This window comes from Mycolicibacterium sp. XJ879 (assembly GCF_053483935.1).
The window spans coordinates 110802-167456 of the sequence record NZ_JBEFTH010000007.1; the positions used below are offsets into that span (position 1 = coordinate 110802).

The 56655-nt window shown below is 68.2% G+C and carries 55 protein-coding genes and 2 riboswitches (2 of these 57 running past the window's edge); of the genes, 30 read left to right on the forward strand and 25 right to left on the reverse strand.

Annotated features, from left to right (window positions below):
• From ABQF13_RS17025 to ABQF13_RS17060, 8 genes are all read left to right on the forward strand, one after another.
• A protein-coding gene (locus ABQF13_RS17025; RefSeq protein ID WP_448393948.1) for an alpha-amylase family protein crosses the window boundary here: on the forward strand, positions 1 to 47 show its 3' portion. Its footprint begins 1234 nt before the window's first position; 47 of the gene's 1281 nt are visible here — the last part of the coding sequence; the start codon falls outside the window, past its left edge; its stop codon occupies positions 45 to 47.
• Positions 44 to 1294 carry an alpha-hydroxy acid oxidase gene (locus ABQF13_RS17030; protein WP_448393949.1) on the forward strand — a complete coding sequence of 417 codons (1251 nt, stop codon included), beginning with the start codon at positions 44 to 46 and terminating at the stop codon, positions 1292 to 1294. The genes ABQF13_RS17025 and ABQF13_RS17030 overlap by 4 nt, the downstream gene beginning before the upstream one ends.
• A gap of 192 nt (positions 1295 to 1486) precedes the next feature.
• Positions 1487 to 2491, forward strand: a complete 1005-nt coding sequence (locus ABQF13_RS17035; RefSeq protein WP_448393950.1) for an esterase family protein — start codon at positions 1487 to 1489, stop codon at positions 2489 to 2491.
• 208 nt (positions 2492 to 2699) lie between these two features.
• On the forward strand, positions 2700 to 5048 hold the full coding sequence (gene lon / locus ABQF13_RS17040; RefSeq protein WP_448393951.1) for an endopeptidase La: 2349 nt from the start codon (positions 2700 to 2702) through the stop codon (positions 5046 to 5048).
• Between the two features lie 56 nt (positions 5049 to 5104).
• Positions 5105 to 5752, forward strand: a complete 648-nt coding sequence (locus tag ABQF13_RS17045; protein WP_448393952.1) for an HhH-GDP family DNA glycosylase — start codon at positions 5105 to 5107, stop codon at positions 5750 to 5752.
• A complete protein-coding gene (locus tag ABQF13_RS17050; RefSeq protein WP_448393953.1) occupies positions 5749 to 6519 on the forward strand; it encodes a DUF72 domain-containing protein in 771 nt (256 codons plus the stop codon). Before ABQF13_RS17045 ends, ABQF13_RS17050 begins: the two co-directional genes overlap by 4 nt.
• Before the next feature lie 11 nt (positions 6520 to 6530).
• Positions 6531 to 7736: an NAD(P)/FAD-dependent oxidoreductase gene (locus ABQF13_RS17055; RefSeq protein WP_448393954.1), complete on the forward strand. Its 1206-nt coding sequence runs from the start codon at positions 6531 to 6533 to the stop codon at positions 7734 to 7736.
• Between the two features lie 4 nt (positions 7737 to 7740).
• Positions 7741 to 8358: a hypothetical protein gene (locus ABQF13_RS17060; protein WP_448393955.1), complete on the forward strand. Its 618-nt coding sequence runs from the start codon at positions 7741 to 7743 to the stop codon at positions 8356 to 8358.
• Positions 8359 to 8361: 3 nt separating this feature from the next.
• Here the strand turns inward: ABQF13_RS17060 and ABQF13_RS17065 are convergent, their stop codons facing one another.
• Both ABQF13_RS17065 and ABQF13_RS17070 read right to left on the reverse strand, forming a co-directional pair.
• Positions 8362 to 9831 (reverse strand): acetyl-CoA acetyltransferase, encoded by a 1470-nt coding sequence (locus ABQF13_RS17065; protein WP_448393956.1) that lies wholly within the window; start codon positions 9829 to 9831, stop codon positions 8362 to 8364.
• The gene (locus ABQF13_RS17070; RefSeq protein WP_448394081.1) at positions 9779 to 12151 is read right to left on the reverse strand and encodes a CaiB/BaiF CoA-transferase family protein; all 2373 of its coding nucleotides are present in this window, start codon (positions 12149 to 12151) and stop codon (positions 9779 to 9781) included. Before ABQF13_RS17070 ends, ABQF13_RS17065 begins: the two co-directional genes overlap by 53 nt.
• Positions 12152 to 12220: 69 nt before the next feature.
• On the opposite strand from ABQF13_RS17070, the gene ABQF13_RS17075 reads away from it, so the two are divergent.
• Together ABQF13_RS17075 and ABQF13_RS17080 are read left to right on the forward strand one after the other, a co-directional pair.
• Complete coding sequence (locus tag ABQF13_RS17075; protein WP_448393957.1) at positions 12221 to 14638, forward strand: phosphoketolase family protein; 2418 nt, start codon at positions 12221 to 12223, stop codon at positions 14636 to 14638.
• Positions 14639 to 14649: 11 nt separating this feature from the next.
• Entirely contained in the window at positions 14650 to 15405 is a 756-nt protein-coding gene (locus ABQF13_RS17080; protein ID WP_448393958.1) for a CPBP family intramembrane glutamic endopeptidase, read from the forward strand.
• On the opposite strand, the gene ABQF13_RS17085 is transcribed toward ABQF13_RS17080, so the two are convergent.
• Positions 15349 to 15981 carry a CGNR zinc finger domain-containing protein gene (locus tag ABQF13_RS17085; RefSeq protein ID WP_448393959.1) on the reverse strand — a complete coding sequence of 211 codons (633 nt, stop codon included), beginning with the start codon at positions 15979 to 15981 and terminating at the stop codon, positions 15349 to 15351. The genes ABQF13_RS17080 and ABQF13_RS17085 overlap by 57 nt on opposite strands.
• A 110-nt stretch (positions 15982 to 16091) precedes the next feature.
• Between ABQF13_RS17085 and ABQF13_RS17090 the strand changes: the two genes are divergently transcribed.
• The gene (locus tag ABQF13_RS17090) at positions 16092 to 16559 is read left to right on the forward strand and encodes a hypothetical protein (RefSeq protein ID WP_448393960.1); all 468 of its coding nucleotides are present in this window, start codon (positions 16092 to 16094) and stop codon (positions 16557 to 16559) included.
• On the opposite strand, the gene ABQF13_RS17095 is transcribed toward ABQF13_RS17090, so the two are convergent.
• Entirely contained in the window at positions 16556 to 17575 is a 1020-nt protein-coding gene (locus ABQF13_RS17095) for a zinc-binding alcohol dehydrogenase family protein (RefSeq protein WP_448393961.1), read from the reverse strand. The two genes, ABQF13_RS17090 and ABQF13_RS17095, sit on opposite strands and share 4 nt — an antisense overlap.
• A 135-nt stretch (positions 17576 to 17710) precedes the next feature.
• On the opposite strand from ABQF13_RS17095, the gene ABQF13_RS17100 reads away from it, so the two are divergent.
• The gene (locus ABQF13_RS17100; protein ID WP_448393962.1) at positions 17711 to 17956 is read left to right on the forward strand and encodes a CDGP domain-containing protein; all 246 of its coding nucleotides are present in this window, start codon (positions 17711 to 17713) and stop codon (positions 17954 to 17956) included.
• Positions 17957 to 17984: 28 nt separating this feature from the next.
• Here the strand turns inward: ABQF13_RS17100 and ABQF13_RS17105 are convergent, their stop codons facing one another.
• The 3 genes from ABQF13_RS17105 to ABQF13_RS17115 form a co-directional block, all read right to left on the reverse strand.
• A complete protein-coding gene (locus ABQF13_RS17105; protein WP_448393963.1) occupies positions 17985 to 19121 on the reverse strand; it encodes an alanine and proline-rich secreted protein Apa in 1137 nt (378 codons plus the stop codon).
• Between the two features lie 188 nt (positions 19122 to 19309).
• Positions 19310 to 20362 (reverse strand): sulfate/molybdate ABC transporter ATP-binding protein, encoded by a 1053-nt coding sequence (locus tag ABQF13_RS17110; RefSeq protein ID WP_448393964.1) that lies wholly within the window; start codon positions 20360 to 20362, stop codon positions 19310 to 19312.
• A 6-nt stretch (positions 20363 to 20368) separates the two neighbouring features.
• Entirely contained in the window at positions 20369 to 21163 is a 795-nt protein-coding gene (locus ABQF13_RS17115) for an ABC transporter permease (protein ID WP_448393965.1), read from the reverse strand.
• A 168-nt stretch (positions 21164 to 21331) separates the two neighbouring features.
• On the opposite strand from ABQF13_RS17115, the gene ABQF13_RS17120 reads away from it, so the two are divergent.
• The 8 genes from ABQF13_RS17120 to urtE all read left to right on the forward strand — a co-directional run bounded on the left by ABQF13_RS17120 (position 21332) and on the right by urtE (position 29375).
• Positions 21332 to 22003, forward strand: a complete 672-nt coding sequence (locus tag ABQF13_RS17120; protein WP_448394082.1) for an SDR family oxidoreductase — start codon at positions 21332 to 21334, stop codon at positions 22001 to 22003.
• Between the two features lie 29 nt (positions 22004 to 22032).
• Complete coding sequence (locus tag ABQF13_RS17125) at positions 22033 to 22962, forward strand: LLM class F420-dependent oxidoreductase (RefSeq protein WP_448393966.1); 930 nt, start codon at positions 22033 to 22035, stop codon at positions 22960 to 22962.
• A gap of 112 nt (positions 22963 to 23074) precedes the next feature.
• Positions 23075 to 24448: a type II NADH:quinone oxidoreductase Ndh gene (locus ABQF13_RS17130; protein WP_448393967.1), complete on the forward strand. Its 1374-nt coding sequence runs from the start codon at positions 23075 to 23077 to the stop codon at positions 24446 to 24448.
• A 186-nt stretch (positions 24449 to 24634) separates the two neighbouring features.
• Positions 24635 to 25885, forward strand: coding sequence for an urea ABC transporter substrate-binding protein (urtA, locus tag ABQF13_RS17135; RefSeq protein WP_448393968.1), 1251 nt, complete (start codon positions 24635 to 24637; stop codon positions 25883 to 25885).
• Between the two features lie 7 nt (positions 25886 to 25892).
• Positions 25893 to 26777, forward strand: coding sequence for an urea ABC transporter permease subunit UrtB (gene urtB / locus ABQF13_RS17140; RefSeq protein WP_448393969.1), 885 nt, complete (start codon positions 25893 to 25895; stop codon positions 26775 to 26777).
• Entirely contained in the window at positions 26774 to 27898 is a 1125-nt protein-coding gene (gene urtC, locus ABQF13_RS17145) for an urea ABC transporter permease subunit UrtC (RefSeq protein ID WP_448393970.1), read from the forward strand. Before urtB ends, urtC begins: the two co-directional genes overlap by 4 nt.
• Complete coding sequence (gene urtD, locus ABQF13_RS17150) at positions 27895 to 28683, forward strand: urea ABC transporter ATP-binding protein UrtD (protein ID WP_448393971.1); 789 nt, start codon at positions 27895 to 27897, stop codon at positions 28681 to 28683. The genes urtC and urtD overlap by 4 nt, the downstream gene beginning before the upstream one ends.
• Positions 28683 to 29375 (forward strand): urea ABC transporter ATP-binding subunit UrtE, encoded by a 693-nt coding sequence (gene urtE, locus ABQF13_RS17155; RefSeq protein ID WP_448393972.1) that lies wholly within the window; start codon positions 28683 to 28685, stop codon positions 29373 to 29375. Before urtD ends, urtE begins: the two co-directional genes overlap by 1 nt.
• On the opposite strand, the gene ABQF13_RS17160 is transcribed toward urtE, so the two are convergent.
• Genes ABQF13_RS17160 through ABQF13_RS17190 form a run of 7 tightly spaced genes read right to left on the reverse strand, consistent with a single transcriptional unit; the run spans position 29372 to position 34120 of the window.
• Positions 29372 to 29998 carry an urease accessory protein UreD gene (locus tag ABQF13_RS17160; RefSeq protein ID WP_448393973.1) on the reverse strand — a complete coding sequence of 209 codons (627 nt, stop codon included), beginning with the start codon at positions 29996 to 29998 and terminating at the stop codon, positions 29372 to 29374. The genes urtE and ABQF13_RS17160 overlap by 4 nt on opposite strands.
• A complete protein-coding gene (gene ureG / locus ABQF13_RS17165; protein WP_448393974.1) occupies positions 29998 to 30684 on the reverse strand; it encodes an urease accessory protein UreG in 687 nt (228 codons plus the stop codon). The genes ABQF13_RS17160 and ureG overlap by 1 nt, the downstream gene beginning before the upstream one ends.
• Positions 30685 to 30694: 10 nt before the next feature.
• The gene (locus ABQF13_RS17170) at positions 30695 to 31330 is read right to left on the reverse strand and encodes an urease accessory protein UreF (RefSeq protein ID WP_448393975.1); all 636 of its coding nucleotides are present in this window, start codon (positions 31328 to 31330) and stop codon (positions 30695 to 30697) included.
• Positions 31330 to 33054, reverse strand: coding sequence for an urease subunit alpha (locus tag ABQF13_RS17175; protein WP_448393976.1), 1725 nt, complete (start codon positions 33052 to 33054; stop codon positions 31330 to 31332). Before ABQF13_RS17175 ends, ABQF13_RS17170 begins: the two co-directional genes overlap by 1 nt.
• Positions 33051 to 33365 carry an urease subunit beta gene (locus ABQF13_RS17180; RefSeq protein WP_448394083.1) on the reverse strand — a complete coding sequence of 105 codons (315 nt, stop codon included), beginning with the start codon at positions 33363 to 33365 and terminating at the stop codon, positions 33051 to 33053. The genes ABQF13_RS17175 and ABQF13_RS17180 overlap by 4 nt, the downstream gene beginning before the upstream one ends.
• An 8-nt stretch (positions 33366 to 33373) precedes the next feature.
• Positions 33374 to 33676, reverse strand: coding sequence for an urease subunit gamma (locus tag ABQF13_RS17185; RefSeq protein WP_448393977.1), 303 nt, complete (start codon positions 33674 to 33676; stop codon positions 33374 to 33376).
• Positions 33677 to 33730: 54 nt separating this feature from the next.
• Positions 33731 to 34120: a PaaI family thioesterase gene (locus ABQF13_RS17190; RefSeq protein WP_448394084.1), complete on the reverse strand. Its 390-nt coding sequence runs from the start codon at positions 34118 to 34120 to the stop codon at positions 33731 to 33733.
• 76 nt (positions 34121 to 34196) lie between these two features.
• On the opposite strand from ABQF13_RS17190, the gene ABQF13_RS17195 reads away from it, so the two are divergent.
• A complete protein-coding gene (locus ABQF13_RS17195; RefSeq protein ID WP_448393978.1) occupies positions 34197 to 34577 on the forward strand; it encodes a rhodanese-like domain-containing protein in 381 nt (126 codons plus the stop codon).
• A 139-nt stretch (positions 34578 to 34716) separates the two neighbouring features.
• Here ABQF13_RS17195 and ABQF13_RS17200 read toward each other — a convergent pair whose 3' ends face one another.
• Positions 34717 to 35478 carry an iron reductase gene (locus ABQF13_RS17200; RefSeq protein WP_448393979.1) on the reverse strand — a complete coding sequence of 254 codons (762 nt, stop codon included), beginning with the start codon at positions 35476 to 35478 and terminating at the stop codon, positions 34717 to 34719.
• A gap of 219 nt (positions 35479 to 35697) precedes the next feature.
• Here ABQF13_RS17200 and ABQF13_RS17205 point away from each other — a divergent pair, with 219 nt between their 5' ends.
• From ABQF13_RS17205 to ABQF13_RS17245, 9 genes are all read left to right on the forward strand, one after another.
• Positions 35698 to 36114 (forward strand): BlaI/MecI/CopY family transcriptional regulator, encoded by a 417-nt coding sequence (locus tag ABQF13_RS17205; protein WP_448393980.1) that lies wholly within the window; start codon positions 35698 to 35700, stop codon positions 36112 to 36114.
• A gap of 14 nt (positions 36115 to 36128) precedes the next feature.
• On the forward strand, positions 36129 to 37073 hold the full coding sequence (locus tag ABQF13_RS17210) for a M56 family metallopeptidase (RefSeq protein WP_448393981.1): 945 nt from the start codon (positions 36129 to 36131) through the stop codon (positions 37071 to 37073).
• Positions 37074 to 37133: 60 nt separating this feature from the next.
• The gene (gndA, locus tag ABQF13_RS17215; protein WP_448393982.1) at positions 37134 to 38606 is read left to right on the forward strand and encodes an NADP-dependent phosphogluconate dehydrogenase; all 1473 of its coding nucleotides are present in this window, start codon (positions 37134 to 37136) and stop codon (positions 38604 to 38606) included.
• Between the two features lie 100 nt (positions 38607 to 38706).
• The gene (locus ABQF13_RS17220) at positions 38707 to 40143 is read left to right on the forward strand and encodes a GuaB1 family IMP dehydrogenase-related protein (protein ID WP_448393983.1); all 1437 of its coding nucleotides are present in this window, start codon (positions 38707 to 38709) and stop codon (positions 40141 to 40143) included.
• Between the two features lie 190 nt (positions 40144 to 40333).
• Positions 40334 to 41695 (forward strand): hemolysin family protein, encoded by a 1362-nt coding sequence (locus tag ABQF13_RS17225; protein ID WP_448393984.1) that lies wholly within the window; start codon positions 40334 to 40336, stop codon positions 41693 to 41695.
• Positions 41692 to 42744 (forward strand): hemolysin family protein, encoded by a 1053-nt coding sequence (locus ABQF13_RS17230; RefSeq protein ID WP_448393985.1) that lies wholly within the window; start codon positions 41692 to 41694, stop codon positions 42742 to 42744. Before ABQF13_RS17225 ends, ABQF13_RS17230 begins: the two co-directional genes overlap by 4 nt.
• 46 nt (positions 42745 to 42790) lie before the next feature.
• On the forward strand, positions 42791 to 43675 hold the full coding sequence (locus tag ABQF13_RS17235; RefSeq protein WP_448394085.1) for a 3-methyladenine DNA glycosylase: 885 nt from the start codon (positions 42791 to 42793) through the stop codon (positions 43673 to 43675).
• 49 nt (positions 43676 to 43724) lie between these two features.
• On the forward strand, positions 43725 to 45956 hold the full coding sequence (locus ABQF13_RS17240; protein WP_448393986.1) for a malate synthase G: 2232 nt from the start codon (positions 43725 to 43727) through the stop codon (positions 45954 to 45956).
• Positions 45943 to 47976, forward strand: a complete 2034-nt coding sequence (locus ABQF13_RS17245) for a substrate-binding domain-containing protein (RefSeq protein ID WP_448393987.1) — start codon at positions 45943 to 45945, stop codon at positions 47974 to 47976. Before ABQF13_RS17240 ends, ABQF13_RS17245 begins: the two co-directional genes overlap by 14 nt.
• On the opposite strand, the gene ABQF13_RS17250 is transcribed toward ABQF13_RS17245, so the two are convergent.
• The 10 genes from ABQF13_RS17250 to ABQF13_RS17295 all read right to left on the reverse strand — a co-directional run.
• Positions 47973 to 48845, reverse strand: a complete 873-nt coding sequence (locus ABQF13_RS17250; RefSeq protein WP_448393988.1) for an alpha/beta fold hydrolase — start codon at positions 48843 to 48845, stop codon at positions 47973 to 47975. The two genes, ABQF13_RS17245 and ABQF13_RS17250, sit on opposite strands and share 4 nt — an antisense overlap.
• A gap of 90 nt (positions 48846 to 48935) precedes the next feature.
• Positions 48936 to 51782 carry an aminomethyl-transferring glycine dehydrogenase gene (gcvP, locus tag ABQF13_RS17255; RefSeq protein WP_448393989.1) on the reverse strand — a complete coding sequence of 949 codons (2847 nt, stop codon included), beginning with the start codon at positions 51780 to 51782 and terminating at the stop codon, positions 48936 to 48938.
• 54 nt (positions 51783 to 51836) lie between these two features.
• Positions 51837 to 51948, reverse strand: a riboswitch (glycine riboswitch).
• A riboswitch (glycine riboswitch) is annotated at positions 51949 to 52047 on the reverse strand.
• A gap of 55 nt (positions 52048 to 52102) precedes the next feature.
• Complete coding sequence (locus ABQF13_RS17260) at positions 52103 to 52726, reverse strand: MerR family transcriptional regulator (protein ID WP_448394086.1); 624 nt, start codon at positions 52724 to 52726, stop codon at positions 52103 to 52105.
• A gap of 234 nt (positions 52727 to 52960) precedes the next feature.
• Positions 52961 to 53455, reverse strand: coding sequence for a bifunctional nuclease family protein (locus ABQF13_RS17265; RefSeq protein ID WP_448393990.1), 495 nt, complete (start codon positions 53453 to 53455; stop codon positions 52961 to 52963).
• Between the two features lie 48 nt (positions 53456 to 53503).
• Entirely contained in the window at positions 53504 to 54262 is a 759-nt protein-coding gene (ftsR, locus tag ABQF13_RS17270; protein ID WP_448393991.1) for a transcriptional regulator FtsR, read from the reverse strand.
• On the reverse strand, positions 54263 to 54742 hold the full coding sequence (garA, locus tag ABQF13_RS17275) for a glycogen accumulation regulator GarA (protein WP_448393992.1): 480 nt from the start codon (positions 54740 to 54742) through the stop codon (positions 54263 to 54265).
• A gap of 154 nt (positions 54743 to 54896) precedes the next feature.
• Positions 54897 to 55292, reverse strand: a complete 396-nt coding sequence (gene gcvH, locus ABQF13_RS17280) for a glycine cleavage system protein GcvH (protein WP_448393993.1) — start codon at positions 55290 to 55292, stop codon at positions 54897 to 54899.
• Between the two features lie 33 nt (positions 55293 to 55325).
• A complete protein-coding gene (locus ABQF13_RS17285) occupies positions 55326 to 56156 on the reverse strand; it encodes a DUF881 domain-containing protein (RefSeq protein ID WP_448393994.1) in 831 nt (276 codons plus the stop codon).
• Between the two features lie 3 nt (positions 56157 to 56159).
• On the reverse strand, positions 56160 to 56492 hold the full coding sequence (locus tag ABQF13_RS17290) for a small basic family protein (protein WP_069404734.1): 333 nt from the start codon (positions 56490 to 56492) through the stop codon (positions 56160 to 56162).
• Between the two features lie 6 nt (positions 56493 to 56498).
• Positions 56499 to 56655, reverse strand: partial view of a DUF881 domain-containing protein gene (locus ABQF13_RS17295; RefSeq protein ID WP_448393995.1) — the 3' portion only. 758 nt of this gene lie beyond the right edge of the window; the window shows 157 of its 915 coding nt (coding positions 759-915); its start codon lies off the right edge, out of view — the gene reads right to left on this strand; its stop codon occupies positions 56499 to 56501.

Genomic DNA, 56655 nt, shown 5'->3' on the forward strand with positions numbered 1-56655 from the left:
ACGTCGCACCGCATGGCTGGCTGATCATCGCGCCGGACCCGTCGTGAAGCGACGGGTACCGCGGCCCGCGGAGTTGGTTCCGCTGCTGGGTTTTCGCGCCCCACGGTTCGGCGTGCAGAGCCGGCTGGCCGACGCGCTGACCATCGATGACCTGCGGCTGCTGGCGCGGCGCCGCACCCCCAGAGCGGCGTTCGACTACACCGACGGCGCCGCCGAGGACGAGCTGTCCCTGGCTCGAGCCCGACAAGCGTTCCGCGACATCGAATTTCATCCGGCCATCCTGCGCAACGTCGCGACGGTCGACACCAGCCGCACCGTGCTGGGCGCCGCGGTGGCCCAGCCGTTCGGCATCGCCCCGACCGGGTTCACCCGGCTCATGCACACCGAAGGAGAGATTGCCGGTGCCCGTGCCGCAGCCGATGCGGGTATCCCCTTCGCGCTGTCGACGTTGGGCACCGCGTCCATCGAGGACGTGAAGGCGGCTAACCCATACGGCCGCAACTGGTTTCAGTTGTACATGTGGAAGGACCGGGACCGGTCGATGGCGCTGGTGGAACGCGCCGCCGCAGCCGGCTACGACACGCTGCTGGTCACCGTCGACGTTCCGGTCGCCGGTGCGCGGCTTCGGGACACCCGCAACGGCATGTCGATTCCGCCGACGCTGACCCTGAGCACCGTGCTGGACGCGGTACCGCGCGCCCGTTGGTGGTTCGATCTGCTGAGCACCGAACCGCTGGCGTTCGCGTCGCTGGACCGCTGGCCCGGTACGGTCGCCGAATACCTGGACACGATGTTCGATCCCACCGTCACGTTCGAGGATCTGGCCTGGATCAAGAAGCAGTGGCCGAACCGCCTGGTGGTCAAGGGAATTCAGACGCTCGACGATGCCAGAGCGGTCGTCGACCTCGGCGTCGACGGGATCGTGCTGTCCAACCACGGCGGCCGCCAACTCGACCGCGCCCCGGTGCCGTTTCACCTGCTGCCCCATGCCGCACGCGAGTTCGGCGGCGACACCGAGGTTTTGCTGGACACCGGAATCATGTCGGGAGCCGACATCGTCGCCGCGATAGCGCTGGGCGCACGCTTCACGCTGGTGGGCCGGGCCTACCTCTACGGGCTGATGGCCGGCGGTGAGGCCGGAGTGAGACGTGCCATCGAGATGCTGTCGTCGCAGGTCAGCCGCACGATGAAGCTGCTCGGTGTGACGTCGCTGGACGAACTCGGCCCGCACCACGTGACCCAGCTGCACCGGTTATCGCGTGGCGATTCGGCCCGAGCGCCGTCGTCACACTAGTCACTGCTTTCTCACTGGTCACACGGCACATCGGCGGGCCTTGAGTCCGCGGCGAGTCGTAATCGTTAGCCAACCGCGACGTGGCAACCGAGTGTTGCGCGCGTCGACCGGGCCGGAGTGCGTGTTTCATAACGCAGGAAAGCGACGGCAATTGCTTTGTAACAAGCGATGAAAGGTGGGTTGGTTGCCGTTATGAAGTTCTCAAAGAGGTACCGAGGTACCAGAACCAAACTGTTGCGCCGGTTGGCGGTGACCGCCGTAGCTGCGGCGACCCTGCCCGGTCTGGCCGGCATCTTCGGGGGGTCGGCGACCGCTAACGCGTTCTCCCGGCCGGGTCTGCCCGTCGAGTACCTGGATGTGTTCTCCGCGGCGATGAACCGCGACATCCGGGTGCAGTTTCAGGGCGGTGGGCCGCACGCGGTGTACCTGCTCGACGGTCTACGCGCCCGCGATGACTACAACGGCTGGGACATCGAAACCCCGGCGTTCGAGTGGTACTACCAGTCCGGGCTGTCGGTCGTCATGCCGGTCGGCGGTCAGTCCAGCTTCTACACCGACTGGTACCAGCCGTCACGGGGTAACGGCCAGGACTACACCTACAAGTGGGAGACGTTCCTGACCCAGGAACTCCCGGCCTGGCTGGAGGCCAACCGGGGCGTGTCGCAGAACGGCAACGCGGTGGTCGGCATCTCGATGGCCGGCAGCAGCGCGCTGACGTATGCGATCTACCACCCGCAGAAGTTCATCTACGCCGCTTCACTGTCGGGCTTCCTCAATCCCTCCGAGGGTTGGTGGCCGATGCTGATCGGGCTGGCGATGCAGGATGCGGGCGGCTTCAACGCAGAGAGCATGTGGGGCCCCTCGACGGACCCGGCGTGGAAGCGCAACGACCCGATGGTCAACATCGGTCAGCTGGTCGCCAACAACACCCGCCTCTGGATCTACTGCGGTACCGGCACCCCGTCGGATCTGGACTCCGGTGCCGCCGGTCAGAACTTGATGGCCGCGCAGTTCCTCGAAGGGTTCACGTTGCGCACCAACATCACCTTCCGCGACAACTACGTCGCCGCGGGTGGCACCAACGGTGTGTTCAACTTCCCCGAACAGGGCACGCACAGCTGGGGCTACTGGGGCCAGCAGCTCGAGCAGATGAAGCCCGACATCCAGCGGGTGCTCGGAGCCTCCGGCGCCGTCTAAACCACCCCACACAGGGAGCCTGCCGTAACCCCCGAACGGCAGGCTCCCTGCCCGTTTGGGTGGCTTTGTTCGCGAGTGCTACACCAGGGTCGTTCGAGCGGCCACGATCGCAGCCCTGGTGTACGTCTCGCGAACACAGTGGCGGCTTCGCGGGAACAAACCCCCCACGCCCAAGGTTGAGTCCATCTGACTGAACTTTGGAGGTGTGATGGCTGAAGCCAAAACAGTGCCCGTGCTGTTCGTGAGCACTCCGATCGTGCTGCCGTCGATGGTGGTGCCGATCGAACTCGACGATGCCGCACGCGCGGCCATTGAAGCAGCTAGGGCCGCCGCGTCAGATGGTTCGGGCGAACTGCTGATCGCGCCGCGGTTGGAGGACCGCTACCCCACCTATGGGGTGCTGGCCTCGATCGTGCAGATTGGCCGCATCGCCGGGGGCAACGGCACCGCAGCGGTGGTGCGCGGCGAGAGCCGTGCACACATCGGCGCCGGCGCCAGCGGCCCGGGCACCGCGCTGTGGGTCGAGGTGACCGAGGTCATCGAGGATCCCGCACCGGAGCACGTCAAGGCGCTCGCCGGCGAGTACAAGAAGCTGCTGCTGGCCATGCTGCAGCGCCGGGAAGCCTGGCAGATCATCGATTTCGTCAACCAGCTGAGCGATCCGTCGGCGCTGGCGGATACGGCGGGTTACGCCTCGTACCTGACGCAGGTGCAGAAGCGTCAGCTGCTGGAGACACCCGATGTCGCCGAGCGGCTCAGACTGCTGATCGACTGGACCGGCGAGCACCTCGCCGAGGTCGAGGTGACCGACAAGATCGCCGAGGACGTCCGCGAGGGCATGGAAAAGCAGCAGAAGGAATTCCTGCTGCGCCAGCAACTCGCCGCGATCCGCAAGGAGCTCGGCGAGGGTGAGCCCGACGGATCTGATGACTACCGCAGCCGCGTGGAGGCCGCCGACCTGCCCGACAACGTCCGCGAGGCGGCGTTGCGTGAGGTGGGCAAGCTGGAGCGCGCCGGCGACCAGAGCCCGGAGAGCGGTTGGATCCGTACCTGGCTGGACACCGTGCTGGACCTGCCGTGGAGCCTCACGACCGAGGACAGCTCCGACCTGAAGGGGGCGCGCGAGATTCTCGATGCCGACCACCACGGGTTGGACGACGTCAAGGACCGCATCGTCGAATACCTGGCCGTGCGGGCGCGTCGCGCTCAGCGCGGGCTGGAGATCGTCGGCGGCCGTGGCTCGGGTGCGGTGATGGTGCTGGCCGGCCCGCCCGGCGTCGGTAAGACGTCGCTGGGCGAGAGCGTGGCCCGTGCGCTCGGCCGCAAGTTCGTCCGCGTCGCCCTGGGCGGCGTGCGCGACGAGGCCGAGATCCGCGGTCACCGACGCACATACGTCGGCGCCCTGCCCGGCCGTATCGTGCGCGCGATCGGCGAGGCGGGTTCGATGAACCCCGTCGTGCTGCTCGACGAAATCGACAAGATCGGCTCGGACTTCCGCGGGGATCCGGCGGCGGCGCTGCTGGAGGTCTTGGACCCGGCGCAGAACCACACGTTCCGCGACCACTACCTGGACCTGGATCTGGACCTGTCCGATGTGGTGTTCCTGGCTACCGCCAACGTGATCGAGAACATCCCGTCGGCGCTGCTGGACCGCATGGAACTGGTGGAGATCGACGGCTACACCGCCGACGACAAGCTCGCCATCGCGCAGGACTTCCTGCTGCCCCGGCAGCGCGAACGTGCGGCGCTGACCATGGATGAAGTCGAGGTCACCGAAGTCGCGCTCCGCAAGATCGCCGCCGACTACACCCGCGAGCCGGGTGTGCGGCAGTTTGAACGGCTGCTGGCCAAGATGATGCGCAAGGTCGCGACCAAACTGGCCACCGAACCGGGTGCGGTCGTCCTCGACGAGGCCGATCTCGTTGACTACCTTGGCCGTCCGCGGTTCCTGCCGGAGTCGGCCGAGCGCACGGCGGTGCCGGGCGTCGCAACCGGGCTCGCGGTAACGGGTATGGGCGGCGATGTGCTCTACATCGAGGCCAATGCCGTCGGAAAGGGTGAAGCCGGCGAAGCGACTTTGACCCTGACCGGTCAGTTGGGCGACGTGATGAAGGAGTCGGCGCAGATCGCGCTGTCCTACGTGCGCTCGCACGCCGAGGCGCTGGGCGTCGACCCGACGACGCTGGAACGGCGGATCCACCTGCACGTGCCCGCGGGCGCGGTGCCCAAGGACGGTCCGTCGGCCGGTGTCACGATGGTGACCGCGCTGGTGTCGATGGTCACCGGGCGCCAGGTGCGCTCGGACGTCGGCATGACCGGTGAGGTGACGTTGAACGGCCGGGTGCTGCCGATCGGCGGCGTCAAGCAGAAGCTGCTGGCCGCGCAACGGGCCGGGCTGTCAACGGTTTTCATCCCGCAGCGCAACGAGGCCGACCTGGACGACGTCCCGGCCGACGTGCTCGACGCGCTGGAGGTCAAGCCGATGACCGACGTCGCGGACATCATCGCGCAGGCCCTGGTGCCCGCCGAGGACTCCGGCGCGACGGCCGCGGCCTGACCTGGGCCCAGCTCGCGGTGGTTTGTTACCAGTCGGGCCCGGGTACGTCAGCGCGAATGGGTACCTCTGACCGCAAGCAACTGGTCCAGAGCCTGCTGGAGCACGCCGGCACCACCTACGCCGACGAGGCGGGCATCCGGCTCAAGGACCAGCCGATGCCGCTGTTCGAACTGCTGGTGCTGTGCATGCTGGCCAGCAAGCCGATCGACGCCGCGATCGCGGTGAGCGCGGCCCGCGAACTCTTCGCGGATGGGCTGCGCAAACCCGACGCGGTGCTCGAGGCGGATCGTCAGCAGATGATCCGCGCGTTCGGCCGTGCCCACTACGTCCGCTATGACGAGAGCTCGGCTGACAGGCTCATCGACATCGCCGGGACGGTCCGCGACGAATACCACGGTGACCTCCGCCGGTTGGCGGCCGAGGCCGACGGCGATGCGGGCACCGCGGCTAAACTTCTCAAGCAGTTCAAGGGTATCGGCGACACCGGAGCCGACATCTTCCTGCGCGAGGCGCAGGACATCTGGACGTGGGCGCGGCCCTACTTCGACAACCGCGCCATGGACGGCGCGCGCAAGCTGGGGCTGTCGGGCAGGGCCGACGAGCTTGCCGAGCTGGCGCCACGGTCGACGGCGAAACTGGCTGCCGCGCTGGTCCGGGTATCGTTGGATGACGATCTGCGCGAAAAGGTTTCGTCGTCGCGATGATCCGCATTGGTACGTCGGGGTGGTCCTATGCGCACTGGGCCGATGTGCTTTACCCGCCGGGTTTGCCGGTGGCCAAAAGACTGGCTCGCTACGTCGAGGAGTTCGACACCGTCGAGCTCAACGCCAGCTTCTACCGCTGGCCCAAAGACAGCGCGTTCGCCGGGTGGCGTGAGCGGCTGCCCGAGGGCTTCACGATGTCGGTGAAGGCCCAGCGCGGCCTGACCCACTACCGCCGGCTGCGGGCGCCGGAGCCCTGGATCGAGCGCTTCGAGCGCTGTTGGATCGCACTCGGCGACCGCTCCGAAGCGCTGCTGGTACAGCCCCATCCGCAGCTGGAACGCGACGACGCACTTCTGGACACGTTTTTGCGCCTGATGCCCGACCGGATCCCAGTGGCGATGGAGTTACGTCATCCCTCGTGGGACGATCCTGCGGTGTATGCCCTGCTGGAACGCCGCAACGCGGCGTATGTGGTGATGAGCGGCGCGGGTCTGCGGTGCGTGCCGCGTGCGACGGCCGAGCTGGTCTACGTCCGGATGCACGGCCCCGACCAGAACTCGATGTATGCCGGCTCCTACCCCGACGATGAGCTGCGGCGCTGGGCCGACTGCGTCCTGGAATGGGACGCCAAGGGCAAGCGGGTGGTCGTCTACTTCAACAACGACCTCGGCGGGCACGCCATTCGAAACGCGCGGCTGCTCAAAGAGCTGACGGCTCGAACCGGTGACGCCGACGCCGACTCCCCGGCCATCATGCACCGGGAGTAAGCTCGTGTGGCATGACAACGTCGTCTACGATCGTCATTGTCGGTGGTGGCCTCGCGGCAGCCAAAGCTGCAGAAGCGCTGCGGGACAAAGACTTTGACGGTCATATCGTATTGTTCACGGCCGAAGAGCAGCTACCGTACGAGCGGCCTCCGCTGTCCAAGGATTACCTGGCGGGCAAGAAATCGCTCAATGACTTCACGGTCGCGCCCGCGCCCTGGTACCGCGATCACCACATCGAACTGCAACTGGGCACCGAAGTGACCGGTATCGACACCGCCGCGCACACCGTGTCCCTGCCCGACGGCGATCCGGTGCGCTACGACAAGCTGCTGCTGGCCACCGGTTCACGCCCCCGCAAACCACCCATTCCCGGCGCCGATTCGGCCGGTGTGCACTACCTGCGCACCATCGACGACGCGGACGCGCTCAAATCGGCGCTGGGCGACGGTGTTTCGCTGGCCATCGTCGGCGCGGGGTGGATCGGCCTCGAGGTGGCTGCGGTCGCACGTGAGCACGGGGCGGCCGTCACCGTTGTCGAAACCGCAAGCGCGCCGCTGCAGGCCGCGCTCGGGCGCGAACTCGGCGAAGTGTTCGCCCACCTGCATCGTGAGCACGACGTGGATCTGCGGTTGTCGACGACCGTGGAGGAGATCACCGTCGCCGACGGTGCCGCGACCGGGCTGAAACTCAGCGACGGCGCCACCGTGGCCGCCGACCAGGTGTTGATCGCCGTCGGCGCGGCGCCCAACATCGAGCTCGCCGAGGCCGCCGGGTTGGCGATCGCCGACGGTGGTGTGCAGGTGGATCCGTCGCTGCGCACCAGCGACCCGGACATCTACGCCGTCGGCGACATCGCGGCCGCTGAACATCCGCTGCTGGGCGTGCGCATCCGCACCGAACACTGGGCGAACGCGCTCAAGCAACCGGCCGTCGCCGCCGACGCGATGATCGGCAGACCCGCCGAGTACGCCGACCTGCCCTACTTCTTCACCGACCAGTACGACCTCGGAATGGAATACGTCGGCCACGCTCGCGAATACGACAGGGTGGCGTTCCGCGGCGACGTAGCCGGACGCGAGTTCACCGCGTTCTGGTTCGACGCGGACAGCCGGGTTATCGCCGGGATGAACGTCAACATCTGGGAGGGGCTCGACGACCTCAAGGCGTTGATCCAATCGCGTGAGCCGATCAGCCCGGAGCGGATCGGCGCCAGCTGAACGCATGGGGACGAAGAACACCGTGCGGTGGGCCTTGTTGGCAGCAGCGCTCACCGTCGCCGGCGCGGGCTGCTCGGGAGAACGGATCGTCAACACCGGCGAACCCCCGCCCACCACGCAGGCCAGCACAACGACCCCACCGCCCGCCGCGCCGAACAGTCGGCATCTGGTGGACGCATTCGACTATGTCGCGCATCCGGACGGCGCGGCCGTCTACTACTTCACCACCCCCAGCGGGCGGTGGGCCTGCGCGATCGTGCCACGGGTCAAGGCCGGCTGTCAGTCGGCGACGGGCTGGGGTTCGGCGCTCGGCATCTCCGGCGCACCCACATCGGTACCCGATGTGTCAGGCGAGGATGCGACACCCAACGCTGTCCTGGTCGAACGGGAGGGCGAGGCCCGGTTCGTCGCGCTCGACGAGCCAGGCTTCGCCCTGGCGACCACCGACTCCGATACGGCAGAAGTGTTGGACTTCAACAAAATCCTCAACGCAGCCGGCTTTCGCTGCAACGTGCAGGAGTCCGGGGTGTCGTGTATGAGCGAGGCCAGCGGCAACGGGTTCACGTTCTCCGCCGAGGGGTTCGCGCCGCACTACACCGAGGTTCCGCCCACGTCGCCATGACGCCTACCGCAGCGTCGCTGTCCCGTCGGAGTTGACGGCCACCTTGGCGCCTGCGATGTCGCCGCGCACCGTCTCGGCGGCTTCGGAGGCATCGGCGATGACCGCGAGCACACGTGCGTCATCGGGTGTGCGTACCGCGAGGAACGCCTTCTCGGGTTCCCCGTCGCGGCTGTAGGGCGTGGTCCACGATTCGACGGTGCCCACCCCTTCCCACTCGACGATCGACGTCCGGGTCGGTTGCCGGTCGACCGCCGATTGCGCATCCTCCCAGCGGAATTCGTGTGGCGGCGGTTCGGTGCCGTACACACCGAAGCTGTGCTTGGTGAGGTAGCCGCCGTTGGCGGTGATCAGACCGCGCTGCCCGGGGTGGGCGGCCAGGTGTTCGGCCATGCTGGCGATGGAATGGGTGACGTAGTTGTTCCACGGGCCGCCGGCGAACGTCAGCCCGCCGGTCACCGTGAGTGGACGGTCGGGGTCGCCGAGCGGCAGCCCCAACTCGTTGGCCGCGACCTGCACTGCCGACGGGAAGCACGAGTACACGTCGACCGCGTCGACGTCGTCGACGCCGATATCGGCCAACGCCAGCGCGCGCCGTCCGGCGATCCGAATCGCCGGTGAGGCACAGAACTCCGCGCGTTCACCGATGGCATAGGTGTCGTGGGCGTCGGTCCCCGCATACGGAAACACCCAGCGTTCGGTCGGAACCTGTAGATGCCTTGCCTTTTCGGCGGAGGCCAGGATGAGCCCCGCACCCTGGTCCACCATGTTGTTGGAGTTCATCAACTTGGTGTAGGGCCAGCTGACCATCCGGTTCTCGGCAGAGGGTTGCCAGATCGCGTCGGCCGAGCGTGCCTGCTGGCTCCAGGCGTGCGGGTTGTTCGCCGCCACCGCGGAGAACCCCGCCCACAGCTCACCGATGCGGCGCCGGTGCACATCCGGCGCATCGCCGGCGGCGATGCGCAGCGCCTGTTCGAACATCGGGTAGACGTAGGCCGGCCGGTCCAAGTGAATCCGCATATCCGCGGGTGCGGCCATCGGCACGCTTTCGTCGCCGCCCTCGGCGGCCGGCACCGACTCGTCCTGCCGTGTCCAGTCCGGTTTGGTGCCCTTGGCGCGCAGCCGTGAGCGTGTGCGCCAGGTCTCGGCGCCGGTGATCAGCACCACGTCGGCACGGCCGCCCTGGATGTCCAGACACGCCTGGTTGACCAACGACTGCGGCACATTCCCGCCGATGCCGGTGTATCGGGTGCGGGCATTGTCGGCCCGAATACGCTGGGCGACAAGAAGTCCCGGGTCGCGATACCGCCACGACAGCAGGTTGACCACCCGCACCGAGTCGACGGCCTCGAGCAGCCGGGGGTCGCCTGCCGCGCGGGCGGCGGCCGCCATCAGGTCGACCGGCTCCACAGTCGGGTCGTTCTCACGCTGGTTGACCTGGCCGTAGCCGATCAGCACGGGCGTCCTTGGGTCCATCATGGCCTTTCTGATGTGCGAAAAGTGCGCCATGCGTGATGAGCCGGTCGAGGTCCTCGGACGTCAAACCGAGCACCTTCTGGCATATCTCGCGGGTGTGCTCTCCCGGCATCGGGGCGGGACGCAGCGGCGCGGGCGCGATGTTGGTGTACGGCGCGGGACCGGTCTCGGTCGGCATCGGCGCTTCGAACAACGGATGTTCCAGGTCGGTGTACGGGCGGCGGAACTGCACCTGCGGATCGGCGAGGACGTCGATCGCCCTGTTCATCGGGGCCGCCGGTATCCCGTTCTGCTGCAGGATGTTCGCGACGTCGGTCTTTTCGCGGGTCCGGGTCCACGCCGCCACGTCGTCGTCGCCGACGACGGCAGCCAGGGCGGTGCGATCGGCGTCGGTACGTACGGACACCACGCACCATTCGTCGTCGCCCGCGCACGGATACACGCCGTGGACGGCGGTATCGTCGTCGACCGGCAGGCCTGCGGTGCGGGCGGCCGCCGTGGCGTACACCGTCGCCAACTGGTTGACCGCGGCTTCGGCCTGCGAGATGTGCACGTGCGCACCGGTTCCGGTGTTGCGACGCTGAATCAGCGCGGCCAGGGCCGCTATCGCGGTAATCCTCGCCGAAACGTGGTCGGGGAAGATGGTGGTGGCGTCGTAGAACTCGCCGGGCCCGGCGTCCGGAGATGTCCACAGCGATGTGACGCCGGTGGAGGCGCGTACCAGCGGGCCGTAGCCCATTCGGGCGCTCCACGGCCCGGTCGCTCCGAACGCGCTGCTTTCGGCAAGGACGATGCCCGGGTTGAGCTCTCGCAGCCTTTCATAGGAGAACCCAAGTGAGGCAAGCGTTCCGGGTTTGAAGTTGGCGAACACCGCGTCGGACTCGGCGATCAGACGTGCGAACACGGCCGCGCCGTCGCGATGGCGCAAATCCAGGCCGAGGCCGTACTCGTTGCGGTGCGTCAGCGCCCACGACCTACTCATCGTCATGCCCGGCGGGGCCTGGCGCAGGCCGTCGGGATACGCCGCACTTTCGATCTTGATGACCTCGGCGCCCAGATCGGCGAACAACCGGCCCAGCTCACCGCCTGCGACGATGACACCGAGATCGAGGATGCGCATCCCGTCGAACGGCCGGCGCACAGGTGCGCCACCGCTTTCCGGGCGTGCGGTGGTGTCGGCGGCCCAGGCGGCGTCGTCGGCGCCGGGCGCCGGTGCCGGCCGGGTCAGCCCGGCGCGGGTGCCGTCGACGACGAACGGCCCGGCGGGCACGACAGCGTCGACGCCGGGCGCCAGTTCGGTGCTGGTCAGCGCGCCGACATCACGGAAGTGGTTGGAGGACAACGTCTGCGCCGGGGTGTGGACCGCGGCGATCGGTACGCCGCGGGCTTGACCATCGGCTACCAAGTCTTCCATTGTCTGGTTTCTGACCAGGTCGGCGATGACGGCGTTGAGCTCCCGTGATACCGCGTAGCGCGCCGCGATCGTTTCGAACTCCGGGCCGGCGAACTGTGCAGGTTCACCGAGCCAGCCGAACATGCCGCGCCACTGGCGCGGCGAGAGCAGGCAGATGCGCACATAGCCGTCGCGGCAGGCGAAGATCGGGTAGATCTGTTGGTTCCGCGGCCGCCCCCGCCACAACTCGCTGGTCGGCTTGCGGCCGACGGCGGCCTGCCCCTCCGAGCCGTACGGCGGATCCAGTGACTGAAGCACACCCTCCAGTCGGGAGAAGTCGATGTAATCGCCTCTGCCGTCGCGTAACCGGCGAAAGTAGGCGGCCAGCGCGGCCCACGCGGCCTGCACCGCGGCCGTCGTCGACGCCACACCGGTGGGCGGCAGCACCGGGGTGCCCGTCGTCGGGCCGGTCCGCGACAACGCCGTCGACAATGCGTACAGCACCGCGTCGGTGGCCTGCCACGTCGCGTGCGGGCCTGCGGTGCCGAAGTCGGTGACCGATAGCGTGACCAGGTACGCGAACCGCTGCGACAGCGCGGCGCACGACGTGCCGAACGCGGCCGCCGTCCCCGGGTTGCCGCTGTCGATCACGATGTCGGCGGAAGCGGCCAGCTCGATCAGGCGGTCGCGGTCCGCGGCACGGGTGGCGTCGAGCACCGCGCTGCGCTTGTTGGCGTTGTGCAGTGCGAACCGCACGCTGGCGCCGGCCACGCTCGGCGCTTCGCGGCGCGCTTCGGCACCGCCGGGAGGTTCGATCTTCAACACGTCGGCGCCGAGGTCGGCGAACAACCGGCCCACGGCATCGGAGTCAGCGCCACCCAGGTCCAGCACCCGCAACGGCGCCAGCGGTCGCACCCGTTCGCCCACCACGACCGTGAGCGTAGTTGGCCACGATCGGGTTATTTCCCACCCGTGTTGGGTACCCTGTGCCGGAACATGACCGCTGAGCCGCTCTCCCCCACCCTCTCCGACGATGAGCTGGGGTTGATCGACGCCTATTGGCGCGCAGCCAACTACCTGTCGGTGGGCCAGATCTACCTGCTGGACAACCCGCTGCTGCGGGAGCCACTGGCCGCCGAACACATCAAGCCGCGCCTGCTCGGCCACTGGGGCACCACCCCCGGACTCAACCTCGTCTACACGCATCTCAACCGCATCATCCGTGACCGCGATCTCTCGGTGATCTACATCACCGGGCCCGGCCACGGTGGGCCGGGGTTGCTGGCCAACGTCTACCTCGAGGGCACCTACAGCGAGGTCTATGCGCAGATCTCCGAGGACGTCGACGGGATGCGAAAGCTGTTCCGCCAGTTCTCGTTCCCCGGCGGGGTGCCCAGCCATGTCGCTGCCGAGACGCCCGGCTCGATCCACGAGGGCGGTGAACTCGGATACGCGCTGGTGCACGCCTACGGCGCGGCGTTCGACAACCCGGACCTGGTGGTGGCGTGCGTGATCGGCGACGGCGAGGCGGAGACCGGTCCGTTGGCGGCGAGCTGGCATTCCAACAAGTTCCTCGACCCGGCCACCGACGGAGCCGTGCTGCCGATCCTGCACCTGAACTCCTACAAGATCGCCAACCCGACGGTGCTGGCGCGGATTCCGGCCGACGAGCTCGAATCGCTGTTGTCCGGCTACGGGTACCGGCCCATCACGGTCGCCGGCGACGACCCGGAAAACGTGCACCAGCAGCTGGCCACTGCCTTCGATGAGGCGTTCGACCAGATCGCGGCGATCCAGCGGGCCGCCCGGCTCGACGGTGAGCCGGGCCGTCCGCTGTGGCCGATGGTGGTGCTGCGCACCCCGAAGGGCTGGACCGGCCCCAAAGTGGTCGACGGTAAGAAGGTCGAAGGCACCTGGCGCTCGCATCAGGTTCCGCTGGCACAGACGCGCACCGACACCGAGCACAGGGCGCAACTGGAGTCGTGGCTGCGCAGCTATCGACCCGACGAACTGTTCGACGAGCACGGGGCGTTGCGGCCCGAACTGCGGGCGTTCGTGCCGAGCGGGCAGCGCCGGATGGGCGCCAACCCGCACGCCAACGGCGGTCTGCTGCTGCGCGATCTGGACCTGCCCGCGTTCGCCGACTACGCCGTGGACGTCGACGAGCCGGCGAGCCAAACCGCCGAGGCAACCCGGGTGCTCGGCACGTTCCTGCGGGACGTGATCGCGCGCAACCCGGATAGGTTCCGGGTGATGGGCCCCGACGAAACCGCGTCCAACCGGCTGTCGGCGGTCTACGAGGCGACCGACAAGGCGTGGATGGCCGAGACCAGCCCCGACGACGAAGACCTCGCCCCCGACGGCCGGGTGATGGAAGTGCTCTCCGAGCACCTGTGCCAGGGCTGGCTCGAAGGCTATCTGCTGACCGGCAGACACGGGCTGTTCAACTGCTACGAGGCGTTCGTCCACATCGTCGACTCGATGCTCAACCAGCACGCCAAATGGCTGTCCAGCAGCAGGGACCTGACCTGGCGGCGCCCAATCGCCTCGTTGAATTACCTTCTGACATCTCATGTTTGGCGTCAGGACCACAACGGTGCCTCGCACCAGGATCCCGGCTTCATCGACCACGTGGCCAACAAGCGCCCCGAGGTGGTGCGCGTGTATCTGCCGCCGGACGCCAACACGCTGCTTTCGGTGGCCGACCACTGCCTGCGCAGCCGCCACTACGTCAACGTGATCGTGGCAGGCAAGCAGCCGGGGCTGACCTACCTGACGATGGACGAGGCAATTGCGCACTGCGCCCGTGGGCTCGGGATCTGGGAGTGGGCCAGCAGCACCACCGGTGAGCCCGACGTCGTGCTGGCCTGCGCCGGTGATATCCCGACGCTGGAGACCCTGGCCGCCGCCGACATCCTGCGCCGCGAACTGCCGGAGCTGGCGGTGCGGGTGATCAACGTCGTCGACATCATGCGGCTGCAGCCCGAAACCGAACACCCGCACGGGCTTTCGGATCACGAGTTCGACGCGCTGTTCACCACCGACAAGCCGGTGATCTTCGCCTACCACGGCTATCCGTGGCTGATTCACCGGCTGACCTACCGTAGGACCAACCACGCGCACCTGCACGTGCGCGGCTACAAGGAGCGCGGCACCACGACGACCCCGTTCGACATGGTGATGCTCAACGACCTGGACCGCTTCCACCTCGTCATGGACGTCATCGACCGGGTCGACGGGCTGGCCGGGCGGGCCGCGGTGCTGCGCCAGCAGATGGTCGACGCCAGGCTGGCCGCCAACCGCTACACCCGCGAGCACGGCGAGGACGACCCGGCGATCGCCGACTGGACATGGGATCCCGACTTCGCGGGACCGTCGCTGTCCCAGGACGCCCGCGGCGCAACCGCCCGGTAGGATTTATCGTCGTGTCCGTCGCCGCCGAGCAACCGCATCCGCTGATCGAGCAGCTGTCGGTCCTGCATCGCTTCCGCACCTACGTCGATATCGGCATCGTCGTCGTGGTGCTGGCGCTGACGAACCTGATCGCACACTTCACCACCCCGTGGGCCAGCATCGCCGTCGTGCCCGCCGCCGCCGTCGGGCTGCTCGTTTTGGTGCGCTCCCACGGCCTGGGCTGGACCGAGCTCGGGCTGGGCCGCGCGCAGTGGCGCTCCGGGGTCGGCTACGCGCTGGCCGCGGTCGCGGTGGTGGTGTCGGTCATCGCGATCGGCGCGATGCTGCCGTGGACCAGGCCGCTGTTCATGAACAACAACTACGCGACGATCTCGGGTGCGCTGATCGCCTCGATGATCATCATCCCGCTGCAGACGGTGATCCCCGAGGAGCTGGCGTTCCGCGGTGTGCTGCAGGGCGCGCTGGACCGAGCCTGGGGCTTTCGCGGGGTGGCCGCGGCGGGGTCGTTGCTGTTCGGGCTCTGGCACATCGCCACGTCGCTGGGGCTGACCGCCAGCAACGTCGGCTTCACCCGGCTGTTCGGCGGCGGCTGGCTGGGCACGGTCGCGGGCGTCGCCCTGGCGGTGGCGGCGACCGCGGTCGCCGGATTCGTCTTCACCTGGCTACGTCGCCGCAGCGGCAGCCTGATCGCCCCGATCGCGCTGCACTGGTCATTGAACGGGCTCGGCGCGCTGGCCGCCGCGATGGTCTGGCACCTGTCCACCTGAGCCGCGTCTGCGTGCCCGGAACTGGCGGTTCTTCAGCTTGTTACCGCAGGTCGCCATGCTGCACCAGGTTCCGGCGTGGTTGCGGGACTTGTCGTAGAACGCCCACCGGCACTCGTCGTTGGCGCACGCCTTGAGCAATGACCATGTGCCGTCCTGCTGCGCGTCGCGCACGATCAACAGCAGCTCGACCAGCCGCTCCGACGACGAGTCACCGTCCACCGCGAGCCGAACGTCGCCAACGTCACCGACGTGGGCAGAGACCGTTCCGCCCGCCGCGACGGCGCGCAGCGGCGCCAACGCGGCGTCACTTGGGGCCGGGCCCCCGGCGTTGTGCACCAGCTGGGCGCGAAGCCCTTCTCGTACGCCGCGAAGCAACTCCAGGTCGGCGGCGCTCAGCTCGGCGTCGGCCCCCAGCAGACCGTTGTCGATCAACCACGGTCGCGCATCGGCGGGGTCGGCGAGGCGGTCCGGGCCTGCGGCCAGCTCGAAGGTGTTGACCAGCGACTGAACCCGGCTCAGGGGTGCGGGTGCCGGTTTGGTCTCGGAATCACCGAGCCACGTGCGGGCTGAAGTCATACCACCAGTCTACGGATAGTGACCGCCAAATCACGTTGACTAGTCATGGATGACCGGTATAGCCTTTTTGATAGTCATTTACCCAGGGATAGCGGATCGGAGCAGGGCTTATGACGATTGACAACGCGACGTCGTCGCCGGCGGCCAGTCGCCCCTCGGTACAAAGCTCCGCGTCGTTGGCGGCGCGGTTGACGGCACGGCTGCGGGCCGCCAAGTTCGACCGGCTGATCGCGGTCGGCGTGACGGCACCGCAGGGCAGCCCGCTCGCGGTGCACTACGTACGGCTCACGTCGGCGGCCGAACGCGCCAGCGTCGCACGCTCGCTGCGCAAAGCCGTTCGGGATGCGCGTTCCGGCGGGCTGCTGATGTCGTCGCGGCTGCCGATGCATGTGCCCAACATCAGCGCCGCCGAAGAGATGATCGACAGGGTCGTGCGCCGGCTGGAGTCCCCGCAGCCGGTCGGTGCCCGCGGGATGGCGCGGCTGCGCGAACTGTTGGCCGACGGGTCGGGACCGCTGTACCGGTTCGGCCGCGGCGACCTGACCGGCCGGCTCGGCGCGGCCCTCGCCGAGCTCTAGTAGACCGTCAGCACCGCCGCCCCCGACACCCGGCCGGCGGCGAGATCACTGAGCGCGTCATCGGCCCGCCCGAGCGGATAGCGCGGCGTCGTGACCTCGATGCGATGCCTGCCCGCGAACGCGAGGAAGTCACGGGCGTCGGCGCGCGTGTTGGAGGTCACCGACCGCATTTGGCGTTCCTGGAACAGGTGGCGCTGGTAGTTGAGCGGGGGGATGTCGGACAGGTGGATGCCGGCGATGGCCAGCGTGCCGCCGCGGTCCAGTGCCTCGAGCGCGGGGTGCACGAGGTCGCCGACCGGAGCGAACAAAATCGCCGAGTCCAGGGCTACCGGCGGTCTTTCGGCGACACCCTGCGCCGACGCCGCGCCCAGCGCGAGCGCGAGGTCTCGGGCCTGCTGCCCGCGGGTCATGACGTGCACCTCGAGGCCTTCGGCGATGGCGACTTGTGCGGTGAGGTGGGCGCTGCCGCCGAACCCGTAGAGGCCCAGCCGTCCGCCCGCGGGCACGTCGGCGCGCAGCAGTGCGCGGTAGCCGATGATGCCTGCGCACAGCAGCGGGGCCAACTCGGCGTCGGTGTATCCCGGCGGCAGATGATGGGCGTAAGCCGCCGGCACCGTGGTGAATTCGGCGTAGCCACCGTCGGCGTCCCATCCGGTGTAGCGCGAGTCCGGACAGAGGTTCTCGTCGCCGCGGGTGCAGTACGGGCACCGACCGCAGGTGTGCCGCAGCCATGCGACGCCGACCCGGTCGCCGACGGCGAACTGTTCGGCGGTGTCCGGCCCGATCTCGACGACCTCCCCGACCACTTCGTGCCCGGGTATCACCCCGGGCCGGTGCACGGGCAGGTCGCCCTCGGCGACGTGGAGGTCGGTGCGACAGACACCGCAGGCGCGCACGGCGACCAGTAGCTCGCCTGTGCCGGGCCGGGGCACCTGCGCGGCAACGCGTTCCATCGGGCCGTTGTCGATCGGGCCCGGTCTCGTGACCCGCCATGCGGTCATGGTCGAGGCGCTCATCCCCCCATTGTCGCGCGATGTGTTGTGGCACACCAGCGGTCAGCCGTTGAGTGGCCTATCGCACCCGCACCCATGTCATAACGAAGAAGTAACCTGGACATAACGGTCGGGGCTGATGCGAAAGGAAGGGGACCGATGAAAGCACTTGCAGCACTGGGTATCGGCGCGCTCGCGGCGGGCAGCATCGCGTTTGCGGCCCCGGCCAACGCCGGCTGTCAGGGCGGTTGGACACCATGGGGCGGCGGCACGATCTGCGACGGGCCGATCGCTCCGGACGGCAACTTCGAACGCTGCCAGACAGCAGGGGCGTTGGGCTTCGGGGGCACGAACTGCTTCATCGTGAACGTCGCCCAGGCCCAGCCGCCGTGGGTCGGTCCGTAAACGGAGCGGTCCACAGCGGCTGACGAAATCACGCCGGCGGCATCATCTCCGGTGCGCTCTCCGGCGCCACCGGAACGGGCTGACCGACGGCCGGTCGTGGTGCCGCGTTCGGGTCACCGGGCGGCGGGGGTGGTGCGTTCGGATCGGCCGGTGGCGGCGGGGGCGCGTTGGGATCCGGCGGCGGCAATGGCGCATTCTGGGGTGCATTCGGGTCCGCGGGAACCGCGGGCGCCGGTGCGGTGAAGGGCCGGATCGAGTTGGCCAACGTAACGGCCTCCTCCTTGGGCACCGGGTTGTTCGCGGTGCCCAGCCACACGACGAACCAGCGATCCGGGGTGCGCTGGCCGCGCGGTGTGCCGGGTTCGGTGGCCTCACCGACCACCCCGGCCCAGATCTGGCCGTTGGGCTTGTTCGTGTCGGTGAACTTCACCTCGTAGTAGGAGGCGACGCCGGGCATCCCGTCGGCATCCAGTTCGATGGTCTCCTGGTTGACGCGCGTGCCCGGGAACGGCATGAAGAACTCGCCCATGTCCGAAGCCAGCCGCTGGGCCGCCTTCGTGTTGTCGGTTTCCGCGCCGGCGAACAGCTTCAGATCGAGCCGTCCGAGCAGGATGCTGGTGTCGTTCGGCGGTTCGGCGCCTTCCGGGGTGACCTTCGTCAGCAGCGCCTGACCGTAGGACAGCTGGGTAGCGTCCGACACCTGCCATCCGGCCGGTACGACGAAGCTCAAGCCACCCGCGGCGTTGTCGACGCGGCCGGCGTCGGCCGGCGGCGGTGCGTTGGGGTCGGCCGGTGGCGGCGGTGCGTTCGGGTCGGCAGGTTGCGGCGCGACGCCCGGAGGCGGCGGTGGCGGCGGGACGCCGGGTGGCGGCGGCGGCGCGTTCGGATCCGCGGGCGGCGGAGGCGGTGCGGGCGCGACGCCAGGGGGCGGCGGCGCGTTGGGGTCTGCGGGAGGTGCCGGCGCGGCCGGCGGAGCCGGCGGTGGCGGTCCCTCCAGGAAGGTGTTACCGCTCGGCGGCGGCGGCGGTGGCGGTGTGGGCTCGGGTTGCGCCTGCGCCACCGTCGGCAGCGCGAGCGCCACCGCGGTGGCACCGGTCAACACGGCGGTCGCCAGCGTCCTCGTGCGGCCCTTACGGTGGTGAACTAACGCGTCCGGCTGATCCATGTGGAAGAAACTACCGTGTTACCGCCGTGACGCAAGTGTGAGTTGCTCTTATTGTGCTTAGATTTTTACTTGCTGAGGCCGCAGAAGTGCCAGAAGATGCCGAAGCCGACCGTTTGCTGGCGCCAAAAGGCCCCCGCGCGTCGCACGGGGTACTTCAACTGGTTCTTCGCGCCGACGGGTCAGCGGTGTTACGCGCTGGGGTGGAGCGCCACTTCCTGCGCCTTCACCGCGAAGTAGATCCGGTCGCCCGGCACCAACCGCAACTCGGCTGCCGACTCGGCAGTGACGTCGGCGGCCAGCCCCGGCGCCCCGTCGGGCTGGTCTTCGGCCCGCACCCGGATGGCCGGTCCGCGACTGTCGAGTTCGGCGACGATCACCTCGACGGTGTTGCGCGGGCTGCCGTGGGGTCTGTCCCGGTACACCGCGACAGCGGCCGGGTAGAACAGCGCGACCGCGGGGTCACCGGCCACCAGTTCGGCCGCCGGGTTGCCGTGCCAGGTGCGCCCCGTCGTCGTCCGCACCGCGCCGTCGTCGTCCACCACACCGTTGACCAGGTTCACCCCGGCGAACCGCGCCCCGAACCCGCTGCGCGGTGTCGCTAATACCGCTGCAGCAGAACCGGTTTCGGCGATCCGACCGGACTCCATCACGATCACCCGATCGGCCAGCGTCAGCACGTCGAGGATGTCGTGGGTGACCATCACCGCTGAGCCTCCGTTCTTGGCGAGCACCTTTCGCAGTACCTTGCGCACGGCGGTGGCCGCGACCACGTCCAGCCCCGCCAGCGGCTCGTCGAGCAACAGCACGTCGGGCTCGGCGGCCAACGCGCGCGCCAGCGCCACCCGCTGCGCTTGACCACCGGAGAGCTGACGCGGCATCCGGTCGGCCAACTCCGCCGCATCCACCTCCGTCAGCCAGCGGGCGGGCTGGCGGCTGCGCGGCGGAAACGCCACGTTGGCCGCGACGCTCAGATGCGGAAACAGCAGCGGATCCTGCATCAACAACCCGACGCGCCGGTCATGGGTCGCGACATGCACGCCGGCCCGGACGTCGGTGAGCACCCGCTTCCCCACGGCCACCACACCTTCGTCGGGCCGCACCAACCCGGCGATCACATGCAGCGCCGTCGACTTGCCCGCGCCGTTGGGGCCGAGCACCGCAAGCACCTCGCCCGATTCGACGGTGAATTCGACGTCCACACCGCGGCTTTCGACGACGGCGCGCACGCTGACCTCGGTCACGGCCGACTACCAGGCACTCGCACCCCGCAGCCGTCGGCTGCCGAGCCCGACCACCACGACGGCGGCCACGGCGACCAACAGCAGCGACAGCGCCACCGCCGCCTCGGGATCGCTCTCGCGCTGTAGGTAGATCTCCAGCGGCAGCGTGCGGGTGACCCCCTGCCTTGAACCGGCGAAGGTCAGGGTGGCGCCGAACTCGCCGAGCGCGCGCGCGAACGCCAGCACCGCCCCCGACACCAGGCCCGGCGCCAACAGCGGCAACGTCACCCGCCACCACACACTCGTCGGTCCCGCGCCCAGCGTCGCGGCCACCACCTCGTAGTCGGCGCCGAACGTACGCGCGGCGCCCTCCAGCGCCAGGACCAGAAACGGCAGCGACACGAACGTCTGTGCCAGCACGACCGCCGTCGTCGTGAACGCGATATCGACTCCCGCGGCGCTCAGGTACTGGCCGAGCAGACCGAGCCGGCCGAACGCGTACAGCAGCGCGATGCCCCCGACGACCGGCGGCAGCACCAGCGGCAACAGCACCAACGGGCGCACCACGCGGATCCACCGGCTAGTACTGCGAGCCAGCACCAGCGCCATCGGCACCCCGAACAGCAGACACAGCGCGGTGCTCGCGACCGCCGTGCGCAGGCTGAGCAGCAGCGCTGTCACCGACGACTCGCTGCTGATCAGCGAGAGGAAATTGGGCCAGTCGACCTTGGCCGCCACCGCAGCCAGCGGCACCGCGACGAACAGCGCGCCGACCGCGGCCGGCAGATACAGCCATCGGGGCAGGGCCGCTGACACGCTCAAACCGGCGCCGCTTCCCGCATCACAGCCAAACCTTAAGACACGTCCCCGGCGGAGTTCGGCTACCGCGACGCCGACTCACCGCGCGCCTGTTTCGTCCCCTAGCTACTGTCCAGTAACATTGGCCGCAATTGCTGAGGTTCAGCGATGGTCACAAAGGAGGTCCGTGCGATGGAGGTCCTGGTCACCGGCGGGGACACCGATCTGGGCCGCACGATCGCGGGCGGTTTCCGCGACGCCGGACACCGGGTCGTGATCGCCGGCGCTCGGCGTGCCGACCTGGAGGTGGCCGCCAAAGAACTCGATGTCGACGCGCTCGTATTCGACAACACCGATCCCGCCAGCCTCGAAGAGGCCCGCGGACAGTTCCCCCACCATCTGGACACCATCGTCAACGTGCCCGCCGCGCGCTGGGACGCGGGCGATCCGCGCGCCTATTCGCTGGCCGAGCACGCAATGGCCTGGCGGCATGCGCTGGACGCCACTGTGCTTTCGGCGGTGCTGACCGTGCAGGTCCTGGGCGACCATCTGCGCTCCGGCGGGTCGATCGTGACCGTCATCCCCGCACCTCCGAGTGACGGCAGCGCCGAGGCGGCCATCAAGGCCGCGGTGGCGGACTGGACGTCCGGCCAGACCGGCCATTTCGGCACCCGTGGTATCACCGTCAACGCGATAGCCGCAGGCCGCAGCGCCGAACCGGGCTACGACGGCCTGTCCCGCACGACGCCGACGGTCGCCGAGGAGATCACCCGGCTGGCGCTATTCCTCACCACCCCGGCCGCCCGCCACATCACCGGGCAGACGCTGCACGTCAGCCAGGGCGCCGCGGCCAGCTGGGAATGAATCCGGCCGCGGCGCGGTAGAACTACTGCGTGAGCATTCGACTCGGACTTCAGATACCCAACTTCTCCTACGGCACCGGCGTCGCGCAGATCTTCCCCACTGTGATCGAGCAGGCGCAGGAAGCAGAGGCGGCCGGCTTCGACTCGGTCTTCGTGATGGACCACTTCTACCAACTACCCGGGCTCGGCACCCCGGATGCGCCGATGCTCGAGGCGTACACCGCGCTGGGCGGGCTGGCCACCGCCACCGAACGCGTGCAGCTGGGCACGCTGGTAACCGGCAACACCTACCGCAACCCGACCCTGCTGGCCAAGGCCATCACGACGCTCGACGTGATCAGCCAGGGCCGCGCGGTGCTGGGTATCGGCACCGGCTGGTACGAGCTCGAACACAACAGCCTCGGCTACGAGTTCGGCACCTTCACCGACCGGTTCAACAAGCTCGACGAGGCGCTGCAGATCATCCTGCCGATGATCGCCGGTGAGCGGCCCACCGTTTCGGGCAAGTACTACCGCGCCGAGGAGGCGATGGCCGAGCCGCGGCTGCGCGACCACATCCCGCTGATGATCGGCGGCAGCGGCGAGAAGAAGACCATTCCGCTGGCTGCCCGGCACTTCGACCACCTCAACATCATCGCCGGTTTCGACGAACTGCCCCGCAAGCTGCAGGTGGTCAAGGACCGCTGCGCCGAGATCGGCCGCGACCCAGCCACACTGGAGACCAGCATGCTCGTCGTCGCGATCATCGACGAAAACGTCACGGGCGACGTGATTCCCGACGACTACAAACAGCAGGCCGTCTACGGCAGCCCCGAGCAGGTGGTCGAGCAGCTGAAGACCAGAGTGTTCGACGCGGGCGTCGACGGCGTGATCTTGAGCCCGGTGACGAACCTCAACGGATATCAACCCGGTGGGGTCACCGCGGTCGGCGAGCTTCTCAAGCCGATTCTGGAAGGCTAACCTGAACGCCTGACGTGGGATATGCCACAGCTGACGGAATCGTCGATCCGAGGTTCAGGCCACTACCGTGGTGGGTAGAACTGCACGTGAAGCACCTTCGAGGAGCCCAATCATGAGCCATCCCGGAGCCACTGCATCTGATCGGCACAAAGTCGTCATCATCGGATCAGGGTTCGGCGGGTTGACCGCTGCCAAGCGGCTCAAGCGTGCCGACGTCGACGTCAAACTAATCGCCAAGACCAGCCACCACCTGTTCCAGCCCCTGCTGTACCAGGTCGCGACCGGCATCATCCCGTCGGGCGAGATCGCCCCGCCGACCCGGATGATCCTGCGCAAGCACAAGAACTGTCAGGTGCTGCTCGGCGATGTCACCAACATCGACCTCACCAAGCAGACCGTCACCTCGGAGTTGCTCGGCCACACCTACGTCACGCCGTTCGATTCGCTGATCGTCGCCGCCGGCGCCGGGCAGTCTTATTTCGGCAACGACCACTTCGCCGAATGGGCGCCCGGGATGAAGTCGATCGACGACGCGCTCGAGTTGCGGGGCCGCATCCTGACCGCGTTCGAACAGGCCGAACGGTCCAGCGACCCCGCCCGCCGGGAGAAGCTGCTCACGTTCACCGTCGTCGGCGCGGGACCGACCGGCGTCGAAATGGCCGGGCAGATCGCTGAATTGGCCGATCACACCCTCAAAGGTGCGTTCCGCCACATTGATTCGACCACCGCGCGGGTGATCCTGCTCGACGCCGCACCTGCCGTGCTGCCGCCGATGGGTGAGAAGCTCGGCAACAAGGCCAAGGCGCGGCTGGAGAAGATGGGCGTCGACATCCAGCTCAGCGCGATGGTCACCGACGTCGACCGCAACGGCATCACCGTCAAAGACGCCGACGGCACCATCCGGCGTATCGAATCGGCGACCAAGGTGTGGTCGGCCGGAGTGTCGGCCAGTCCGCTGGGCCGCGACCTCGCCGAGCAGTCCGGCGTGGAGATCGACAAGGCCGGCCGCGTCGTGGTGTTACCGGACCTGTCCATCCCCGGACACCCCAACGTCTTCGTGGTCGGCGATATGGCCTACGTCGAAGGGGTGCCAGGGCAGGCGCAGGGCGCCATCCAGGGCGGCAGGTACGCCGCCGACGCCATCAAGGGCCATATCAAGGGCGCCGACCCGGCGCAGCGCGAGCCGTTCCAGTACTTCGACAAGGGCTCGATGGCCACGGTGTCCCGCTTCTCCGCGGTCGCCAAGATCGGGCCGCTGGAGTTCGGCGGGTTCATTGCCTGGCTGGCCTGGCTGGTGCTGCACCTGGTCTACCTGGTCGGCTTCCGCCGCAAGCTCACCACGCTGGTGTCCTGGACCGTGACCTTCCTGTCCACCCAGCGCGGCAACCTCACGATCACCGAGCAGCAGGCCTACGCCCGCACCAGGATCGAAGAGCTCGAGGAGATCGCGGCATCGGTGCAGGACACGCAGAAAGCCGCGGTCTGACCACCGTTCAATGACCTTGTGCCGTCAAGGTACTCGCGTGCGCGGGTGTTCGCGTTGAATCTGCCTGCACACACCACAGGTTAATTTGTTCGTCACATACAGACATTTGGCAGAAACACAGCCGCTCTAACGTCCCCAAGCGAACAACCGCACGTTGTCTGCGGGACATATAGGGAAAGGCTGTTCATGCGACTTCTACGACGCTCAGTGCTGGTGGCCGGAAGCCTCGCCGCCGCAACGGGCCTGGTACTGGCAGGCTGCGGAAGCAAGGCAGGTGAATCAGGTTCGGCCAGCGCCGAGTCTTGTGTCGACACCTCGGGGCCCAGTGTCAAAGTCGGAGCGCTGAACTCACTTTCGGGCACCATGGCCATCTCAGAGGTGACCGTGCGAAACGCCATCGATCTGGCGGTCGAGCAGATCAACGCCGCCGGCGGCGTCATGGGCAAGCAGATCGAGCTGGTCGGTGAGGACGGGGCCTCCGAACCGACGGTGTTCGCCGAGAAGGCGGAGAAGCTGATCAGCAGCGACTGTGTTGCAGCGGTCTTCGGCGGCTGGACGTCCTCGTCGCGCAAGGCGATGCTGCCGGTGTTCGAAAGCGCAAACGCGCTGCTCTACTACCCGGTGCAGTACGAGGGCCTGGAGGCCTCCGACAACATCTTCTACACCGGGGCCACCACCAACCAGCAGATCGTGCCCGCGCTGGACTATCTCAAGGAGCAGGGCGTCACCTCCTTGTACCTGGTCGGCAGCGACTACGTCTTCCCGCAGACCGCCAACCGGATCATCAAGGCGTACGCCGTAGCCAACGGCATCGAGATCAAGGGCGGGGACTACACGCCGCTGGGCTCGACGGACTTCTCCACGATCGTCAACAAGGTTCGCACCGCCGACGCCGACGCGGTGTTCAACACCCTCAACGGTGACTCCAACGTGGCGTTCTTCCGCGAGTACCGAAACGTCGGCCTGACGCCGCAGGACATGCCCGTCGTGTCGGTATCGATCGCCGAGGAAGAGATCGGCGGTATCGGCGTGCAGAACATCACCGGTCAGCTGACCGCCTGGGACTATTACCAGACCATCGACAGCCCGGTCAACAATGCGTTCGTCAAGGCCTACAAGGACAAGTACGGCGCCGACAAGCCGACATCGGACCCGATGGAGGCGGCCTACGTCTCGGTCTACCTGTGGAAGAACACGGTCGAGAAGGCGAACTCGTTCGCGGTTCCTGACGTGCAGCAAGCTGCCGGCGGGGTCCAGTTCGACGCCCCGGAGGGCCTGGTGCAGATCGACGGTGACAACAACCACATCACCAAGACCGCCCGCATCGGAGAGATCCGCCCCGACGGGCTGATCTACACGATCTGGGAGTCGCCCGGCCCGATCGAGCCGGACCCCTACCTCGAGGGCTACCCGTGGGCGGCCGGCCTGTCCAGCTGAGCACCTTATGGATGTCCTGATCGGGCAGCTGGCAACGGGATTGAGCCTCGGCTCGATCCTGTTGCTGGCCGCGCTGGGCTTGTCGCTGACGTTCGGCCAGATGGGCGTCATCAACATGGCGCACGGCGAGTTCATCATGGCCGGCTGCTACACCGCCTACGTCGTGCAGCAGATCGTCTCCAACGCCGGTGCGTCGCTGCTGATCTCACTGCTGGTCGGTTTCCTCATCGGCGGTGCGCTCGGTGCACTACTGGAGACCACGCTGATCCGGCGGATGTACCACCGCCCCCTCGACACGCTGCTGGTGACGTTCGGCGTCGGGCTCGTGCTACAACAGGTCGCGCGCGACATCTTCGGCGCGCCCGCCGTCAACGTGGTCGCGCCGGCTTGGTTGTCCGGCGGGGTGGAGATGTTCGGCGCGGTGGTGCCCAAGACCCGGATCTTCATCCTGGTGCTGGCCGTCGCGTGTGTCGCGGCGCTGGCGGCCGCGCTGAAGTTCAGCCCGATGGGCCGGCGCATCCGCGCTGTGGTGGCGAACCGGGACCTGGCGGAGACCAGCGGCATCTCGTCGCGAACGACCGACGTCACAACGTTTTTCGTCGGCTCGGGGCTGGCGGCGGTGGCGGGGGTGGCGTTGACGCTGATCGGTTCGACCAGCCCCACCATCGGGCAGAGCTACCTGATCGACGCGTTCCTGGTGGTCGTGGTCGGCGGACTGGGCCAGCTCAAGGGAACGGTGATCGCCGCGTTCGGGCTGGGCCTGGTGAATTCGTTCCTCGAGTACAACAGCACCGCGTCGGTGGCCAAGGTGGTGCTGTTCGTGATCATCGTGATCTTCCTGCAGGTCCGTCCGCAGGGCCTGTTCACCGTCCGGACAAGGAGCCTCGCGTGAAAACCGTTCTGGGCCGCTGGCAGACCTGGGCCGGCTTCGGTCTCGCCGCCGTGCTGCTGTTCGCTGTGGCGCCCGCGGTGTTGTCGGAGTTCCGGCTCAGCCTGCTGGCCAAGTTCCTGTGCTTCGCGATCGTCGCGGTCGGCATCGGGCTGGCCTGGGGCCGCGGCGGCATGCTCGTGCTGGGCCAAGGGGTGTTTTTCGGCCTCGGCGGCTACATGATGGGCATGCACCTCAAGATCGCCGACGCACAGATCCGCGGCAACGACGTGCCGGACTTCATGCAGATCGCCGGGGTGCGTGAATTGCCCGGCTACTGGGTGCCGTTCGCCTCCCCCGCGTTCACGCTGGCCGCGATCGTGCTGGTGCCGACCGCCATCGCCGCCGCGTTGGGTTTCGGTGTGTTCAAACGCCGGGTCAAGGGCGCGTACTTCGCGATCCTGTCGCAAGCCCTGGCGGCCGCGCTGGCGATCCTGCTGGTCGGGCAGACCAGCCTGGGAGGCAGCAACGGGCTCAACAGGTTTCGCACCTTCTTCGGTTTCACGCTCAACGACCCGGTGAATCGGCGGATGCTGTACTTCATCGCCGCCGCGGTACTGCTGCTGGTGGTCGCGGTGGTGCGGCAGCTGGTGGTGAGCCGGTACGGCGAACTGCTGGTCGCCGTGCGCGACGGTGAGGAACGGGTGCGGTTCCTCGGCTACGACCCGGCCAACATCAAGGTGGTCGCGTATTCGGTCGCCGCGCTGTTCGCCAGCATCGCCGGCGCATTGTTCGCGCCGATCGTCGGGTTCATCGCGCCCTCACAGGTCGGCATCCTGCCGTCGATCGCGTTTCTGATCGGGGTGGCCATCGGCGGCCGCACCACGCTGTTGGGCCCGGTGCTGGGCGCCATCGGGGTCGCCTGGGCGCAAACGGTGTTCTCCGAACGGTTTCCCTCGGAGTGGACCTACGCCCAGGGCCTGCTGTTCATACTGGTCGTCGGTTTCATGCCCGCCGGGCTGGCCGGCCTGGGCGCGGTGTTCGCGCGGCGGCGGTTCCGCAAACCAAAGCCGCCGCCCGCGCCTGAACCGGCGGGGCAACCCGAACCCGCATCCGACAGCGACAAGGTGGGCGTGTCCACATGACGAGCGAAAAACCGGTCGCCGGCGGCAACGCCGGCATGGGCGCCGAGTATCTCGAGATCCGCGGGCTCACCGTCGATTTCGACGGCTTCAAGGCAGTCAGCGGCGTCGACCTCACCCTGTTCCAGGGTGACCTGCGGTTTCTGATCGGGCCCAACGGCGCAGGTAAGACTACGGTCATCGACGCGGTCACGGGCCTGGTCAGCGCCACCGGGTCGGTCAACAAGTCCGGGGTGGAGCTGCTCGGTAAGAAGGTGCACCAGATCGCCCGGCTCGGGGTGGGGCGCACGTTCCAAACCGCCAGCGTGTTCGAGCAGCTGACCGTGCTGCAGAACCTCGACATCGCCGCGGGCGCGGGCCGGTCGGCGTGGAAACTGCTGCGCCGCAGGCGCGGGGTGCTGCCCGAAATCGAAACCGCGCTCGACACGATCGGGTTGGCTGACTACGCCGACAAGCCGGCCGGGGCGCTGGCCCACGGCCAGAAGCAGTGGCTGGAGATCGGCATGCTGCTGGTGCAGAACGCCGACGTGCTGCTGCTCGACGAACCGGTCGCTGGCATGAGCCACGAAGAACGCGAAGAAACCGGAAACCTGTTGCGCCGCATCGGCGCACAGCGCACCGTCGTCGTGGTCGAACACGATATGGATTTCATGCGGGCCTTCGCCACCTCGGTGACCGTGCTGGCCCGCGGACAGGTCATCGCCGACGGAACGGTCGCCGAAGTCCAAGCCAACCCGAAGGTGCAGGAGGTCTACCTCGGCACCGCACTGGTCGAGGAGAACCACTGATGCTGCAACTCGTCGACGTCCGCAGCGGTTACGGCCGCTCCGAGGTCATCCACGGCGTCAGCATCGAGGTGCCCAGCGAGGGCGTGGCGGCGGTGATGGGCCACAACGGCGCGGGTAAGACCACGCTGCTACGCGCAGCGGTCGGACTGCTCAAATGTGCCGCGGGCAAAGTGCTCTTCGACGGCGAAGACATCACCAAGCTGCGTCCGAGCGTGCGGGTGGGCCGCGGCCTCGCCTACGTGCCGCAGGGCCAGCAGTCCTTCGGACAGCTGACCACCATGGAGAACCTTCAGGTCGTCGCCGACGGGCGCAAGAACGGCAAACAGCGCATCGATGAACAACTCGACCTGTTTCCGGCTCTGCGAGAAGTGCTGTACCGCAAGGCCGGTCTGCTTTCAGGTGGGCAACGTCAGCAGCTCGCGATCGCCCGCGCGTTGATCACGGCTCCCCGATGCCTGATCCTCGACGAGCCGACCGAGGGTATCCAGCCCTCGGTGGTGGCCGAGATCGAATCCGCGATCACCGATCTCACCAACCGCGGAAACCTCGGTGTGCTGCTCGTCGAACAACACATCGGCTTCGCGCTGGAGTCCTCGCAGCGCTACTACATTCTGGAAGCCGGACGGCTCACCTCCAGCGGCACCGGCGGCTCGGCCTCGGAAACCGATGTGCGCGCCGCGATGGCGATCTAGAGCCGCTCCCCCTGCCAGGTGGCCAGGCAGCCGCCGCCGGCCAGGGCCAACGGTAGCCCCGCGGTGTCGGCGCAGCCGTTCGGATAGTGCAGTTCGCTGACACAGGCCATCGGCGCGCCGAGATCGTCGTCGGTCACCGAGCCGCTGCCCAGCTCGATGCGGTGGCGCAGCAACGGCGAACCGTCAACGTCGGCGTGCAACGCTCCCGACCAGAACCCCTGGCACTCACCAGATCTGCCGATCTGCACCCGCTCCCGCAGCCGGACCCGGCCCGGCCCGGTCAATTCCAGGTGGGTGGCGGTGAGGTGGCGCGACGTCGCGGCGACGACGGTGGGCTCCGGATCGAGGTCGAGATCCCCGGCGACCTCGAGGTTCCACACCGCGCGCGATTCGACCGTCGACGGACCCGGCAGCGTCACCGTTGCCGCCGTCGTGCGCACCCGCAGCCGCGCGCCCGCTTCGACGACGACGCGCACCGCCAGCGTGTCACCGCCCAACGGGGTGGCCGCGGCCGACACCAGGTGCACGGTGTCGGCCTCGGTGTGGCGTGCCGCCAGCGCCCCCGTGCACTCGATCCGCGCCCGGCGGCCGGGGCTGGCGATGATCACCACGTCAGAGCGCACTAGACCGGCACCTGCAGCTGCTGGCGCACCCAGGCCAGAACCGGCGTCGCCGCCGGGTCCTCGGTCAGCGAGATCAACACCGTGGGACGCTCACCGCGTACGGCGGCGGCGTCGCGGCGCATCACGTCGAGGTCGGCGCCGACTAGCGGGGCAAGGTCGATCTTGTTGACCACCAACAGATCCGAGTACGTCACACCGGGGCCACCTTTGCGCGGCACCTTGTCGCCACCGGCCACGTCGATGACGAAGACCTGGACGTCGACGAGACCCGAGGAGAACGTGGCGGTCAGGTTGTCACCGCCGGACTCGACCAGGATCAGGTCGAGCCGCTCCGCCGGGCCCGAGTTGGCCGCGATGAGGTCGTCGATGGCGTCGAGGTTGGCGGTGATGTCGTCGCGGATGGCGGTGTGCGGGCAGCCGCCGGTCTGCACCGCCGCGATGCGTGCATCGGGGAGCACTGCATGCCGGCGCAGAAAGTCGGCGTCCTCGGTGGTGTAGATGTCGTTGGTCAGCACCGCCAACGACAGGTCATCGCGCAGCTGCCTGCACAGTGCGGCGACCAGCGCCGTCTTGCCCGAGCCGACGGGTCCGCCGACCCCGATGCGCAGCGGCTCCCTCGGCTGCCGCAGGCGCTTGGGCCGGTCGAGGTGAGCGTGGGGCTGACCGTCGAGGAAATGCGGTGGCATGGTGCGCCTTTCAGGAGGCAAACAGCGGGCGTTCGCGTTGGCTGTGCCTTTCGGCCAGCACGTCGAGCAGCGGATCGGACAGTTCGGCCAGCTCCTTAGCGGCCTCGGCGGCGAGTTGGTCACACAGCGGCGCCAATTCGAACGTCACAGCCGCGACGTCACCGGGGTCCAGGGCCAGCAGCCGCTGCGCGGCGGTGGCCGAACCGGTCATCGTCGTGTAGATCACCGACAGCGCGGTGTGTTCGGGCACCATGTCGGCGGCGGCCCCCACCACGCCCGCCGCAACCGCCAGGTGCGGGGTGCTGCCAAGCCGGCGCCATTCGACGTCAGACCACACCTGCCGCGCCAGGCGGACCAGACCGCGGCCCTGGGCGCGGGAGGCCTGGCGTGCCGCCGGAGCCGGTGTGCGGGCGTCGGTTTCGCGGTCGGCGGCCTCGACGTCGAGCCGGGCGCTGTGCACCGCCGCCGCGACCGACGCCGCCACCAGGCCGTGGGTGCGGACGCGGCGGCGCAGAAACGCCCGCAGCGTCGCGAGGTCGCGCACTCGTCCCTCGGCGACGGCCTGCTCGACGCCGCCGGAGTGCACGTGCCCGCCGGTCGGCAGCCGCGAGTCCGCCAGCGTCAACAGCGTCGCGAGGTTGGTCATCAGAACAGGAAGTACCGCTGCGCCATGGGAAGTTCGGCGGCCGGATCCGCACGCCACACGTCGCCGTCGATGCGCACGGTGAACGTGTCCGGATCGACCTCGATGTCGGGCAGCGCGTCGTTGAGCGGCAGATCGGCTTTACCCACCGCGCGTACATCCTTGACCGCGACCATTCGGCGGGCGACGGCGAGCCGGTCCGCCAGCCCGTCCTCGACGGCCTGCGGGGACACGAAGTGCACCGACGTGGTCGCCGCCGACACCGGCGCAGCGCCGAACATGGGCCGCGGCAGCACCGGCTGCGGGGTCGGTATCGACGCATTGGCGTCTCCCATTGCGGCCCAGGCGATCATGCCGCCCTTCAGCACGGCGTGCGGTCGCACCCCGAAGAACGCCGGCTCCCACAACACGAGGTCGGCCAGCTTGCCCACCTCGACCGAACCCACCTCGTCGTCGAGGCCGTGCGCGATGGCCGGGCAGATCGTGTACTTGGCGACATAGCGGCGCACCCGGTTGTTGTCGGCGCCTGCGGTGTCACCCGGCAGGGCGCCCCGGCGGCGTTTCATCACATGCGCGGTCTGCACGGTGCGGATGACCACCTCCCCGATCCGTCCCATCGCCTGCGCGTCGCTGCCGATCATCGAGATCGCGCCGATGTCGTGCAGCAGGTCCTCGGCGGCCATCGTCGACGGGCGGATCCGGCTCTCGGCGAATGCGAGGTCTTCTGGCACAGCGGGATTGAGGTGATGGCACACCATCAGCATGTCGAGGTGCTCGTCGAGGGTGTTGACGGTGTGGGGCCGGGTCGGGTTCGTCGAACTGGGCAGCACGTGCGGCTGTGCCGCCACCGTGATGATGTCGGGTGCGTGCCCACCGCCCGCGCCCTCGGTGTGGTAGGCGTGGATCGAGCGTCCGTTGATCGCGCCGATCGTGTTCTCGACGAAACCGGCTTCGTTGAGTGTGTCCGAGTGCAGCGCCACCTGCACCCCGGCCGCATCGGCGACGGTCAGGCAGGCGTCGATCGCCGCAGGCGTCGATCCCCAGTCCTCGTGCAACTTGAAACCCGAAGCGCCACCGCGCAACTGCTCCCACATCGCCTCGGCGCTGACGGTGTTGCCCTTGCCCAGCAACGCGATGTTGAGCGGCCAGGAATCCAGCGACTCCAGCATCCGTCCCAGATGCCACGCACCAGGGGTGACCGTGGTGGCCTTGCTGCCTTCGGCGGGCCCGGTGCCGCCGGCGATCACGGTGGTGACGCCGGAGCCGATCGCCTCCGACATCAACTGCGGACAGATCAGGTGCACGTGGCAGTCGATACCGCCAGCCGTGACGATGCGGCCGTTTCCTGCGATGATCTCCGTCGACGGTCCGACCACCAGGTCGGGGTGCACGCCCGCCATGATGTCGGGGTTGCCCGCCTTGCCGATCGCCACGATGCGCCCGTCACGAATTCCGATGTCGGCCTTGATGATTCCCCAGTAGTCGATGATGACCGCGCCGGTGATCACGGTGTCGGGCGCACCGTCGGCCCTGGTGGCTCGGGCCTGCCCCATCGACTCGCGCAACACCTTGCCGCCGCCGAACACCGCCTCGTCACCGGCCAGATCTGGGCCGCCGCTGCGGTCCTCGGTGATCTCGACGAACAGATCGGTGTCGGCCAACCGGATGCGGTCGCCCGTGGTTGGACCGAACAGCGCGGCGTACCGAGGCCGCGACAGCCGGGTCATGACGCGTCCAGACGGCCCGGAGGCGACAGCGTCAACCCGTGCACTTCGCGTGAACCGGACAGCGGCACCAGCGTGACCTGTTGGGCGACACCGGGTTCGAAGCGCACCGCGGTGCCAGCAGGGATATCGAGCCGGTTTCCGTGCGCGGCGGCGCGGTCGAACTCCAGCGCCGCGTTGGCCTGCGGCAGGTGCACATGGCTGCCAACCTGCACAGGGCGGTCACCGGTGTTGACCACTTCGATCTCGAGACGGGTTGCGCCGACGTTGATCTCGATGTCGCCGGCGCCGAATACGATCTCGCCGGGCACCATGGGCCCGCTCACGAGATCGGGTGGTGGACGGTGACCAGCTTGGTGCCGTCCGGAAACGTCGCCTCCACCTGGACATCCTCGAGCATCTCGGGCACCCCTTCCATGACGTCGTCGCGGCGCAGCACCTCACGACCGCTGACCATCAATTCCGCAACCGTGCGGCCGTCACGGGCGCCCTCGAGGATGTGGTCGGTGATCACGGCGACCGCCTCGGGATGGTTGAGCAGCAGGCCGCGGGCCTGTCGCCGCCGCGCCAACTCGGCGGCATACGACAGCAGCAGCAGATCCTGTTCATGCGGCGTTAAGCGCATAGTCGGCGATATTGCCATGCCTCCGCCGGCGCGGCAGCGCGAGCGACGTGTGTGTTACTCCGCGGGCATGTTCTGCAGCCGCACCTGCCCACGGGCGACGACGCGGTCGCGCTCGTCGGTGATGGTGATCTGCCACAGCTGTTGGCGTCGTCCGCGGTGGATCGGGGTGGATACCGCGGTGACCGCGCCCGAGGAGATGGCGCGCAGGAAGTCGGTGTTGTTGTTGACCCCGACCACGTGGCCGCCGCCGTTTTCGGCGAGCCAGAGCTGGCCGGACACACTGGCCAGGCTCTCGACGATCGCGCAGTACACGCCGCCGTGCACGATGCCCCCGGGCTGTAGCAGCTTTTCGTCGATGGTCAGCCGCGCCGTTCCGCCGTCAGCGCTGAGGTCGGCATAGGTCAAACCCAGTGCGTTGTCGAATCCCTTGCCGAGATCGGCCATGTCGATGCTCACGCGAACGTGTCTACACGTGCTCGCCGACGCCCTGTCCGCAGGGGTAGTGGCATGATCGTCGGGCATGACCAAGAGCGCAAAAGATCTGGTGGCCGCCGCCAACGCGGTGGTGCCGCACATCTCCTATGCCGAGGCGTCCGAGATTATCGCCAATGGCAACACCCTGGTCGTCGACGTACGCGACGCACCCGAGGTCGAGCAGAGCGGCAAGGTGGCCGGCGCCGTGCACGTCCCGCGCGGCATGTTGGAGTTCCGGGCCGACCCTGAGTCGCCGTACCACGACGACAACTTCTCGAAGGACAAAACCGTGATCGTGTACTGCGCCTCCGGTGGGCGTTCGGCGCTGTCCGGTCAGGCGCTCAAGGAACTCGGCTACGAGCAGGTGTACAACCTGGGCGGTTTCGGCGACTGGGCCGAAAGCGGCGGTGCCGTAGAGAAGGCATAGCCAAGAGACTCGGACGGGCCCCACACCAGCGGTGTGGGGCCCGTCCTTGATGTGGACCGGGAGTCTCTGCAGCCCTCAGGACTCCGGCGCGGTCCGGTGGTCGACGTCAATGACCGGATTCAGGATAGGCAAGGCTTGCCTAATTAAGCAAGACCTTCGCTCCGGAAACCCGGGGCGTTCCGCGGACCGGCAGCCCGAAGCCGACGAAGGCGTCGAGCACGGCCTGTCCGCGCTGCATGGCGGTCAGCTCACTGGACCCCGCCAGCAGTGGCACCAGGGTCGCGGCGCTCACCACTGCCGTGCCCACGACATGCCACATGGATGCCGCCGACATCGCCCCGTGGCTGACGGCGGCCAGCTTGGTGAACAGCGGCTCGAGGGCGCGGTGGCTGCGGTGGGCCACCCACGTCGTCAGCGCCGCCTCGCTCGGCAACGCCACGATCCCGTCGCTCACCGCCCTGCCGTTATCGAAATACGGATCGTCGGGCAGCGTCCGCACCGTCGGATCCGCGACACCGACCCAGTCGATCGCACCTTCGGAATCGACATGCACCCAGAGGTTCTCCAGGCCGGGGTCCCAAGCCCGCCCCTCCAACACCAGAAGCGGTATCACCCGCCCGACGACGACGTGGGCCAGCGTCGCGGCCAACTGGTGGGTCACCGCCGTCGGGCTGTCGGTCTCCGCATTGGCCAGATCGAACATGTTCTGCAGACGGTCTGTGGTCAACGCCTCAGTCAATGGCCACCATCGCCGGCGCGACAGGTCCCCCATCACCGCGACGCCGTAAACCCGCGGACATTCGGGATAGAGCTCACGCAGGCGTCGGCTCGATTCGTGCAGTGGCAGCGGCCGCCTGATCGCCATGCTGGCGATGAGCGGATCGTCGACCGCAACTGTCATGCGCACCTCCCGTTGTAACTTAGGTTAGCCTTACTATAGTCATCCGTGGAGTGTCGGCTAGACCCTGTGATTGGACTCACAGCGCGGTCAGAAGCGGTGGTGAGCACCGTCGGAAATCGCGCGGGAGGACATAAATTCCGAACCTCCGCAGTTGGATACGACACACCGTAGTAAACCCGTAGTAAGCTGGCTTTACTGTCTCTAGGAGAGAACATTCGCATGCCCAAACTGACGCGGCTGGGGGACCTCGAACGCGAGGTGATGGACCATCTGTGGTCCGCACCGGAGCCCCAGACCGTGCGCCAGGTCCACGAGGCGTTGTCGGCGCGGCGCGATTTGGCCTACACCACGATCATGACCGTGCTGCAGCGGCTTGCGAAGAAGAACCTCGTCGTGCAGCACCGCGACGACCGCGCTCACCGCTACGCACCCACGCACGGCCGCGACGAACTGGTCGCCGGGTTGATGGTCGACGCACTCGACCAGGCCGCGGACTCCGGAAGTCGCGAGGCCGCGCTCGTCCACTTCGTCGAACGAGTCGGCGCCGATGAGGCGGCGGCATTGCGCCGGGCGCTGGCCGATCTGGAAGACAACGACGGCATTTCGCGGCTCGCTGGCCATTCAGGCGCTGACTGAGAGACACTGACAGCGTGTCCGCGCTGGCCTTCACCGTTCTGGCGCTGGTCCTGTCCGGACCAGTGCCTGCGATGCTGGCCCGCGCCGCCTGGCCGATGCGCGCGCCGCGGGCGGCCATCGTGTTGTGGCAGGCGATCGCCCTCGCTGCCGTGCTCTCGGCGTTCTCCGCAGGTATCGCCATCGCCAGCCGGCTTTTCGAACCCGGCCCCGACGGTCGGCCGACCGCAACGGTGGTCAGCGAAATCGCCGTGCTGGGTTGGCCGTTGTGGACCGTCTACGTGGTGGTTTTCGCGATCACGCTGGTGATCGGGGCACGGCTGATCGTCTCCGTGCTCCAGGTCGCCGTCGCCACCCGGCGCCGACGCGCACATCACCGCATGGTCGTCGACCTGGTCGGCAAATCCCAGACATGCCGTCACCATCCGACCGCGGGCTACGGGCTGCGCATCCTCAGCGTGGCTCAACCGCTGGCTTACTGTCTGCCCGGTGTGCGCAGCCGGGTGGTTGTCAGCGAGGGCACGCTGAGCGCGTTGGCGGACAACGAGTTTGCCGCAATCCTGTCCCATGAACGTGCGCATCTGCGGGCCCGCCACGACTTGGTGCTGGAGATGTTCACCGCGGTGCATGCCGCGTTCCCGCGGTTCGTCCGCAGCGCCAGCGCGCTGGGCGCGGTCCGGCTGCTGATCGAGATGCTGGCCGATGACGCCGCGGTGCGCACCGCAGGCCCGACTCCCCTGGCCCGGGCGCTGGTGGCCTGCGCGGGCGGGCACACGCCCTCGGGTGCGCTGGCCGCCGGCGGGCCGACGACACTGCTTCGCGTGCGCCGCCTGGGCGGCCGCGGTAACAGCCTGGCGTGGAGCATCGCGGCGTATCTGGCCGCCGCGGCGGTGCTGGTGGTGCCGACCTATGCGGTGGCGCTGCCCTGGCTGACCGAACTGCACCGGCTCTTCACCGGGTAGCCGGATAGGTCGCGTAGCGTTTCTCCGTTACACCAAGCGAAACAACGAAAGGCTGCCTGCATGAGCTCGTCGGACGTGTCCTCCCCAGCTGCCACCACAGGCACCGCGCAGATCGGGGTGACCGGCCTGGCGGTGATGGGCTCGAACATCGCGCGCAACTTCGCGCGGCACGGCTACACCGTCGCGCTGCACAACCGCTCGGTCGCCAAAACCGATGCGTTGCTGGCCGAACACGGTTCCGACGGCAAGTTCGTCCGCACCGAGACCATCGCCGAATTCCTTGCTGCCCTGGAGAAACCGCGCCGGGTGTTGATCATGGTCAAGGCCGGTGAAGCGACCGACGCCGTGATCAACGAGCTCGCGGACGCGATGGATGAAGGCGACATCATCATCGACGGCGGCAACGCGCTCTACACCGACACCATCCGGCGGGAGAAGGCCATGCGCGAGCGCGGCCTGCACTTCGTCGGCGCGGGCATCTCCGGCGGTGAGGAGGGCGCGCTCAACGGGCCCTCGATCATGCCGGGTGGCCCCGCCGAGTCATACAAGTCGCTGGGCCCGTTGCTCGAGGAGATCTCCGCGCACGTCGACGGTGTGCCGTGCTGCACCCACATCGGCCCCGACGGGGCAGGCCATTTCGTGAAGATGGTGCACAACGGCATCGAGTACTCCGATATGCAGCTCATCGGGGAGGCCTATCAGCTACTGCGCGACGGGCTGGGCAAGTCGGCGGGCGAGATCGCCGACGTGTTCGACGAATGGAATTCCGGTGATCTGGACAGCTTTCTGGTCGAGATCACCGCGAAGGTGCTGCGCCAGGTCGACGCCAAGACCGAAAAGCCGCTGGTCGACGTCATCGTCGACGAGGCCGAACAGAAGGGCACCGGCCGGTGGACGGTTAAGTCTGCGCTGGACCTGGGTGTGCCGGTGACAGGTATCGCCGAGGCGGTGTTCGCTCGCGCGCTGTCGGGTTCGGTCGCCCAGCGGCAGGCCACCACCGGGCTGGCCTCCGGCGACCTGGGTCAAAACCCGAGTGACGCAGGCAAATTCACCGAGGATGTGCGCCAGGCGCTGTACGCGTCGAAGATCATCGCGTACGCGCAGGGCTTCAACCAGATCCAGGCGGGCAGCGCCGAGTACGGCTGGAACGTCGCCCCCGGTGACTTGGCCACCATCTGGCGCGGCGGCTGCATCATCCGCGCCAAGTTCCTCAACCGGATCAAGGACGCCTACGACAGCGAGCCGCATCTGGCCACGCTGATCGCGGCGCCGTACTTCCGCAGCGCGGTCGAGTCGGCGATCGACAGCTGGCGGCGCGTCATCGTCACCGCCACCCAGCTGGGCATCCCGATCCCCGGGTTCGCATCGGCGTTGTCCTACTACGACGCGCTGCGCACTGAGCGGCTGCCCGCCGCGCTGATCCAGGGTCTGCGCGACTACTTCGGCGCCCACACCTACGCACGCATCGACGCCGACCGCGACCAGAAGTTCCACACGCTGTGGAGCGGCGACCGCACCGAGGTGCCCGCCTGACTTGGTGCTCGAGGACCCGCCTACACCTCCTCCGAAGGCCCATTCTGGGGGTTCTCACGTCTGCTCGCCGGGAGAACGGGCCCACTAGACTCGTAGACAAATGCGCTTTCTTGAGGGCCACCGGCCCGCCTTCGACCTGACCTACGACGACGTCTTCATCGTCCCCGGCCGCTCCGAAGTTCAGTCGCGGATGGACGTCGACCTGGCCACCTCGGACGGCTCGGGCACGACGATCCCGGTGGTGGTGGCCAACATGACCGCGGTGGCCGGGCGGCGGATGGCCGAGACGGTCGCCCGCCGTGGCGGGCTGGTGGTGCTGCCCCAGGATCTGCCTGTCAACGTGGTGAAACAGACCGTTGACTTCGTCAAGAGCCGCGACCTGGTGGTGGACACCCCGGTCGTGCTCTCCCCCGACGACTCGGTATCGGATGCGACCGCGCTGATCCACAAACGCGCGCACGGCGTCGCCGTCGTGGCGTTCGAGGGCCGCCCGATCGGCCTGGTCACCGAGGGCAACTGTGTCGGGGTGGACAGGTTCACCCGGGTACGCGACGTCGCGATCTCCGACTTCGTCACCGCACCGGTCGGCACCGATCCGCGCAAGGTCTTCGACCTGCTCGAGCACGCACCCGTCGACGTGGCGGTGATGACCGACGCCGACGGCAGCCTGGCCGGCGTGCTGACCCGCACCGCCGCGATCCGGGCGGGCATCTACACACCGGCCGTCGACGACGCCGACCGGCTGCGGATCGCCGCGGCGGTCGGCATCAACGGCGACGTCGGCGGCAAGGCGCGCAGCCTGGCCGAAGCCGGCGTCGACCTGCTGGTCATTGACACCGCCCACGGCCACCAGGTCAAGATGCTCGACGCGATCAAGGCGGTGGCATCGCTGGAGTTGGGGCTGCCGCTGGCCGCGGGCAACGTGGTCTCGGCCGAGGGCACCCGCGACTTGATCGACGCCGGCGCGTCGATCGTGAAGGTCGGCGTCGGGCCCGGTGCGATGTGCACCACCCGGATGATGACCGGCGTCGGACGCCCGCAGTTCTCTGCGGTGGTCGAATGTGCCGCCGCTGCACGGGAACTCGGCGCGCATGTCTGGGCCGACGGCGGGGTTCGCCACCCCCGCGATGTGGCGCTGGCCTTGGCCGCCGGAGCGTCCAACGTGATGATCGGCTCCTGGTTCGCAGGCACCTACGAGTCCCCGGGCGACCTGATGCGCGACCGCGACGACCAGCCGTACAAGGAGAGCTACGGGATGGCGTCCAAGCGGGCGGTCGCAGCGCGCGCCGCCGCCGACAGCCCGTTCGACCAGGCCCGCAAGGCGTTGTTCGAGGAGGGCATCTCGACATCGCGGATGGGCCTGGACCCGTCGCGCGGCGGCGTCGAGGACCTGCTCGACCACATCACCTCGGGGGTGCGCAGCACGTGCACCTACGTCGGCGCCGCCAATCTGGCCGAACTACACAACAAGGTGGTGCTGGGCGTGCAGTCCGCGGCCGGCTACGCCGAGGGCCATCCGCTGCCCACCGGTTGGTGACTCCGCCGCGGCGGAAACAGCGGTTACCATGAGTTCTCATTACTCGTCTATTCGAAAGGGAACCCGTGCCGCAGGCACCCGTGGAGGCCGTGAGCTTGTCGGCCGAGCGGCCCGGTCACGAGCCTTCCGACGCCGAGCCCTCTTCTAGCCAGCCGGGCGAGCGGCCCGGCGGCCAAGAGGCGAGGCGACGATGAGCCTCACGATGTCGCTGCTGTCGATCGCGGCGATCATCCTGCTGACCGCGGGCACCGCGGTGTTCGTCGCCGCGGAGTTCTCGCTGACCGCGTTGGAGCGCAGCACCGTCGAGGCCAACGCGCGCGACGGCGACCGCCGCGACCAGATGGTCCGGCGCGCACACCGCACGCTGTCGTTTCAACTCTCCGGCGCCCAGGTCGGCATCTCGATCACCACGCTGGCCACCGGCTATCTGGCCGAACCGGTCGTCGGCCGGCTGATCCAACCCGGGCTCGACGCCATCGGAGTGCCCTCCCGCCTTATCCCCGGCGTTTCACTGTTGTTCGCCGTCGTCATCGCCACCTCACTGTCGATGGTGTTCGGCGAACTCGTACCCAAAAACCTCGCCGTGGCCAAGCCGGTGCCGACCGCGCGGTGGTCGGCGGGCCCGCAGTTGCTGTTCTCGGCGCTGTTCACCCCGCTGATCCGGCTCACCAACGGCACCGCCAACTGGATCCTGCGCCGGGTCGGCATCGAACCCGCCGACGAACTGCGCTCGGCGCGTTCCGCGCAGGAATTGGTGTCGCTGGTGCGCAACTCCGCGCGCAGCGGCGCGCTGGACCCGGTGACCGCCCTGCTGGTGGACCGGTCCCTGCAATTCGGCGACCGCACCGCCGAGGAGTTGATGACGCCGCGGGCCAAGATCGAAGCGCTCGACGCCGACGACACCGTTGCCGACCTGGTCGACGTCGCGATCAAAACCGGCTTCTCCCGGTTCCCGATCATCCGGGGCGACCTCGACGAGACCATCGGCATCGCCCACGTCAAACAGGTCTTCGAGGTGCCGATGGACGCACGCGCCACCACCCGCCTGGCGGCGTTGGTGTTACCGGTCGCCAAAGTGCCGTCGACGCTCGACGGTGACGCGGTGATGACTCAGATCCGCGCCAACGGCCTGCAGACCGCACTGGTGGTCGACGAGTACGGCGGCACCGCGGGCATGGTCACCGTCGAGGACCTGATCGAGGAGATCGTCGGCGACGTCCGCGATGAGCACGACGTCGAAGCGCCCAACGTGGTGCCCGCCGGACGCGGCTGGCGGGTGTCGGGACTGCTGCGCATCGACGAGGTCGCCGGCGCGACGAACTTCCGCGCCCCCGAAGGCGACTACGAGACGATCGGCGGGCTGGTGCTCGAACGGCTCGGCCACATCCCCGACGAGGGTGAATCGGTCGAGCTCACGGCGTTCGATCCCGACAACGTCGTGGAGGACCCGGTGTACTGGCTGGCCACCGTCGTGCGGATGGACGGGCGGCGCATCGACCTGCTCGAGCTGACCGAGCTGGGCCGCCGCAGCGACAGCGGGGAGAACCGATGAACGATCTGTTCGGGGTGCTGCTGACCATCCTGTTGCTGGGCCTGAACGCGTTTTTCGTCGCGTCGGAGTTCGCGCTGATCTCGGCGCGCCGCGACCGGCTCGAAGCGCTCGCCGAGAACGGCAAGAAGAGCGCGGTCACCGTCATTCGGGCCAACGAGAACCTGTCGCTGATGCTGGCCGGCTCGCAGCTCGGCATCACGATCTGCTCGATCCTGTTGGGCCGCGTCGGCGAGCCCGCCGTCGCGCACCTGCTGGAGAAACCGTTCGGCTTGATCGGCATCCCCGACGCGGTGCTGCACACGGTGTCGTTTTTCGTCGCGCTCGCGGTCGTGGTCACCCTGCACGTGTTGCTGGGCGAGATGGTGCCGAAGAACATCGCGATCGCAGGTCCGGAGACCACCGCGATGCTGCTGATCCCCACCTACCTGGTGTGGATCCGGATGGCCAAACCCCTGATCGCCTTCTACAACTGGTGCGCCAACATGACGTTGCGCGCGTTTCGTATCCAGCCCAAGGACGAACTCGACGTCACCGTCTCCACGGTCGAGCTGTCCGAGATGATCGCCGAGTCGGTATCAGAGGGACTGCTCGACCCCGAGGAACACACCCGGCTGACCCGCGCCCTGCAGATCCGCAACCGCGTGGTCAACGACGTCGCCGTGCCGCTGCGCGAAATTCGGGCCGTCCCGGTGGCCCGCGAAGGCGCCGGACCGACCGTCGGCGCCATCGAGGACGCGCTGGCCGAAACCGGCTACTCACGGTTCCCGATCACCGACACCAACGGCAATTACCTCGGCTACCTGCACATCAAAGATGTGTTGCCGCTGGTCAACGACCCCGACGCGGTGCTGGACTCGGCGATGGTGCGTCCGCTGCCGCGGGTGCCGGCGTCGCTGCCGCTGCCCGACGGGCTGTCCCGGCTGCGCCGCCGCAACGCGCACCTGGCGCTGGTCACCGAGCGCGACGGCACCGTATCGGCGATGGTGGCGCTCGAAGACCTGGTCGAGGACCTGGTGGGCACCGTGCGCGACGGGACGCACCGTGTTTGAGGTCGGGCTCCGCACGACGGTGTCTGATGTCGGGCTCCGCTCGACGGTGTCTGATGTCGCGCCGGACTGGACCACCCGCGCCCGCGCGCACCGCCGGCGCGTCGACGACTTTCTGCGCAGATACCGCTCGTCACCCGACCAACCCCACCCCGTCTGGGATTTCCTGTTCAGCTACTACAGCATGCGGCCGCGGCAGTTGCGGACCTGGCATCCCGGGTTCGGCGCCGTGCTGACCGGTGCCGCCGCGCAGCGCTACGTGGGCCGCACCGGATACGCCCGGACCGACGGCGGCGTCACCGTCACCCGCGACTACCTGGCTGCCCGCCTCGACACCGTCGGTTTCATCGCCCGGTTGCTGCGCGCCACCGCCGCCCGCCCCGCGCGGCTGAACTGCTTCGGGCTGCACGAGTGGGCGATGGTGTACCGAGCGCCGACGGTGCGCCACCCGCAGGTTCCGCTGCGGCTCGGCGCCGCGGGCACCGATGCGGTGGTCGAGTCGATGCCGTTGCGCTGCAGTCACTTCGACGCGTTCCGGTTCTTCACCGAACCGGCCGCCCGGCGCAACACCGAGCGCCTCACCCGCGACGGCCAGATCGGCGCCGAACAACCGGGCTGTCTGCACGCGGCGATGGACTGCTACAAGTGGTCGTTCAAGCTGGGTCCGCTGGTGAACTCCGAGCTGGTGATGGACTGCCTGGAGTTGGCCGCCGATGCCCGTGAACTGGACATGCGGGCCAGCCCCTATGATCTCCGCGAATACGGATTCACTCCGATCGAGATCGAGACACCGGCCGGTCGGGCCGAATACGTACGGATCCAGCAGAACGTTGCCGACCGGGCTGCGCCGCTACGCGCCGCCCTCGCCGATCGGTGCGACCGACTTCTCGCCTCGGCCAGCCGTGAACCAGGCGGCGCTGGCGCTGGCGGATAAACCCCAGCTACCGGTGGGTAAGCTGGAGCGACAGCTCAAGGGAGGAAAGATGACCGATCGCGTGACGGTGGGAAACCTTCGCGTCGCCCAGGTGTTGTACGACTTCATCAACAACGAGGCGCTACCGGGCACCGATATCGACCCCGACACCTTCTGGTCGGGCGTGGACAAGGTCGTCGGCGAGCTGACTCCGCGCAACCGGCAGCTGCTGGACCGCCGCGACGAACTTCAGGCGCAGCTCGACAAGTGGCACCGGCAGCGGGTCATCGATCCAATCGACACGCCGGAGTTCAAAGAGGCCTACCAACGGTTCTTGACCGAGATCGGTTACCTGCTGCCCGAGCCGGACGACTTCACCATCGCCACCTCCGGGGTGGACGACGAGATCACCACCACCGCCGGCCCGCAGCTGGTGGTGCCGGTCACCAACGCTCGGTTCGCGCTGAACGCCGCCAACGCCCGGTGGGGTTCGCTCTACGACGCGTTGTACGGCACGGACGTGATCTCCGAGGAAGACGGGGCCGGACAGGAATCCGGGTCCGGCGGCGGATATAACCCAGTTCGCGGCGACAAGGTCATCGCCTACGCCCGCGGTTTCCTCGACGAGGCCGTTCCGCTGGACGACGGCGGCTGGGCCGACATCACCGCCCTGCGCATCGAGGACGGGCAGCTGGTCGTCGCGCTCGGCGAGGACCGGTCCACGGCGCTGGCCGCCCCGGAGCAGTTCGTCGGGTACACCGGCGACCTCGGTGCAGCACAGTGGTCGGTGCTGCTGCGCAACCACGGTCTGCACATCGAGATCCTCGTCGACCCCGACTCCCCCATCGGCTCAACGGATCGGGCCGGGATCAAGGATGTCGTGCTGGAATCGGCTGTCACCACGATCATCGACTTCGAGGATGCGGTGTCCGCCGTCGACGCGGAGGACAAGACGGCCGCCTACCGCAATTGGCTGGGCCTGATGAAGGGCGACCTGTCCGCCGAGGTCAGTAAGGACGGCACCACGTTCACGCGCGTGCTCAACGAGGACCGCACCTACCGCACCCCCGACGGTGACGGCGAACTGACGTTGCCGGGTCGCAGCCTGCTGTTCGTGCGCAACGTCGGACACCTGATGGTCAACGACGCGATCGTCGACAGCGACGGTAACGAGGTGTTCGAGGGTATCCAGGACGCGTTGATCACCTCGCTGGCCGCAATCCACGGGCTGAAGTCCGGCTCTGATAACGATGGGGCCAACGGCCCGATGGTCAACAGCCGCACCGGGTCGGTCTACATCGTCAAGCCCAAGATGCACGGTCCCGACGAGGTCGCGTTCACCGTCGATCTGTTCAGCCGGGTGGAAGACGTGCTCGGCCTGCCGGCGAACACCCTCAAGGTCGGCATCATGGACGAAGAGCGCCGCACCACCGTCAACCTCAAGGCCTGCATCAAGGCCGCGGCCGAGCGGGTGGTGTTCATCAACACCGGATTCCTCGACCGCACCGGCGACGAAATCCACACCTCGATGGAGGCGGGTCCGATGATCCGCAAGGGTCAGATGAAGACCCAGCCGTGGATTTTGGGCTACGAGGACAACAACGTCGACGTCGGTCTGGCGGCCGGTTTCGTCGGTCGCGCCCAGATCGGCAAGGGCATGTGGGCGATGACCGATCTGATGGCCGACATGGTCGAGCAGAAGATCGGCCAACCCAGGGCCGGTGCGAACACCGCGTGGGTGCCGTCGCCCACCGCGGCGACCCTGCACGCGATGCACTACCACCAGGTCGACGTCGCCGCGGTGCAGAAAGACCTGGCTGGCAAGCGTCGTGCGACCATCGACCAGCTCCTCACCATTCCGCTGGCCAAGGAATTGGCCTGGGCGCCGGAGGAGATCCGCGAGGAGGTCGACAACAACTGCCAATCGATCCTCGGTTACGTGGTGCGCTGGATCGATCAGGGCGTGGGCTCGTCGAAGGTGCCCGACATCCACAACGTCGCGTTGATGGAAGACCGTGCCACGCTACGTATTTCAAGCCAGCTGCTGACGAACTGGTTGCGTCACGGGGTGATCACCGAAGAGGACGTGAAGGCCAGTCTGCGGCGGATGGCCGCCGTTGTCGACAAGCAGAACGAGGGCGACGACAAGTACCGGCCAATGGCACCGGATCCCGACAACAACATCGCGTTCCTGGCCGCCCAAGAGTTGATCCTCTCCGGCGCTGAGCAACCGAACGGCTACACCGAGCCGATCCTGCACCGCCGACGCCGCGAGTACAAGGCTGCAAGTGGGCAGGCATAGCCTTCCGGATCCCGAGGACTCGGCAGGCGACGAGCAGGCTCCGGAGTCTTCGGAATCTCTGACCGAACGCTTCGGGTCGTTTCGGGACGAGCCGGAATACCGGACCCCCGCGTACGGCACACCGCAATACGGTGAGCCCGGCGGCGACCTGCCCGGCTACCGCGGCGATGACGTCGCCGAACCCGAGCAGCCTGAACCGGATGCCGGCGCCGCCGGCGCGACGCCACCGCCGCGCGGACCCGGCCGCTCGGGCCCGCAGCACAGCGGTGACTGGGAAGGCGGCGAGTGGACCGGTAGCCACCGCGCGATAACGGCGAAACGGCGCGGGGTCAGCGTCGGCGTCATCGTCGCGCTGGTGGCGGTGGTGGTGCTGGTAGGCGCCGTGATCCTGTGGCGGTTCTTCGGCGACGCGCTGTCGTCGCGCAGCGACGTGGCCGCCGCCCGGTGCGTGGACGGTGAACTGGCCGTTGCCGTGGTCGCCGACCCGTCCATTTCCGAGCAGATCCAGGCGTTGGCCGACAGCTACAACGAAACCGCGGCCCCAGTCGGCGACCGCTGCGTCGAGGTCGGCGTCACGGCGGCCGGTTCTGATCAGGTGGTCGACGGCTTCACCGGCACCTGGCCCGACGAACTCGGTGAGCGCCCCGCGCTGTGGGTACCCGCCAGCTCGGTCGCGCACGCCCGTCTGGAGGCCGGGGCCGGCCCGCAGATCATCAGCGACAGCCGGACACTGGTCAGCTCCCCCGTGCTGCTTGCGGTCCACCCGCAGCTCAAACCCGCGCTGGCGCAGCAGAACTGGGGCACGCTGCCGAGTCTGCAGACCAACCCGACCGCGCTGGACGAGTTGAACTTGCCGGGCTGGGGTTCGCTGCGGCTCGCGCTGCCGCTGAGTGGCGACGCCGATGCGTCGTATCTGGCCGCCGAGGCGGTGGCCGCGGCGTCGGCTCCCGACGGTGCGTCGCCGAGCGCCGGCGCGGGCACCGTGAACACCCTGGTGGGCGGCCAACCGAAGTTGGCCGACAACACGGCGTCGACCGCCATGGACGCGCTGCTGAACGCCCCGGATCCGGCGTCGGCGCCCGTGCATGCCGTCGTCACCACCGAGCAGCAGCTCTACCAGCGCACCGCCGAGATGCAGAACGCGGCCCAGACGGTGGCGTCGTGGCTGCCGCCGGGCCCGCCCGCGGTGGCCGACTATCCGACCGTGCTGCTGTCGGGTGACTGGCTGAGTCAGGAACAGATCAGGGCGGCCAGCGAATTCGCCCGGTACATGCGCAAACCCGAGCAGCTCGCGCAGTTCGCCGAGGCCGGGTTCCGCGCCGGGGAGCAGACGATGCCAGAGAGCGACGTGCTCGACTTCCCGCCGCTCGCTGAGCCGCTGTCGCTGGGCGACGACGCCGCTCGTGCTGCCCTGGCCGCCACGTTGACCGCGCCCGCGGCCAACCCCGCCGTGACGATCATGCTGGACCAGTCGATGCCGACCGACGAAGGCGGCCGATCGCGGCTGGCCAACGTGGTGGCCGCGTTGCAGGCACGGCTGCAGGCGCTGCCCCAGACATCGGCGGTCGGGCTGTGGACCTTCGACGGCACCGCGGGTCGCTCGGTGGTGAGCACCGGGACGCTGACCGATCCGGTCGACGGCCAACCGCGCTCGGCGGCGCTGAGCGCGGCGCTCGACTCGCAGTCGGCGTCCGGCGGAGGCGCGGTGTCGTTCACCACGCTGCGCCTGGTCTACACGGATTCGTCGGCTAATTACCGTGCGGGACAACCTAACTCGGTGCTGGTCATCACCACCGGACCACACACCGACAGGACCCTGGACGGGCCGGGCCTGCAGCAGTACATCCGCGGGGCGTTCGATCCGGCACGTCCGGTTGCGGTCAACGTCATCGACTTCGGCGCCGACTCCGACCGCGAGACGTGGGAGGCCGTCGCGCAGATCACCGGCGGCACCTATCAGAACCTGGAGAGCTCAACCGCTCCGGAACTGAACGCGGCCATCGCGGACATGCTCGGTTAGGCCGAGGCCGACAACAGGCTCAGCGCCGACCTGGCGAACACGTCCGGCACCTCCACCTGCGGGTAGTGCCCGACGCCGGGAAGTTCGACCACCTCTGCGGCGGGCCGCAACTCGCGCAGGCCGTCGAGCACGTTCGTGGTTGCGACGATGTCGTCGAGCGCCCACAGGAAGCTCAGAGTCTTGGGCCAGTCGCGGACCGCGCCGTGCCAGCGCTCGGCGTAGCGCACCCGCTCGTCGAGATAGGCGATCAACAGGTGCGCGATGCGGTGACCGTCGTTGTGGGCCAACAGCGCCCACTGCGCCTCGGCTTCGGCAGCCGAGAGCGGATGGCCGTCGCTGAACAGCTTGCCGAACCCGCGGATGAACCTGCGGCGGATGACCAGCCGGGCCAGCAGCGGGCCGAGCGGACCGCGCAGCACCTTCTGGCTGGGCCGCAGGCTGGCCCGGTCCAGGATCACGCTGCCGTTGCTCAGCACCGCCCGCTGTAGGTCAAACGGCAACCGGCCCTGCAGATCTCGGGCCAGCAGCTCAGTGGCCACCGACGTCCCCATATCGTGGGCGATCAGAACCACCGGGCCCGCGTCGGCCTCGGCGACGACCGTCTGCACGATATCGGCCTGCTCCAGCAGGCTGTAGCGGTGCGGGCGTGGTTTGTCCGAAAGGCCGAAACCCAGGAAGTCCAGCGTCAGCCACGCCCTGCCGTGCAGGTGCGGGACCACCTGCCGGTAGTCGTAGCTGCTCGACGGGTAGCCGTGCAGCATCAGCACGGTCGGGCCGTCGCCGGGTGACGACCGCACGAAGACCTCACCGGACGGCGTGGGTATCCGGCGGCCGGCGTCGCGCCACGCGGTCACGTCAGGGGGAAGCACCCCAGCGACCCTAGTCGCCGAACGTGGATTACCAACACGCTTTTTGCGCCCGGAGCGTGTATCGAGCACACACTCGGCGCCAGAGATGCGTTACGCGAACGCTTCGACCGGCGGGCACGAGCACATCAGGTTGCGGTCCCCGTACGCGCCGTCGATGCGGCGCACCGGCGGCCACACCTTGGGCCGGTAGTTCTTGCCGAGCGGGTAGGCGGCCTGCTCGCGGGTGTAGGGATGGTCCCACTGTTCGACGAGCAGGCACTCCGCGGTGTGCGGGGCATTGCGCAGCGGGTTGTCGTCGGCAGCCCAGGTGCCGTTGCCGACGTTGTCGATCTCTGCGCGGATCGCGATCATCGCCTCGCAGAACGTGTCGATCTCGGCCAGGCTCTCGCTTTCGGTCGGTTCGACCATCAGCGTGCCCGCCACCGGGAAACTCATGGTGGGGGCGTGGAAACCGTAGTCGGCCAACCGTTTTGCCACATCGTCGACGGTGACGCCGGTCTGCTTGGTGATCGCGCGCAAATCCAGGATGCACTCGTGGGCGACCATGCCGTTCTTGCCGGTATAGAGCACCGGGTAGTACTCGTCGAGGCGGCGGGCGATGTAGTTGGCGGCGGCGATCGCCGTCAGCGAGGCCGCCCGCAACCCGACCGCGCCCATCATCCGGACGTAGGCCCAGGTGATCGGCAAAATCGATGCCGATCCGTACGGCGCCGCCGACACGGTGTGCGCATCGGGTAGGTCATCGGCCAGCGGGTGACCGGGCAGGTACTTGGCCAGATGTGAGCGCACCGCGACCGGGCCGACGCCCGGCCCACCGCCACCGTGGGGGATGCAGAACGTCTTGTGCAGGTTGAGGTGGCTGACGTCGCCGCCGAACCGGCCGGGTCGGGCCAACCCGACCAGCGCGTTGAGGTTGGCGCCGTCGACGTACACCTGACCGCCGGCGTCATGCACGGCCGCGCAGATGTCGGTGATGTCGTGTTCGTACACCCCGTGCGTCGACGGGTAGGTGATCATCAACGCCGACAACCGGTCTGCATGCTCGGACACCTTGGCGCGCAGATCGTCGAGGTCGACGTCACCGTTGTCGCGGCAGCCCACCACCACGACCCGCATCCCCGCCAGCGCCGCCGACGCCGCGTTGGTGCCGTGCGCGCTCGACGGGATCAGGCAGACGTCGCGCTTCGCCTCGCCGCGTTCGGCGTGGTAGGCCTGGATCGCCAGCAGACCGGCGTACTCCCCCTGCGAGCCGGCGTTGGGCTGCAGCGACACCGCGTCATAGCCGGTGATGTCGGTCAACCACCGCTCCAGGTCGGCGATCAGCTTGCGCAACCCGGGCGTGTCGGCGGCCGGCGCGAACGGATGCTGACGGCCGAACTCCGGCCAGGTGATCGGCTCCATCTCCGCGGCCGCGTTGAGCTTCATGGTGCATGATCCGAGCGGAATCATGCTGCGGTCCAACGCGATATCTTTATCCGCCAGCGACCGCAGGTAACGCATCATCTCGGTTTCGGTGCGGTAGCGGGTGAACGCCGGATGGGTCAGAAACGCCGACGTGCGCGACGCGATCGACGGACCGTCGAACGCTGCCTGCGCCGGGGCGGCGCCGAACGCCGACAGCACCGCATCCAGGTGCGACGCGGTGGTGGCCTCGTCGCAGGCCACCGACACGTGGTCGTCGTCGACGCGCCACACGTTGATACCGCGGGCCTTGGCCTTGTCGCGGATCTCGGTGGCACGGCCGGGCACCCGGGCCAGCACCGTGTCGAAGAATGCGTCGTGCACCACTTCGACGTCGGCGGCGGCGAGCCCGGCGGCCAGCGCGCGGGCCCGGTCGTGCACCCGGCGGGCGATGCCGGTCAGCCCGTCGGCGCCGTGATAGCTGGCATACATCGCGGCCAGCACCGCCAGCAGCACCTGCGCGGTGCAGATGTTGCTTGTCGCCTTGTCCCGGCGGATGTGCTGTTCGCGGGTTTGCAGCGCCAGCCGGTAGGCCGGCGACCCGTCGGCGTCCACGGACACCCCGACCAGCCGGCCGGGCAGCTGGCGGGCCTGCTTGCTGCGCACGGCCAGGTAGCCGGCGTGCGGGCCGCCGAAGCCCATCGGAACCCCGAACCGTTGCGTGGTGCCGAACGCGACGTCGGCGCCGAGCTCACCGGGCGGGGTGAGCAAGGTCAGCGCCAGCAGGTCGGCGCCGATCGCGACCAGCGCGCCCCGCTCGTGGGCCTGCACCACCAACTCGGTCCAGTCGACGACGGCGCCGCTGGCGCCGGGCAGCTGCGTGATCACGCCGAAGAACTCGCCGTCGGGCAGCCCCTGGCGCAGGTCGGCGGTGACGATCTGGATACCGAGCGGCTCGGCGCGGGTGGCCAGCACCGCGGCGGTCTGGCGGTACACGTCGACGTCCACGGCCAGCCGGTTCGACGGGCCCTTGACCGCCCGGTGCATCAGCGTCATCGCCTCCGCGGCCGCGGTGCCCTCGTCGAGCATCGACGCATTGGCCACCTCCAGGCCGGTGAGGTCGGTGACCATGGTCTGGAAGTTCAGCAGCGCCTCCAGCCGGCCCTGGCTGATCTCGGGCTGGTACGGCGTATAGGCGGTGTACCAGGCCGGGTTTTCAATGATGTTGCGCCGCAAGACCGGCGGTGTCAGCGTGTCGAAGTAGCCCTGCCCGATCATCGACACCGCGACGGTGTTGGTGTCGGCCATCGTGCGCAGTTCGGCGAGCGCCTCATCCTCGGTGGCGGCCGGCATCAGCTGATCCAGCCCGGGCGCGCGCCCGTCGGAGGCGACCGCGTCGAGGATCCCGCCGGGCACTGCCTTGTCGGCGAGTTCGTCGAGGGACGCCACGCCGATGGTCTCGAGTATGGTCGCGACCTCGTCGGCGTCGGGGCCGATATGGCGGTCGGCGAAGGTGGGCTGGTGATGATCGAACACTGGCGAGTACTCCAGACACATGAAGGTTGAGAACCGCTGGGTTCCTCTCCCTCTGTCGTCAACCCGGTCCGGGTGCCTGAGAGATTCGGCGCCGCTCCGACAAATCGGGACAACACCTTTCCCCATGGGCGGGTGGGCGCGCGCTCACCGCTTTCCAGAGGCATCGGGGTCTCGTGCGGTCCTGGGTGCCTGAGAGGTTGACGGAGAGGTATTGCTCCTTCGGCGTCCGTGGCTGGTTGCCACGGAACTCTCCCGCACAAGGGCGATGCGGTGACGAGTTTACCGCGACGGCCCTGGGGCGGCGGACTAGCGGCGGAACGTCAGCCGATCTTGCGGTCGCGGTGCTTGCGCCGCGACGCCAGCTCGTCCTCGGGGGCGGCGATGGACTCGCCGCCGTCGGCGCGCTCGCCCGGGAAATCGGCGATCGCACCGGTCAGCTCGCGCATCGCACCGGAGACGGCGATGCCGAACACCCCTTGGCCGCCCTGCAGCAGGTCGACGACTTCTTCGGCCGACGTGCACTCGTAAACCGTGGTGCCGTCGGAAAACAGCGTGATGTTGGCCAGATCCCGCACGCCGCGCTGGCGCAGATGGTCGACGGCGACGCGGATGTTGTGCAGCGAGATGCCGGTGTCGAGCAGCCGTTTGACGATCTTGAGGACCAGGATGTCCTTGAACGAGTACAGCCGTTGGCTGCCCGAACCCGCCGCGCTGCGGATCGACGGCACGACCAGCGAGGTGCGTGCCCAGTAGTCCAGCTGGCGGTAGGTGATGCCGGCAATCTGGCAGGCGCTGGGCCCGCGGTAGCCGACCAGTTCGTCGGGTACGGAGTCGTCCGGGAAAAGTCCTGCCTGCACGGGCTCGCTGGGTGCCGTCACTTCCGATTCCGCGGGGCCGCTAGCAGAGGTCAGGTCCAGCTGCTCTTGACGTGGCGTGTCTCCCACTTCCGAAATCCTCTCGCCGATCGAACCGGCTCCGTAGTCCCGCATGGGGCGCACATTTGCCGAGCCCGAGTGTGTCGAGCATACGCTTTTCGCCGGGCCCGCGACTGCCCATCAGTGGTCCGGCACGTCAAAGTATGGCTGCCCGCTTGCCGCCAGCCGGAAACCCGCACCGCGTGTCGACGGCGACGAGACGCTACCGTGACAAACGTCGTGGGCGCACCCGCCAGTCGGCGTCTAGGTCGCCTTGAAGTCGTCGGGTGACACGCTGTCGAGAAACTCCTTGAACTTCTCGACCTCGTCCTCGCGGACCGCGCCGGCCGCTTCGTCGTCGCTCTCGTCGGGAATCAGTAGCCCGGCCTCGGCAAGCACCGCCTCCTCGACGTATATCGGCACACCGACGCGCAACGCGATCGCCACCGAGTCCGACGGCCGCGCCGACACCTTGATATCCCGGTCGAAGATCAGGTCCGCGTAGAACGTGCCTTCCTGCAGGTCGACGATCCGCACTTCTTTGAGCGAATGGCCAAGCGCACCAATGAGATCTCGGATCAGATCGTGGGTCAGCGGCCGGGCCGGTTCCACGCCCTGCTGCTCGAGCGCGATCGCCGCCGCCTCTGACTGGCCGATCCAGATCGGCAGATAGCGGTCACCGTTCGATTCGCGGAGCAGCAAAACCGGCTGGTTCTGTGGCTGCTCCACGCGAATGCCGACCACACGCACCTCACCCATCTGTGCCTGCCTTCCGCACCAAGAAGCCGTCCAAAACGAGTCTAATCCTCAGCGATCCAGAACGTCGCGTACAGCCGACTTGATCAGCGACGTGTGCAGCATGATCGCCAGCGCGGCCACCTCGCGGGCGAGATCGTCGCCGCGCTCCCGCGCGCCCGCCTTACCCGCCTTGGCCACCGGCCCGGCGATCTGGGCGATCAGGTCGGACTGGCGGTCGGCCGCCGAGCGGAACGCCCGCAGATGGCGCGGTTCCACGCCGTATTCGGCCAGGGCATGGGCGCACTGGGCGATCACCACCGAATGTTCGTCGAAGAAGCCGGCGGGTCCGGTGGTGATCACGCCGGACTTCACCAAGGCGGTCAACATTTCCTCGTCCACACCCGAACGCGACAACAGATCCTCCCGCGACAACCGCACCTGCGTCGGGGCCACCGAGGCCGCGGTGCTGACGTGCGCGGCCGACAGGTCGGTCGCGTCGTCGCCGGACACCGGCACCAAACGCGGTACGCCGTAAGCAGATCCGATCTGCGGGGGCAGCTCACCGTCGGGCTGCGCGTCGAGCTGGGCCTTGATGACCTTCAACGGCAGGTACTGGTCCCGCTGGGCGGTCAGGATGAACCGCAGGCGAGCGCAGTCGTAGGCGGTGAACCGGCGATAACCCGACGCGGTGCGCTCTGGGGTGACCAGCCCTTCGGCCTCCAAGAACCGGATCTTGGAAATCGTCACGTCCGGGAAGTCCGGTCGCAGCAGATCAAGGACCGCTCCGATCGACATCCCAGTGAGCGCGGGAGTGTCGGGCGCCGTCACTTAGGTGCCTGGGCCGCTGTCGTCGCTCTTGGGACCGGTGAGGAAGACCAGCCGGAACTTGCCGATCTGGACCTCGTCACCGTTGGCCAGCACCGCGGAGTCCACCGGTTCGCGGTTGACGTAGGTGCCGTTGAGGCTGCCGACGTCGACGACCTGGAACTCGCCGCTTTCCAACCGGAACTCGGCGTGGCGGCGGCTCACCGTGACGTCGTCGAGGAAGATGTCGCTGTCGGGGTGGCGGCCCGCGGAGGTCGTGGGCTGGTCGAGCAGGAACCGCGAGCCGGCGTTGGGTCCGCGTTTGACGACGAGCAACGCCGAGCCGACGGGCAAGCCCTCGACACCGGAGACGGCACCCTCGGCGCCGGCCGCCGCCGGGGCGTCCAGTTCGTTGAGGAAGTCGGCGCGGAAGACCGATGTCGTTTCCACGGTGACTTCGTCAGACGCCTGATCAGCCCCAGAGTTCTTGTCCTTATCCGTCACCCGCTGCTCCTTACTGGCTGCTGTGGCGATACAGGGCCGAGCCCCAGCCGTAGTGCGTCTGATATCGACCGTACCGCGCAGTAGACGTCATTGTGCCCACCACCGCCGGATCCGCCGCGAGATCGACGTCCGGTGTGCAAAACCCTAACAACCGTCATTCGGTCACTGCGGCGCGGTAGCCGTCGGCATCAAGAAGCCCGCCCAGTGCGTCCTCTGCCGCCGACGGGTCCACCTGCAGGTCGACCAGCCAGCCCTCACCGTAGGGGTCGGAGTTGACCAGCTGCGGATTACCCTCCAGATCGCCGTTGACGGCAACGACTTTCGCGCTGACCGGGGCGTAGAGATCCGAAACCGACTTGGTCGACTCCACCTCGCCGAAGGACTCGCCCGCGGTCACGTCGGCACCGACGTCGGGCAGCTGCACGAACACCACATCACCCAGCGCGGACTGGGCGTAGTCGGTGATGCCGACGCGCACGGTGTCGTCGCCGGTGCGCAGCACCCACTCGTGTTCCTCGGTGTACTTCAGGTCGGCTGGGATATCGCTCACTGCGCTCCTAATTTTTCACTCACTGCCTTGACCTCATTTAACCGGCTGAGCGTATTGGCGGGGTTTCGGTTGCCGCAAGGCGGTCACATCGACCCGGTCGGCCTGCTGCACCGTCGTGGTGCCGCCCACCCGCTCGATGCTGTCCTTCGCGCCGCCCGGAATGTTCATCGCCGCCGCCAACGTCGGCGGATCACCAATCGCCACAACCGTATACGGCGGGTGCAAGGTGACGTTGTCGATGACCAGCGCGCCGGGTGCGCCCGCCACCCAGGTGTCGACACCCACCCGCACTGAGGTTTGTTGGGAGTCCCCTCGCCCCTGGATCTCCATGGCCTCGGCGCCGGCGTTGCGCAGTTCGTTGATGACGTCCAGCAGCGTCTCGGCGGGCACGCCCGGCGCGGTGTCGGCGATGGTCAACGTCATACCCGGCCCGGTCGCCGGCACCGTGCCGATCATGATCGACAACGCGGCCAGCCGGGCCTGGGCGTTCTCGATGGCCGCCTGGTCGCTGGTGCCCGACGCCTCCAGTTCGACCAGCGTGCGCTGCAGTTCGGCGACCTCGGTGTTCAGTGCCGCCTCACGTTGCTGCAGCGAGTCGAGCAGCACCAGCAGATCGGCCGGTCGCGCGGTCTCCAGGGAGTCCCCGGATTCGGTCTGCCGCACCTGCGTGACGATCGCGACGCCGAGCAGCAGACACAACAACACCGCCAATGTGCCGAACACCACTTGTGATCGCCGCCGCCGTGCGCCGTCGACCGGTTGCGACGGTTCGTCGGGCGGCAACTGGTGTTTGCCCCCGGCGCGAATTGCGGTGTCGTCGGGGCGGTCTGGCTCCGGCGTGTGCTCCGGTGGATGCTGGTTCATGGACTACGCCCCGAACAATCTGCGCCGCAATGCGGCGGCGTTACCGAAGATCCGTATCCCGAGCACCACGATGATCGCCGTGGACAGCTGGGTGCCCACCCCGAGTTGGTCGCCGAGGTAGACGATCAGCGCGGCCACCAGCACGTTGAACACGAAGGACACCACGAACACCTTGGCGTCGAAGATGCGTTCGAGGTAGGCGCGCAACCCGCCGAACACCGCATCCAGCGCGGCCACCACGGCGATCGGCAGGTAGGGCTGGACGAACTCGGGGACGTCGGGCTGAAACACCAACCCGAGCACGATGCCGATGACGAGTGCGGCGATTCCGATCATGCGTGGTTACTGACCAATCTGCTTGGCGAAGTTGATTTCTCGTACCGAACCGGCGGGCACCGTGACGGTGTCGGTGGCGCTGACCTGCACGCCCACCCCGTAGGAGATCTCGAGCAGCCGAAGCCGCTGGAGGCCGGGGCTGCGTTCGAAGATGTCCTTCATC

Bases quoted from the DNA above. Each gene is read 5' to 3' on its own strand.
- ABQF13_RS17035 (WP_448393950.1), top strand. From the start codon at position 1,487: ATGAAGTTCTCAAAGAGGTACCGAGGTACCAGAACCAAACTGTTGCGC.
- lon (WP_448393951.1), top strand. From the start codon at position 2,700: ATGGCTGAAGCCAAAACAGTGCCCGTGCTGTTCGTGAGCACTCCGATC.
- ABQF13_RS17045 (WP_448393952.1), top strand. From the start codon at position 5,105: ATGGGTACCTCTGACCGCAAGCAACTGGTCCAGAGCCTGCTGGAGCAC.
- ABQF13_RS17050 (WP_448393953.1), top strand. From the start codon at position 5,749: ATGATCCGCATTGGTACGTCGGGGTGGTCCTATGCGCACTGGGCCGAT.
- ABQF13_RS17055 (WP_448393954.1), top strand. From the start codon at position 6,531: ATGACAACGTCGTCTACGATCGTCATTGTCGGTGGTGGCCTCGCGGCA.
- ABQF13_RS17060 (WP_448393955.1), top strand. From the start codon at position 7,741: ATGGGGACGAAGAACACCGTGCGGTGGGCCTTGTTGGCAGCAGCGCTC.
- ABQF13_RS17065 (WP_448393956.1), bottom strand. From the start codon at position 9,831: ATGGACCCAAGGACGCCCGTGCTGATCGGCTACGGCCAGGTCAACCAG.
- ABQF13_RS17075 (WP_448393957.1), top strand. From the start codon at position 12,221: ATGACCGCTGAGCCGCTCTCCCCCACCCTCTCCGACGATGAGCTGGGG.
- ABQF13_RS17085 (WP_448393959.1), bottom strand. From the start codon at position 15,981: ATGACTTCAGCCCGCACGTGGCTCGGTGATTCCGAGACCAAACCGGCA.
- ABQF13_RS17090 (WP_448393960.1), top strand. From the start codon at position 16,092: ATGACGATTGACAACGCGACGTCGTCGCCGGCGGCCAGTCGCCCCTCG.
- ABQF13_RS17095 (WP_448393961.1), bottom strand. From the start codon at position 17,575: ATGAGCGCCTCGACCATGACCGCATGGCGGGTCACGAGACCGGGCCCG.
- ABQF13_RS17100 (WP_448393962.1), top strand. From the start codon at position 17,711: ATGAAAGCACTTGCAGCACTGGGTATCGGCGCGCTCGCGGCGGGCAGC.
- ABQF13_RS17105 (WP_448393963.1), bottom strand. From the start codon at position 19,121: ATGGATCAGCCGGACGCGTTAGTTCACCACCGTAAGGGCCGCACGAGG.
- ABQF13_RS17120 (WP_448394082.1), top strand. From the start codon at position 21,332: ATGGAGGTCCTGGTCACCGGCGGGGACACCGATCTGGGCCGCACGATC.
- ABQF13_RS17130 (WP_448393967.1), top strand. From the start codon at position 23,075: ATGAGCCATCCCGGAGCCACTGCATCTGATCGGCACAAAGTCGTCATC.
- urtA (WP_448393968.1), top strand. From the start codon at position 24,635: ATGCGACTTCTACGACGCTCAGTGCTGGTGGCCGGAAGCCTCGCCGCC.
- urtB (WP_448393969.1), top strand. From the start codon at position 25,893: ATGGATGTCCTGATCGGGCAGCTGGCAACGGGATTGAGCCTCGGCTCG.
- urtD (WP_448393971.1), top strand. From the start codon at position 27,895: ATGACGAGCGAAAAACCGGTCGCCGGCGGCAACGCCGGCATGGGCGCC.
- urtE (WP_448393972.1), top strand. From the start codon at position 28,683: ATGCTGCAACTCGTCGACGTCCGCAGCGGTTACGGCCGCTCCGAGGTC.
- ureG (WP_448393974.1), bottom strand. From the start codon at position 30,684: ATGCCACCGCATTTCCTCGACGGTCAGCCCCACGCTCACCTCGACCGG.
- ABQF13_RS17170 (WP_448393975.1), bottom strand. From the start codon at position 31,330: ATGACCAACCTCGCGACGCTGTTGACGCTGGCGGACTCGCGGCTGCCG.
- ABQF13_RS17175 (WP_448393976.1), bottom strand. From the start codon at position 33,054: ATGACCCGGCTGTCGCGGCCTCGGTACGCCGCGCTGTTCGGTCCAACC.
- ABQF13_RS17180 (WP_448394083.1), bottom strand. From the start codon at position 33,365: ATGGTGCCCGGCGAGATCGTATTCGGCGCCGGCGACATCGAGATCAAC.
- ABQF13_RS17185 (WP_448393977.1), bottom strand. From the start codon at position 33,676: ATGCGCTTAACGCCGCATGAACAGGATCTGCTGCTGCTGTCGTATGCC.
- ABQF13_RS17190 (WP_448394084.1), bottom strand. From the start codon at position 34,120: ATGGCCGATCTCGGCAAGGGATTCGACAACGCACTGGGTTTGACCTAT.
- ABQF13_RS17195 (WP_448393978.1), top strand. From the start codon at position 34,197: ATGACCAAGAGCGCAAAAGATCTGGTGGCCGCCGCCAACGCGGTGGTG.
- ABQF13_RS17200 (WP_448393979.1), bottom strand. From the start codon at position 35,478: ATGACAGTTGCGGTCGACGATCCGCTCATCGCCAGCATGGCGATCAGG.
- ABQF13_RS17205 (WP_448393980.1), top strand. From the start codon at position 35,698: ATGCCCAAACTGACGCGGCTGGGGGACCTCGAACGCGAGGTGATGGAC.
- gndA (WP_448393982.1), top strand. From the start codon at position 37,134: ATGAGCTCGTCGGACGTGTCCTCCCCAGCTGCCACCACAGGCACCGCG.
- ABQF13_RS17220 (WP_448393983.1), top strand. From the start codon at position 38,707: ATGCGCTTTCTTGAGGGCCACCGGCCCGCCTTCGACCTGACCTACGAC.
- ABQF13_RS17225 (WP_448393984.1), top strand. From the start codon at position 40,334: ATGAGCCTCACGATGTCGCTGCTGTCGATCGCGGCGATCATCCTGCTG.
- ABQF13_RS17230 (WP_448393985.1), top strand. From the start codon at position 41,692: ATGAACGATCTGTTCGGGGTGCTGCTGACCATCCTGTTGCTGGGCCTG.
- ABQF13_RS17240 (WP_448393986.1), top strand. From the start codon at position 43,725: ATGACCGATCGCGTGACGGTGGGAAACCTTCGCGTCGCCCAGGTGTTG.
- ABQF13_RS17265 (WP_448393990.1), bottom strand. From the start codon at position 53,455: ATGGGTGAGGTGCGTGTGGTCGGCATTCGCGTGGAGCAGCCACAGAAC.
- ABQF13_RS17285 (WP_448393994.1), bottom strand. From the start codon at position 56,156: ATGAACCAGCATCCACCGGAGCACACGCCGGAGCCAGACCGCCCCGAC.
- ABQF13_RS17290 (WP_069404734.1), bottom strand. From the start codon at position 56,492: ATGATCGGAATCGCCGCACTCGTCATCGGCATCGTGCTCGGGTTGGTG.